55 protein-coding genes and 4 pseudogenes (1 of these 59 cut by a window edge) are annotated in these 55,582 nt (G+C 68.5%); 36 read left to right on the top strand and 23 right to left on the bottom strand.

All coding sequences use genetic code 11. From position 1 onward, the window contains the following. Together ACGFZW_RS36295 and ACGFZW_RS36290 are read right to left on the bottom strand one after the other, a co-directional pair. On the bottom strand, positions 1-35 hold the 5' end (the start) of the coding sequence (locus ACGFZW_RS36295; RefSeq protein WP_393897597.1) for a hypothetical protein. 388 nt of this gene lie to the left of the window's left edge; only the first 35 of its 423 coding nucleotides appear in the window; it begins with the start codon at positions 33-35; its stop codon lies off the left edge, out of view. Between the two features lie 801 nt (positions 36-836). Then, positions 837-1,295, bottom strand: coding sequence for a winged helix-turn-helix transcriptional regulator (locus tag ACGFZW_RS36290; protein ID WP_393897596.1), 459 nt, complete (start codon positions 1,293-1,295; stop codon positions 837-839). 121 nt (positions 1,296-1,416) lie between these two features. Between ACGFZW_RS36290 and ACGFZW_RS36285 the strand changes: the two genes are divergently transcribed. Together ACGFZW_RS36285 and ACGFZW_RS36280 are read left to right on the top strand one after the other, a co-directional pair. After that, a complete protein-coding gene (locus ACGFZW_RS36285) occupies positions 1,417-2,748 on the top strand; it encodes an MFS transporter (RefSeq protein ID WP_393897605.1) in 1,332 nt (443 codons plus the stop codon). Positions 2,749-3,154: 406 nt separating this feature from the next. Beyond that, positions 3,155-3,376: pseudogene (locus tag ACGFZW_RS36280) on the top strand (D-alanine glycine permease); the annotation flags it as partial. A 270-nt stretch (positions 3,377-3,646) separates the two neighbouring features. On the opposite strand, the gene ACGFZW_RS36275 reads toward ACGFZW_RS36280, so the two are convergent. Then, positions 3,647-4,063: an SRPBCC family protein gene (locus ACGFZW_RS36275; protein WP_393897595.1), complete on the bottom strand. Its 417-nt coding sequence runs from the start codon at positions 4,061-4,063 to the stop codon at positions 3,647-3,649. A gap of 277 nt (positions 4,064-4,340) precedes the next feature. Between ACGFZW_RS36275 and ACGFZW_RS36270 the strand changes: the two genes are divergently transcribed. Further along, entirely contained in the window at positions 4,341-5,159 is an 819-nt protein-coding gene (locus ACGFZW_RS36270) for a helix-turn-helix domain-containing protein (protein WP_393897594.1), read from the top strand. 62 nt (positions 5,160-5,221) lie between these two features. Here the strand turns inward: ACGFZW_RS36270 and ACGFZW_RS36265 are convergent, their stop codons facing one another. Then, a complete protein-coding gene (locus ACGFZW_RS36265; RefSeq protein ID WP_393897593.1) occupies positions 5,222-5,407 on the bottom strand; it encodes a hypothetical protein in 186 nt (61 codons plus the stop codon). 31 nt (positions 5,408-5,438) lie between these two features. On the opposite strand from ACGFZW_RS36265, the pseudogene ACGFZW_RS36260 reads away from it, so the two are divergent. Beyond that, a pseudogene (locus ACGFZW_RS36260) lies at positions 5,439-5,711 on the top strand (IS30 family transposase); the annotation flags it as partial. Positions 5,712-5,802: 91 nt separating this feature from the next. Here ACGFZW_RS36260 and ACGFZW_RS36255 read toward each other — a convergent pair. The 4 genes from ACGFZW_RS36255 to ACGFZW_RS36240 form a co-directional block, all read right to left on the bottom strand. Next, positions 5,803-6,030 carry a hypothetical protein gene (locus ACGFZW_RS36255; RefSeq protein ID WP_393897607.1) on the bottom strand — a complete coding sequence of 76 codons (228 nt, stop codon included), beginning with the start codon at positions 6,028-6,030 and terminating at the stop codon, positions 5,803-5,805. A gap of 97 nt (positions 6,031-6,127) precedes the next feature. Continuing rightward, positions 6,128-6,352, bottom strand: a complete 225-nt coding sequence (locus ACGFZW_RS36250) for a hypothetical protein (protein WP_393897592.1) — start codon at positions 6,350-6,352, stop codon at positions 6,128-6,130. Positions 6,353-6,490: 138 nt separating this feature from the next. Beyond that, the gene (locus tag ACGFZW_RS36245) at positions 6,491-6,964 is read right to left on the bottom strand and encodes a DUF6233 domain-containing protein (RefSeq protein WP_393897591.1); all 474 of its coding nucleotides are present in this window, start codon (positions 6,962-6,964) and stop codon (positions 6,491-6,493) included. A 2-nt stretch (positions 6,965-6,966) separates the two neighbouring features. After that, positions 6,967-7,314, bottom strand: coding sequence for a hypothetical protein (locus ACGFZW_RS36240; protein WP_393897590.1), 348 nt, complete (start codon positions 7,312-7,314; stop codon positions 6,967-6,969). Between the two features lie 373 nt (positions 7,315-7,687). Between ACGFZW_RS36240 and ACGFZW_RS36235 the strand changes: the two genes are divergently transcribed. Next, a complete protein-coding gene (locus ACGFZW_RS36235) occupies positions 7,688-8,755 on the top strand; it encodes a phage tail sheath family protein (protein ID WP_393897589.1) in 1,068 nt (355 codons plus the stop codon). 207 nt (positions 8,756-8,962) lie between these two features. Beyond that, the gene (locus ACGFZW_RS36230) at positions 8,963-9,979 is read left to right on the top strand and encodes a hypothetical protein (RefSeq protein WP_393897588.1); all 1,017 of its coding nucleotides are present in this window, start codon (positions 8,963-8,965) and stop codon (positions 9,977-9,979) included. Positions 9,980-10,322: 343 nt separating this feature from the next. Here the strand turns inward: ACGFZW_RS36230 and ACGFZW_RS36225 are convergent, their stop codons facing one another. The 4 genes from ACGFZW_RS36225 to ACGFZW_RS36210 form a co-directional block, all read right to left on the bottom strand. After that, a complete protein-coding gene (locus tag ACGFZW_RS36225; protein ID WP_393897587.1) occupies positions 10,323-10,484 on the bottom strand; it encodes a hypothetical protein in 162 nt (53 codons plus the stop codon). A gap of 37 nt (positions 10,485-10,521) precedes the next feature. Continuing rightward, positions 10,522-11,016, bottom strand: coding sequence for a hypothetical protein (locus tag ACGFZW_RS36220; protein ID WP_393897586.1), 495 nt, complete (start codon positions 11,014-11,016; stop codon positions 10,522-10,524). Between the two features lie 66 nt (positions 11,017-11,082). Then, positions 11,083-11,241 carry a hypothetical protein gene (locus ACGFZW_RS36215; RefSeq protein ID WP_393897585.1) on the bottom strand — a complete coding sequence of 53 codons (159 nt, stop codon included), beginning with the start codon at positions 11,239-11,241 and terminating at the stop codon, positions 11,083-11,085. Positions 11,242-11,268: 27 nt separating this feature from the next. Then, the gene (locus ACGFZW_RS36210) at positions 11,269-11,466 is read right to left on the bottom strand and encodes a hypothetical protein (protein ID WP_393897584.1); all 198 of its coding nucleotides are present in this window, start codon (positions 11,464-11,466) and stop codon (positions 11,269-11,271) included. 130 nt (positions 11,467-11,596) lie between these two features. Here ACGFZW_RS36210 and ACGFZW_RS36205 point away from each other — a divergent pair, with 130 nt between their 5' ends. Continuing rightward, positions 11,597-12,112: a hypothetical protein gene (locus ACGFZW_RS36205; RefSeq protein WP_393897583.1), complete on the top strand. Its 516-nt coding sequence runs from the start codon at positions 11,597-11,599 to the stop codon at positions 12,110-12,112. Positions 12,113-12,153: 41 nt separating this feature from the next. Here ACGFZW_RS36205 and ACGFZW_RS36200 read toward each other — a convergent pair. The 4 genes and pseudogenes from ACGFZW_RS36200 to ACGFZW_RS36185 form a co-directional block, all read right to left on the bottom strand. Further along, positions 12,154-12,267, bottom strand: a pseudogene (locus ACGFZW_RS36200) (DUF6009 family protein); the annotation flags it as partial. A gap of 31 nt (positions 12,268-12,298) precedes the next feature. After that, entirely contained in the window at positions 12,299-12,724 is a 426-nt protein-coding gene (locus ACGFZW_RS36195) for a hypothetical protein (protein WP_393897582.1), read from the bottom strand. Between the two features lie 95 nt (positions 12,725-12,819). Next, entirely contained in the window at positions 12,820-13,383 is a 564-nt protein-coding gene (locus ACGFZW_RS36190) for a VOC family protein (RefSeq protein ID WP_393897581.1), read from the bottom strand. A gap of 73 nt (positions 13,384-13,456) precedes the next feature. Further along, entirely contained in the window at positions 13,457-13,801 is a 345-nt protein-coding gene (locus ACGFZW_RS36185; RefSeq protein WP_393897580.1) for a hypothetical protein, read from the bottom strand. A gap of 1,693 nt (positions 13,802-15,494) precedes the next feature. On the opposite strand from ACGFZW_RS36185, the gene ACGFZW_RS36180 reads away from it, so the two are divergent. From ACGFZW_RS36180 to ACGFZW_RS36135, 10 genes are all read left to right on the top strand, one after another. Beyond that, entirely contained in the window at positions 15,495-16,352 is an 858-nt protein-coding gene (locus ACGFZW_RS36180) for a hypothetical protein (protein ID WP_393897579.1), read from the top strand. Positions 16,353-16,494: 142 nt separating this feature from the next. Next, positions 16,495-16,746 carry a hypothetical protein gene (locus ACGFZW_RS36175; RefSeq protein ID WP_393897578.1) on the top strand — a complete coding sequence of 84 codons (252 nt, stop codon included), beginning with the start codon at positions 16,495-16,497 and terminating at the stop codon, positions 16,744-16,746. Then, positions 16,743-17,783: a conjugal transfer protein gene (locus ACGFZW_RS36170; RefSeq protein WP_393897577.1), complete on the top strand. Its 1,041-nt coding sequence runs from the start codon at positions 16,743-16,745 to the stop codon at positions 17,781-17,783. Before ACGFZW_RS36175 ends, ACGFZW_RS36170 begins: the two co-directional genes overlap by 4 nt. Continuing rightward, positions 17,780-18,100, top strand: coding sequence for a hypothetical protein (locus ACGFZW_RS36165; RefSeq protein ID WP_393897576.1), 321 nt, complete (start codon positions 17,780-17,782; stop codon positions 18,098-18,100). Before ACGFZW_RS36170 ends, ACGFZW_RS36165 begins: the two co-directional genes overlap by 4 nt. Continuing rightward, positions 18,097-18,714, top strand: coding sequence for a hypothetical protein (locus tag ACGFZW_RS36160; protein WP_393897575.1), 618 nt, complete (start codon positions 18,097-18,099; stop codon positions 18,712-18,714). The genes ACGFZW_RS36165 and ACGFZW_RS36160 overlap by 4 nt, the downstream gene beginning before the upstream one ends. After that, the gene (locus ACGFZW_RS36155; protein ID WP_393897574.1) at positions 18,714-21,245 is read left to right on the top strand and encodes an ATP-binding protein; all 2,532 of its coding nucleotides are present in this window, start codon (positions 18,714-18,716) and stop codon (positions 21,243-21,245) included. Before ACGFZW_RS36160 ends, ACGFZW_RS36155 begins: the two co-directional genes overlap by 1 nt. Further along, entirely contained in the window at positions 21,242-23,695 is a 2,454-nt protein-coding gene (locus ACGFZW_RS36150; protein WP_393897573.1) for a hypothetical protein, read from the top strand. Before ACGFZW_RS36155 ends, ACGFZW_RS36150 begins: the two co-directional genes overlap by 4 nt. After that, a complete protein-coding gene (locus ACGFZW_RS36145; RefSeq protein WP_393897572.1) occupies positions 23,692-24,663 on the top strand; it encodes an NlpC/P60 family protein in 972 nt (323 codons plus the stop codon). The genes ACGFZW_RS36150 and ACGFZW_RS36145 overlap by 4 nt, the downstream gene beginning before the upstream one ends. A 434-nt stretch (positions 24,664-25,097) precedes the next feature. After that, entirely contained in the window at positions 25,098-25,475 is a 378-nt protein-coding gene (locus ACGFZW_RS36140; protein ID WP_393897571.1) for a hypothetical protein, read from the top strand. Between the two features lie 638 nt (positions 25,476-26,113). Beyond that, a complete protein-coding gene (locus ACGFZW_RS36135; protein ID WP_393897604.1) occupies positions 26,114-27,181 on the top strand; it encodes a protein kinase family protein in 1,068 nt (355 codons plus the stop codon). A gap of 198 nt (positions 27,182-27,379) precedes the next feature. Here ACGFZW_RS36135 and ACGFZW_RS36130 read toward each other — a convergent pair whose 3' ends face one another. The 6 genes from ACGFZW_RS36130 to ACGFZW_RS36105 all read right to left on the bottom strand — a co-directional run bounded on the left by ACGFZW_RS36130 (position 27,380) and on the right by ACGFZW_RS36105 (position 34,242). Continuing rightward, positions 27,380-27,877: a GNAT family N-acetyltransferase gene (locus ACGFZW_RS36130; RefSeq protein WP_393897570.1), complete on the bottom strand. Its 498-nt coding sequence runs from the start codon at positions 27,875-27,877 to the stop codon at positions 27,380-27,382. 612 nt (positions 27,878-28,489) lie between these two features. Continuing rightward, a complete protein-coding gene (locus ACGFZW_RS36125; protein WP_393897569.1) occupies positions 28,490-30,961 on the bottom strand; it encodes a type VII secretion system-associated protein in 2,472 nt (823 codons plus the stop codon). Then, entirely contained in the window at positions 30,958-31,368 is a 411-nt protein-coding gene (locus tag ACGFZW_RS36120; protein WP_393897568.1) for a hypothetical protein, read from the bottom strand. Before ACGFZW_RS36120 ends, ACGFZW_RS36125 begins: the two co-directional genes overlap by 4 nt. After that, complete coding sequence (locus ACGFZW_RS36115; protein ID WP_393897567.1) at positions 31,365-33,161, bottom strand: putative T7SS-secreted protein; 1,797 nt, start codon at positions 33,159-33,161, stop codon at positions 31,365-31,367. The genes ACGFZW_RS36120 and ACGFZW_RS36115 overlap by 4 nt, the downstream gene beginning before the upstream one ends. After that, positions 33,161-33,769: a hypothetical protein gene (locus ACGFZW_RS36110; protein WP_393897566.1), complete on the bottom strand. Its 609-nt coding sequence runs from the start codon at positions 33,767-33,769 to the stop codon at positions 33,161-33,163. The genes ACGFZW_RS36115 and ACGFZW_RS36110 overlap by 1 nt, the downstream gene beginning before the upstream one ends. Continuing rightward, positions 33,766-34,242, bottom strand: coding sequence for a hypothetical protein (locus ACGFZW_RS36105; protein ID WP_393897565.1), 477 nt, complete (start codon positions 34,240-34,242; stop codon positions 33,766-33,768). The genes ACGFZW_RS36110 and ACGFZW_RS36105 overlap by 4 nt, the downstream gene beginning before the upstream one ends. Positions 34,243-34,750: 508 nt before the next feature. On the opposite strand from ACGFZW_RS36105, the gene ACGFZW_RS36100 reads away from it, so the two are divergent. The 19 genes from ACGFZW_RS36100 to ACGFZW_RS36010 all read left to right on the top strand — a co-directional run bounded on the left by ACGFZW_RS36100 (position 34,751) and on the right by ACGFZW_RS36010 (position 54,313). After that, positions 34,751-35,230 (top strand): hypothetical protein, encoded by a 480-nt coding sequence (locus ACGFZW_RS36100; RefSeq protein ID WP_393897564.1) that lies wholly within the window; start codon positions 34,751-34,753, stop codon positions 35,228-35,230. Beyond that, positions 35,227-37,452, top strand: a complete 2,226-nt coding sequence (locus ACGFZW_RS36095) for an ATP/GTP-binding protein (protein ID WP_393897563.1) — start codon at positions 35,227-35,229, stop codon at positions 37,450-37,452. Before ACGFZW_RS36100 ends, ACGFZW_RS36095 begins: the two co-directional genes overlap by 4 nt. 23 nt (positions 37,453-37,475) lie before the next feature. Further along, the gene (locus ACGFZW_RS36090) at positions 37,476-38,453 is read left to right on the top strand and encodes a replication-relaxation family protein (protein WP_393897562.1); all 978 of its coding nucleotides are present in this window, start codon (positions 37,476-37,478) and stop codon (positions 38,451-38,453) included. Positions 38,454-38,466: 13 nt separating this feature from the next. Then, positions 38,467-39,090: a hypothetical protein gene (locus tag ACGFZW_RS36085; protein ID WP_393897561.1), complete on the top strand. Its 624-nt coding sequence runs from the start codon at positions 38,467-38,469 to the stop codon at positions 39,088-39,090. Between the two features lie 373 nt (positions 39,091-39,463). Then, a complete protein-coding gene (locus tag ACGFZW_RS36080) occupies positions 39,464-40,063 on the top strand; it encodes a hypothetical protein (protein ID WP_393897560.1) in 600 nt (199 codons plus the stop codon). 362 nt (positions 40,064-40,425) lie between these two features. Next, positions 40,426-40,944: an ATP/GTP-binding protein gene (locus ACGFZW_RS36075; protein WP_393897559.1), complete on the top strand. Its 519-nt coding sequence runs from the start codon at positions 40,426-40,428 to the stop codon at positions 40,942-40,944. Positions 40,945-40,979: 35 nt separating this feature from the next. Next, positions 40,980-41,651: an SAF domain-containing protein gene (locus tag ACGFZW_RS36070; protein ID WP_393897558.1), complete on the top strand. Its 672-nt coding sequence runs from the start codon at positions 40,980-40,982 to the stop codon at positions 41,649-41,651. A gap of 4 nt (positions 41,652-41,655) precedes the next feature. Continuing rightward, positions 41,656-42,531, top strand: a complete 876-nt coding sequence (locus ACGFZW_RS36065) for a hypothetical protein (protein WP_393897557.1) — start codon at positions 41,656-41,658, stop codon at positions 42,529-42,531. Beyond that, on the top strand, positions 42,524-44,083 hold the full coding sequence (locus ACGFZW_RS36060) for a CpaF family protein (RefSeq protein WP_393897556.1): 1,560 nt from the start codon (positions 42,524-42,526) through the stop codon (positions 44,081-44,083). Before ACGFZW_RS36065 ends, ACGFZW_RS36060 begins: the two co-directional genes overlap by 8 nt. Continuing rightward, positions 44,080-45,003 (top strand): type II secretion system F family protein, encoded by a 924-nt coding sequence (locus ACGFZW_RS36055; protein ID WP_393897555.1) that lies wholly within the window; start codon positions 44,080-44,082, stop codon positions 45,001-45,003. Before ACGFZW_RS36060 ends, ACGFZW_RS36055 begins: the two co-directional genes overlap by 4 nt. 5 nt (positions 45,004-45,008) lie before the next feature. Then, the gene (locus ACGFZW_RS36050) at positions 45,009-45,899 is read left to right on the top strand and encodes a hypothetical protein (RefSeq protein ID WP_393897554.1); all 891 of its coding nucleotides are present in this window, start codon (positions 45,009-45,011) and stop codon (positions 45,897-45,899) included. Positions 45,900-45,948: 49 nt separating this feature from the next. Beyond that, on the top strand, positions 45,949-46,161 hold the full coding sequence (locus tag ACGFZW_RS36045; RefSeq protein WP_393897553.1) for a hypothetical protein: 213 nt from the start codon (positions 45,949-45,951) through the stop codon (positions 46,159-46,161). 46 nt (positions 46,162-46,207) lie between these two features. Beyond that, complete coding sequence (locus ACGFZW_RS36040; RefSeq protein WP_393897552.1) at positions 46,208-46,579, top strand: TadE family protein; 372 nt, start codon at positions 46,208-46,210, stop codon at positions 46,577-46,579. After that, positions 46,579-47,025 carry a hypothetical protein gene (locus tag ACGFZW_RS36035; protein WP_393897551.1) on the top strand — a complete coding sequence of 149 codons (447 nt, stop codon included), beginning with the start codon at positions 46,579-46,581 and terminating at the stop codon, positions 47,023-47,025. Before ACGFZW_RS36040 ends, ACGFZW_RS36035 begins: the two co-directional genes overlap by 1 nt. Before the next feature lie 2 nt (positions 47,026-47,027). Then, positions 47,028-47,489: a TadE/TadG family type IV pilus assembly protein gene (locus ACGFZW_RS36030; RefSeq protein ID WP_393897550.1), complete on the top strand. Its 462-nt coding sequence runs from the start codon at positions 47,028-47,030 to the stop codon at positions 47,487-47,489. A gap of 5 nt (positions 47,490-47,494) precedes the next feature. Beyond that, positions 47,495-50,896, top strand: coding sequence for a LysM peptidoglycan-binding domain-containing protein (locus tag ACGFZW_RS36025; RefSeq protein WP_393897549.1), 3,402 nt, complete (start codon positions 47,495-47,497; stop codon positions 50,894-50,896). A gap of 268 nt (positions 50,897-51,164) precedes the next feature. Continuing rightward, positions 51,165-51,671 carry a prepilin peptidase gene (locus tag ACGFZW_RS36020; protein ID WP_393897548.1) on the top strand — a complete coding sequence of 169 codons (507 nt, stop codon included), beginning with the start codon at positions 51,165-51,167 and terminating at the stop codon, positions 51,669-51,671. 279 nt (positions 51,672-51,950) lie between these two features. Further along, positions 51,951-52,334 carry a hypothetical protein gene (locus ACGFZW_RS36015; protein WP_393897547.1) on the top strand — a complete coding sequence of 128 codons (384 nt, stop codon included), beginning with the start codon at positions 51,951-51,953 and terminating at the stop codon, positions 52,332-52,334. Between the two features lie 536 nt (positions 52,335-52,870). Further along, complete coding sequence (locus ACGFZW_RS36010; protein WP_393897546.1) at positions 52,871-54,313, top strand: sensor histidine kinase; 1,443 nt, start codon at positions 52,871-52,873, stop codon at positions 54,311-54,313. A 277-nt stretch (positions 54,314-54,590) separates the two neighbouring features. On the opposite strand, the pseudogene ACGFZW_RS36005 reads toward ACGFZW_RS36010, so the two are convergent. After that, a pseudogene (locus tag ACGFZW_RS36005) lies at positions 54,591-55,582 on the bottom strand (hypothetical protein); the annotation flags it as partial.

Genomic DNA, 55,582 nt, shown 5'->3' with positions numbered 1-55,582 from the left:
CCCTTGAGGGGCCGTGCAGCTCGGAAAGTAGTCATGGAACGCATACTTCCGAGAGATGCTGCTGGGGGCCTGAGTATCCGTACTCAGGCCCCCAGCAGCCCCTGGTCGGTCAAGAGGAGAAGCGAGAAGGCGGTCATCTTGGCGCTTCGGGCAGCCCGACGGCCGGTCTCTTCGTCATCGCTCCGTGGTTACCAGCCGCCAGCCTTTGAGGGTGTCCTGGGGAGAGCCTGCGTAGAAACGTGCGCCAGCGGGATTGGGACGGAACCAGTCCTTGAGGGCGCGGGCGCATCGTTGTCCGCCTGCGACTGCCCCCTGGCGCCGCCACCAGGCCATACCACCGCGCTCGTCCGGCATTGGCTTCGTCAACGCCCACAACCGGTCGATTCACCAGTGAAGGGGGCGAGCGTGACCACGTTGAGGGTGAGGCGTTGGACCGCCCATGAGCGACATGGACGATCGCTACTGGCCCTGGTGGACGGCGTGGTCGACGCCGAGGAGAAGCGCCTGCCCCTCCTGACACTGCGAGAGGCCCAAGCCGCCGTGCAAACTGCTCCGGAAGCAGCTACGCACGAGGGAGGTGGGGCCTACGCCGCCCAGCACCTCGCCGGGGCGCCCACTGTGTGAGCACTCCGGACGGACCGTGATGGTTCTCCACTCGTCTCGGAGACGGCCTTGCACTGTCTCGCTGCGGTGGGGTGCGGTCTAGGTTTCGCGCCTGGCGCAGCGGCGTGCGAACGGGCCCACGGTGCGCAGGCGTGCTTGCCGCCGAGGCCGCCTCCTATTACCGGTGCCGTGGGGGCGGTGTCTGCGAGGTCTGAGGGTGCCGAGTCTGCTTTTTACCGGGCCTTCTGCACGTGCGTCGTGTCGATGTCTAGGGAGGTTCCGTCAGCGCTGGTCGGCGCGAGTTCCGGCACAGGGTTGCCGTGCTGGTCGACCAGGGTGGAGTGAGTCTCACCGGGGGCAAATGCATGGCCTTCTCCCCACTGTCGCAGAGTGAGGATGACGGGGAAGAGGTCGCGGCCGGCGTCGGTGAGCACGTACTCCTGGCGGCGGCCTGTTGATGCGGTGCGCTGGACGAGGAGCCCGTGAGCGGTGAGCTTGCGGAGGCGGTCGGTGAGGATATTGCGGGCGATGCCGGTGCGTCGCTGGAACTCAGTGAATGATCGCGCCCCGTCCATCGCATCGCGGATGACGAGAAGGCTCCACCTATCGCCGACGAGGTCGAGAGTGCGGGCGACGGGGCAGTCAGGGTCGGTCCAGTCGAGGTCTGCGGCGCGCAGGGTGGTGCGCGACATGACGTCTCCCGGTGGGTTGCGGATTGAAATCATCATGCCGCAAGGGTCAATCAGTTGCAATCTGCTACCGCCACGCCTTACGGTCAAATTGGTTTCAGATTGCTACCGATTGGGGATTGCGATGAACGTGTGGCGGCGGTTGCTGCTCGCGGTGGTGTGTGGTGTCGCTGTGGCGAGCGTCTATGCCGCACAGCCGGTTCTGGAGGTGATGGGACGCGACCTCGGTGTGCCGGCAGAACTCACTGGGTGGATCGTCGCGACCGGCCAATTCGGCTATCTAATTGGGCTGCTGTTGCTGGTGCCGCTTGGCGACGTGGTCGCCAACAGACGCCGACTCATCGCCGGGCACCTGGCGATCACCGCAGCGGGCATGCTCCTGACGGCCTTAGCTTCAGCCGCGTGGATGGCGTTCGCGGGGCTCGCGGCGGCTGGATTGTTCGCGGTTGTGGTGCAGACCACGGTGGCCTACGCCGCGTCGGTCTCGCTGCCGGCCGAACGCGGACGGAACATCGGTGTCGTGACCTCAGGCGTTGTGGTCGGCATCCTGGGCGCACGGGTCGTCACCGGCGCGCTCGCCGAGGTGTGGGGCTGGCGGAGCATCTATGCCGTGCTCGCGGTGCTGTCACTGGGGCTCGCTGCCCTCGTCCTGGCCGTCCTGCCGCCGGAGGAGCGCCACGACCGATCTGCGGGGTACAGGCAGGCCGTCGTCTCACTCAAGGAACTGTTCAAGGAGCGCCTCTTCCTGACGCGCGGGCTCATCGCGTTCTTCTTGTTCGCATCGTTCGGAACACTGTGGAGCGGGCTGTCCCTGCCGCTGGCGGGCTCGCCGTGGCAGTTGAGCGAGAGCCAGATCGGACTGTTCGGCATCGTGGGACTCGCCGGCGCGCTCGGCGCGGCACGCGCGGGACGGTGGGCGGATGCAGGACGGGCAGTCCCGGTCACCGGTCTCGCGCTCACCCTGCTCATCCTCTCGTGGGCAGCGATCGCGCAACTGCCGTGGACACTGTGGCTCCTCATCGTCGGAATCGTGGGTCTCGACTTCGCGGTCCAGGCCGTGCACGTGAGTAACCAACACCTGATCACCACCGCGCACCCTGATCGCACCAGCAGCGTCATCGGCGGTTACATGGTCTTCTACTCACTCGGCTCCGCCCTCGGCGCAGCCGCAACCACCGCCCTCTTCACCACCTATGGCTGGGCGGGCTCCAGTCTCCTGGGAGCCGGATTCGCGGCCTGCGCGCTGGTCGTGTGGGCAACCAACAGGCGACTGCCCCTCGGTAGCGCGAACCTGTCGGATACCAGGTTGCCGACGTGTCCTGGTCCAGCCCGCTCAGCGACTCGGGCCGGCGCCTCGCACGGCGACTCTCACCCGAGGGCATCTGGGCATCTGGGTCAGCTGACCCGCCAGCAGGATTCTGTGCCGCTGGCCAAACGGAATCCGGCAGTCAGTTAGCGAGAGGGACGGGCCGCCCCTCAGGTAGTCCCCACTGTGCGAGCTCCGCACGTTTGACGGAGGGACACCACTGAGGACTTGCCGTACCCACGCCCTCAGTAGCGCTTGGAGCAACTGAAGCGACGCAGTTTGGCAATTGCATCAGGCTGAACGCAGCTCAGGCGAAGACGGCTTCCCCGGTCAGCTGCAGGGCTTGCTCAACCCGCCGAAATCCGCCTTCCTCGGTGCCTCGATCGCAGCTGGCCGACGCCACCAGCGCAGCACTCGGCGCACCATGAGCGCCCTCGCCACCCTTGGGCCTGACCCTCATCGCCGCCGGTGTGGCCTGGCAGCAACGCAACCCCGCCGAACGCCAGCAACGATTAGCCGAATCTCGTGAACCCGCGGCACAGTCAGCGCGCATACCAAGTGGCGCGGCGAAGTCGTCTTCTACTCCGTTCCCGTCGGCGGAACGGATCTCCCCTTCATCGTTGCCTGGCTCGTGGTCGCCGGCCTGGTCTTCGCCGGCTGGTTCGGCTTCGTGCAGGTCCGCAAGTTCCACCTCGCCGTCGACGTGGTGCGCGGCAAGTACGACAAGAAGGGGTCGGCCGACGAGGTCAATCACTTCCAGGCGCTGACGGCAACGGTCTGGCAGGGAGCGCAGTGACACGCCTTGTCGCCGAAGGCGCCGGGGTCGTGTCGCCGTCGGTCACACCCGCACGCGGATGGGTGCAGCCGTGCAGAAGCTTGGACCCGGCTTCTGGGATCGTGGCGGACTTCTTGATGACCTCGGCGCGATGGACGGGCTGATGGCGGAGGCCGGGACCGTTCACACCCGCTGCACAGTCTCTTGGTGAATCGCCTCCGGTGGGACGAGTCAGTCTCCCGCCGGAGGCGCTCAGCATCTCCAGTCCGTTGGTCAATTGTTCTGTGTGGCCGCGGTCTCCAGCGTCTGCTTGATCACGCGTGCTCCTTGGTCGACCATCTCGGCGATAGGGCTCGCGAGATCGTCCGGCGTCACATCGGTGATCCAGACGAACCGACTGCTTTCCGCGCTGTCGGCGAAGACCTGCATGGAGGCGTGGTGGTGCTTCGGGGTCAGCGATCCACCGACCACCGCGTAGGCGACCCGGCGGGCTTCGTCATCGATGTCGACGAGGAGCTCGTGCACCACCACGCCGTTCGCGAAGGTCACGACCCTGACATCCGCTTCCAGGCGCGTGTGCGTAACCAGGCCGGGCGCCAGGCGCCGGTGCACCTCGCCGAAGTCCCGGACCGCCGCCCAGACGTGGCTGGGGGAGCTGTCGACCAGGAATTCCTTGTGGACATGAGCCATGTGCGTATCTCCTCGCTGCAGGGTGTCAGTCGCGATTGATAGGGAAGAACAGGAGCCCTCGAAGGGTGGGAGCAGCACCCCCTGTCGGGTCGCCTAGCTGCAATCCGGGCTTCACCGCCCGGAGGCGTGACCCTGCCTGTGCGGAGGACATGATGTTGGCGCGGTGGGCCGGGCGGTGGGGTCTGCCTCACTTCGAACAGCTTGCTCGTGGCAGTCGGTCCTCGTCTTGAACATTCTTGCGTGGGTGAATGTCAGACCCTCCGCGTAGCGTGCAAGGGTGCTCTCAGCGACCACCCTCGCCACCCGGCCTGACTTCAGCATCCTCGCGGTGACGTGCCAGGACAACCACGCGACCTGGTCCGAGACCGAAGTACGTGACGACTACCGGGTGGTGCTCGTACGCCGTGGTCGGTTCCGCAGGCGCGCAGCCGGCGCCCCCGCCGACATCGACCCGACGATGGCCTACGTCGGAGTGCCGGGAGAGGAAGAGCAATTCGCTCATCCCTCCGGAGGCGACATGTGCACATCGATCAGCCTGACGCCGGCTCTCTGGCACGGCACGGCCGGCGGTGTCATGCGCTTGGCCCGGCAGAGCGTGTACGTCGATGCCCGCCTCGACCTCACCCATCGCCGGCTCCTCGCGACCGCCCGAACCGGGGACATCGATTACGCGGTGACGGAAGAGTTGCTCGGCCTGCTCGCCACCGCCGTCAGCCAAATCATCTCCGCGCCCACACATTTTGGCGCACGAGCCCCCAGGGGCGAAGCAGCTCTCGTCGCGGCGGCCCGTCAGGCGATGAGCGATGACCACCCAGCCTCGGGCGGACTGCTTCCGCTCGCAGAACTGCTCGGGGTATCGCCGTACAGCTTGAGCCGGTCCTTCACCCGCGAAATGGGGGTGTCAGTGACCCGCTATCGAAATCGGGTCCGCATCGGCCAAGCCCTGGACCGCTTGGAGGGAGGAGAGGGCAGCCTTAGCGCCCTCGCCGCAGACCTCGGCTTCGCCGACCAGGCACACCTGTGCAGGACCATGCGCCAGCATCTGGGCCACACACCAACGGCACTACGACGTCTGCTCGCTCCTCGTTCTCCTTGACGATCTCCGCTGCTCTCCACCAGAAGCCGTGCAGTGCCGCGGAGGTATGGGTTCTACGACCTCTACGAGGGCGACGACCACAACGAGGGCAGCAGCACCGCCGGCGGGTTCTGGTCGCCGATGAGCCGGTGGCGGATCTGGCGGTGTTCGGCTTCGACCACGCCGCCCAGTCCCTCGTCAACCACAGCCCCTACATCGTCGAGCTGTACGCGGAGGCCGGTTGTGCAGGAGAGCACCTGGATGGCCACCCCGCACCTCACCAGGAGCCTTCTCGCTACCCCACCCCAGCTGCGGCGGACGCTCACCTGGGACCGCGGCCGAGAGATCGCCCAACACCAGGCCATCACAACCGAGGCCGGGATGCCGATCTACCTCTGCAAGCCGCGCAGCCCGTGGCAGCGCGGTACCAACGAGAACACCAATCGGCTGCTTCGGCAGTACCTCCTCAAGGGCGCGGACCTCCGCACGTTCAACCCGGCCGACCTGGACGCCATCGCCCACGAGCTCAACCACCGTCCGCGCAAGACCCACGGCTACCGCACTCCGGCAGAGGTCTACGCTGAACGCGGGCGGGCGGGGATGCTGTGCGGTCCCGCGTTGGGAGGCCCTGTGCTCGCGCGGGCCGTGTCCGCGGTCAATCCGGCTATGGGCTCTTCGGCGCTTCCACTTCACCCTGCGCCGTCCAGGTCCTTCGGATGCGCTCGCAGCCGTCGGTCTTCTCGATCAGCCGGATCATCACGGCCGGGTTACTTCCGTAACGCCCGACCCATTCCCGGTACCGGCTTCGGGCAGTGGCGGCCACGGTCCACTCGCCCTCAACTGCTGCCCCGTCCGGCGTGAACTGCAGCCGAGCGACGTACTTGGTGTTCACCGCATTCTCCTCGCCGCATCCGCTCTCGCCCTCAATCTCAAGATCCATGACCTGACGCCGGACGGGCGGCGGCCGCCTCGTCCGAGGCCAGGCCAGGTCAAACGCTGCTGATGCTTGGCCCGCCGTAGTCGTGCGGCTGTCCGCCTCGCCATTCCACCCACTCGGCGTTATCGAGGAGCGGCTCGCCGTCGGGGAGCCCGGCACGGCGCAGGAACTCCACGACGTCCATGTCGCTGCGGGCGAGGCCAAGGACGGTGCCGTCGATGTGTACGCGGCGCCCGCCGGTGCCGACGGGCGGGTGAATGACGATGCGAGCGGTCATATGGCCAGGCTCCTTGCGGCGAGGTGGCGGCGCATCCGGTCGGCCCGCCCGGAGGGAGGCGGCGGGCGCTCACCCTATTCCGGTCTCCGCCGCTTCCGAGTCGCCATCGACCGCCCTCCCCAGCAGCCACCGACAACATCAGTTGACACGGCGCAGGACGGTGTCGGGGCGGCAGACCGGGCAAGGGACCGCGTTCTCGGGGTCGGCGAGTTGCTGGAGTGCTTCGGTGTCGCTCAGGAGGCGGTCGCCGAGGCATTGGGCGCAGTCGTCGCGGTGGATGTAGTAGTCGGCGGGGCTGGTGCGGGGTGCGTCGTAGATGCGCCAGCGCCGGCGCTCGTGCGCAGGCGGTGGGTCGAGGCGGCTGTAGTCCTCGTCCGGCAGGGGCTGGACCAGGGGGTACGGGGCACTGAAAGAGACGACCCGGGAGGTCAGGGCGGCACCGTTGCGGCCCTCTTCGTCGCAGTCGGGTATCTCGATCTCCAGCTCGTACCACCACGCGCCCACGCGGTCGCGGCGCCGGTGCACGACAGCAGCCAGCAGGCGCTGCCCGTCGGACAGGGTGACCTCGGCCCGCGGGCGGGCGTCGGTCTCCTGATCGCGGCACCCCTCCATCGCTACGCCGCAATCTCTTCCGGCTCGTCCGCCGGCTCATGGGCGTGCTTCAGCGCGGAGCGGGCCTTGACGACGTCACCCAGGCACGAGGCCCAGTAGGCGTGGCACGAGACCGTGACCGCCAGGTCGAGCTGCCGGGCACGCAGCGCTGCGAGCTGAGCCTTTTCATCGTCGGTGTAGCCGGGCGAGTCGGTGCGCAGCCGCGGGCGCCAGAAGTCTCCACCATGCCCCTTCATCGGTTCGGCCGACCAGGGAAGCCGCTCATACAGGGCATGCAGCTCAGCCTGGACCTGATGCAGCTCCAGCTGCGCGTCCAGCAGATCTTGAGGGAAGTCGAAGGTGTCAGCCACACGACACAGAATACGCTCACCCGTTCGATTCTTGGACGCTGAGCAAGCGTGCCGCGCAGCCTTCCCCGTGGCCCGTGTCATTGAAGTTTGATCAACCGGTGGGTTGTGTCACCGAAGGCTGAGTCGAACCGGGCCAGCGCCAGATGTCCGGAGGCTCCTGCAACGAACACGTACGGGTGATCGGGTGGGAGGCTTTAGAGAACCTCCGGTGCGTGGGTCGGGCTAAGTCATAGCCTGGCTTCGTTGTTGATCTTCGTGAGAGGGGTTCGCCGTGTCCGGAGTCGTTGAGGTAGGCCCTGAAGGTCGCCCGCCTGGTGTCTGGGTGCAGGAGCAGGGCGGCGGCACGCGGTTCATCACGGCGGCGCCAACAGCCGTGGCGGCGTTCCTGGTGGAGACGGCGGGTGGTGAGTCGGCGCCGGTGCGGATCACATCGTGGAAAGAGTTCGCGAGGGTCACCGGAGCAGAGGAAGACCCAGAGGGACAGAGGCTGGAGCTGTCCTCGGAGGCATGGGCCTCGGTCTACGGATGGTTCGTCAACGGTGGTGGCGAGGCGTATCTGGTCCCTGTCTCAGCCGCCGACGGCTATAAGGGGGACCGGCAGGCCGGTGAGCCGGGAGGCCTGGCGGGGTTGGAGGCCTACGACGTGACCATCGTCATCGCCCCGGACCTGTGGAGCACCCCAGAGGACGTCCCGGCTCGTGCGGCGGGCATCGCAGCGCACTGCGAGCGGATGGGCAACCGCGTCGCGGTTTTGCACCTGGCCCAGGATGCCGCGCCGGACGCGAAAGCGACCGACGTGCTGGCGATTCCCGCTGCGGCACGGCCGTGGACGACCGCGTACTACCCGTGGGTGAACGTGACCGACTCCGCGGGAGCAACGATCTCGGTACCGCCGAGCGGACACGTCGCCGGCGTCTGGGCCCGGGTCGACACCGAACGCGGCGTACACAAGGCGCCCGCGAACGAGGACCTGCGGGGCGTGCCCGCGCTGGCCCGCAACGTCACCGACGCGGAGCTGGTCGTGCTGAACGATCAGGGGGTGAACTGTCTGCGCTCGTTCCCGGGCACCGGACTGTTGGTGTGGGGCGCGCGCACACTGGCCGCCGGCGACAGTGAATCCGTTGAACTCAGGTACCTGAACGTGCGCCGCACGGTCAACTTCATCAAGGAGTCCATCCACCGGTCCACGGTGTGGGCGGTGTTCGAGCCCAACGACGACAGCTTGCTGGCGTCTGTGCAGGACGCCGTCAGCAACTTCCTGACGAGCCTGTGGCGCCAGGGCATGTTGGTCGGCCGGAGCTCGGCGGAGGCGTTCTACGTGCGCTGCGACAAGAGCAACAACCCCTCCGAGGGCAAGCTGGTCTGCGACATCCGTGTGGCGGTCGTCCGGCCAGCGGAGTTCATCACCTTCCAAGTCACCCAGGACCTCTCGCAGGACTGACCTGCAGCCAAGGCCAGAGCTCCCAGGCGTGCCGCGCCTGGGAGCAAGGCCGGCCAAGACAACGCCGGAGGCCGCAGGAGGAAAGCAGCGTTCCCCTCTCGATCGGCTGCGTTCGGCGCCACTCAAACTTCGCTGGCACAGGACAGGCGACGGCCCGCTGCGTATGGTCACGGGCCTCGGTCATACGCTGAAATTCCCCGAGGAAGGGTGGCGGGAGACGATGCGCGCTACGGCTACCTCCATCGCACGCCGTGCGCCGAGCACGTGAGGGCGCTCGTGCCGCCGCCCTTCGCTATGCCCGTCGAGCTCGCCCTGGCCCGTCCCGTCGAGGAGATCCCCGAGGGACCGGGCTGGGCGCTGGAGCCGAAATGGGATGGCTGGCGCTGCCAGATCCACACCGGCTCGGGCCGGGTGTGGAGCCGGCACAGCACCGATCTGACTCGTGCGTTCTCCGACGTCGCGCAGGCGGCGCGGGGCCTGCCGGACGTGGTGCTCGACGGCGAGCTCGTCGCTGTCACGGATGCCGGTGAAGTGGCCTTCGAGCGCCTCCAGAGCCGAGCCGGACGCGGGCCACGACCCGGTGCGGGCTTCTCCGTCCACGTCGCCCTCTTCGACATCCTGGCCATCGGCGACACCGACCTGCGGCGCCAGCCGTACGACCAGCGAAGAGCCGAACTCTTGCAGGCCCTCGAAGACGGGCCGACGACCCTACAACCGGTCCCCTCCACCACCAACGTCGAGGTAGCAACGGGCTGGGTGGGCGCGCTCGGCGGAGTGGAGGGCGTCGTCGCGAAACCGCGGAACTCCCGGTATCTGGGTGGGCGCGGCGGTTCGGGGTGGCTGAAGTGGCGCCAGCGCCACACCGTCGACGCCGTCGTCATCGGAGTCACCGGCACGACCCCCGCCACGCAGGCCTTCGTCCTGGGCCGGCCCCGCGCGGGCCGGATGCGGCCCGTTGGCGTCAGCCTTCCGGTGGGTGCCGACCTTCGACGGGCCGCGGCTCCCCTTTTGCACCCGGCCGGCAACACGATGCGCGAACTGCCCGGAACCGTTGGCGGCCTACCCGGCGCCGATCCCGTCTTCTACCTGCCGGTGCTCCCCGAGATGGTCGTCGAGCTGCAGGTCGACCAACTCCGCCCCGAGTTCGGCCGCTACCGCCACAGGCCCCAGGTACTCCGCATCCGAGGCGATCTGACCCCCGACATGCTCGACGAGGCGCCCTGAACAGGCCGAGGGTAAGCATCCGGGTATGCGGCCCGGCCTCGCCGCTATCGGCGGGGGTAGCGCTCCTCCCCGTTCACCAGCCTGCGGAGCACCCGCCCGATGCGGCCAGTGGGTTCGGCCAGCTGGATACGGCAGCCCGCGCAGTGCACTCCGTCGGCCGGCCGGTGCGTCCTCTTCCTGCGGGTCGTACTCGAAGGGGCTGCTCTCCAACGGCCCATCACACTCCTGGCACACCCGATCGGGCTCCCTGGCAGCATCGGCGGCAGCCTCCTGCGCCGCCCACCGCTCCCGCTCTTCCTGGCGCTCGCGCTCACGCTGCTGCTCCTCCAGCTCGCGCTGCTGCTCACGGAGCTGCTCGCGCCGACGTCGGCGGCGGTCGAAGGCGCTCGTCGTCGGGGTTGTCGAGGGCGTCGGGGAGGGTCTGCCAGGCGGGGTGGCCGAAGCGGAACCAGACCGGGCCCAAAGGCCCGTGCTCGCACAGCCGGCCCAAGGTGGTGACCACCATCGGCACAGCGTCGGTAACTTCAGAGGGTGGAGGCGCATCACGGCTGGCCGCACTTGTCGGTCAGGAAGTACTGCGCCATCTCCGTCTCGTCGCCGGTGGAGTCACTGCCGGCCGCTTCGTCCATCTCTTTCCCCACCGCGATAGCCCCGTCCTCTCTGAGGCGGCGACAGACGACGTCCTGCTGCGCTGGGGCTGTGGTATCCCATGCTTCGTCCCAGTCGGCCTCTTTGGCGCCCTGGTCAAGGAAGTCGTCCTTGTGTGCGCCGAGGACGTCGCCGACGGCCTTGACGTACTGATCGTGGGAGAGGGTCTTGCACTCGGGTTCATTGGAGACGTCGCGCAGCTGCCGTTCCTGGTAGGTCTTTTCGAGGAGGGCTTCGCAGGCAGCGAGGCTGGAGGTGCGCTGCGGCTCGGTGGTCTTCGCGGCCGCCTTGGGGCTCGGGGTGTCGCCGCAAGCGGTGAGGGGGTAGGCCACGGTTAGGGCGAGTACGGCACCGGCGAGGGAGCGTCTCATACACAGGGGAAGGGGCATCGGGTCTCCTTCAGTGTTCGGCACTGGTCGGTGGGTGCTGCTGCCGTGCCGGTCGGCTCGGGGTGGCTACTTGACGGCGCCGGTGAAAATCGACGCCTGGTATTCGTAGCCCGGGGTGCCTTCGATGTGCACCGCCTTCTGGCTGGTAGGCATTTCGCAGGCCGCGGTGTAGGTAGCGGACTTGCCCGGAAGGAGACGCGAGTCGGGGGCGCGTTGAGGCCCCAAGCGGAGTCGGATACCTGCTCACCGGCCTTACCGTCGTCGCCAGCAGCTGATCTGTGCCTCGTTGAGGTCGAGGGTGGGTCGGTTGGGGCTGTTGACGAAGGTGATGTCGAAGCGGATGGGCGGGGTTGGCGCGGCCCCGGATTCGCCGCTGGTGCCGCGGGTCATGTTGGTGAGCTTGACGGTCGTGCCGACCTTGTAGTGGGAGATCTCGTCGAGGTCGAACACCCCGTCTTCGCTCTTGCTGGGGCAGGCGTGGGGCCGAACTCTTTGCCGTGTCAGCTGACCGGACCCTGTCGGGACGGCAGGATGTGGGGACAGGCGTTGTGTGGGGAACATGGGGATGCCGGGGGGCGGGATGGAAATTGCGGCGTTGGTGGTTTCGTTGGTGGCGCTCGGGTTGTCTGGCGCGCTGTCCTGGCGTCAGCTGCGGCTTTCGGAGCAGGCCAACACGCTGCCGGTGGTGGTGGATCTTTTCAGGGAGCATCGCAGCGTACGACTGGCGCGGGCGCGCACCTTTGTGCATGAGGAGTTGCCTGCCTGCGATCTGTCCCTGGGGTTGGCCGGCCTGCCTGCCGAAGGACAGGACCTGGTGCGCGAGCTGGCCTGGTATTACGACAATCTCGGCGCTCTCGTGACACACGGCGTGGTGGAGATTGAACCTGTCTCCGGCTACCTGGGCGGATCTGTGATCTCGGTGTGGGAGCGCATGGAACCGCTGGTAGCGGTGGAACGGGCCCGGCGTGCACAGAACGCTCTGCCGGATCCCAACCGGTGGCAGGAGTACTTTGAGAATCTCTACCATCTCGTCCGTGAGATACCTGCGGAGCAGGCCCGGGCAGGGACACGGCTGTGGCGATTGCCCAGCCGCTGACACTTTCCGCGCAATGGGCTGTACATGTGGCGCTCTGCGGCGTGGGCGTCGAGTTCGGTGTAGCCGACCATGCGTCCGTCGCGCTCGTAGCGGGGCTTGCCGCGGCGGCGGGGCGTCTTGTCGAGGGCCTGGCGCACGTAGTCGAGGTCCTCGGGGCGCTTCGGCTGGAGGACCGCGTCCGAGCGCTCACCCCCGCTTGCGATAGGCGCGGCGGCCGGCCAGGTGCTTGATGACCGTGGCGCCGCGCCACAGCTTGGTTCCGTCCTCGGTGGTGGTGTCTGGGGCGGGCCACCGGTCGCGGCTGATGTCCGCCCAGATGCTGTCCGCCGGCCCCGAGGTCGCGGTCGCGATCTCAGGCACGGTGTAGAGGCGTTCAGGGTCGAGTGGTACGGCTTCGCGGGTGTGGTGCGCGGCGACGAAGGCGGCGACGTCTTCGGGCTTGTACTCGTAAGTGCGCCCGCGTTTCCCGATGCTGGACGGCCATTGCGGGTGCCTGCCCCATCGAGGGTTTTCGGCGACGTAGCGCGTGGCCTTGCCGTAGTGCTCGGCGATCTCGGCGAAAGTGACGCCGACGCGGCCGGGGGGCGGGGCGGGTGCGTTGGTCGCTACCATCGGGGTGTTCTCCTCTTGGGGAATCTGCTGGCCGACGGGGCTTGCTCACCGCATTGCGGCGGTCTTCGGACCGGGCCCCGTCGGCCGTCGTCGTCTCAGGCCTCGATTTTCCCGCGGACGGCGATCAGCGCCTCCTCGAGGCTCTCTGCCGTCTCCTCGTGGCCGGTGAACCCGTCGTCGGTGCCGGGATCGACGCTCCATCCCCACGCGGTCGCGTCGTCCCCGTCGATGGTGGCCACATGCCGGCCGCAAGTGACGGTGAGGGAGAGGTTGCCTGCGGGGAATACCGTCACTTCGGCTTGGGCGTCGTCGCCCAGGACGCTGCGTACAGCGGCGCGTGCGCTCTGCTCGGTGGTCATGCTGTTTTCCTCCGGGATGGTGAGGACGACCGTGCGGCCGTCCGGGTCGGTGAGGGTGTGCCGGCCCGCCGGCAACGGTGCACCGGCGGCCGGCGCGGTGAGGCCGAGTCGTAGGTGTCCGGTTGCTGGCCGATTGGTGGCCGGGTACAGCTCCAGGACGCTCCCGCCGGCGAGGACCGCGGCGTAGTGCGCCGGCCCGTTGCCGTGCTGTTCGGGCACGAGGTCAAGACCGAGGCCGGCGTAGAAGTCGCGGCACTCGTCGAGCTGGTTGGTGTAGATCACGGCAAGATCGATGATCAAGGGGGCTCCTGATGCTCTGCGGTAGTTGTGCGACGGAAGAGCCCGCCCCGGTGGCTCCGGGGCGGGCGTTGCCCTAGTGGCCGCCTGCTCGCCTGTAGATCGTTTCGCCGCTCCGCCTGCTCGTGATCGTCAGCGTTCCGTCCGGGTCCGCGTAGATCACGTTCCCCTTGGTGACTGCGGTCAGCCTGCCGTCGGCGTCTTCGGTGGTGTAGTCCGCGCGGGGCGGGTACATCCGGCCGTCGAACTTCAGGCCCGGCTGCGGGTTTCTCGGGACTCCGCTGAACTCGTCTTCGACGCTTTCCAGCGTCTCGGAGAGCTGACGGAGGGCTTCCCTCGCACCCTTGGGCGGTGGCAGCGCATTTAAGCGCTCGTAGACGATGGCGAGTCGCTCAGAGAGCGACAGGGTTCCGTCTGTCACGGCTACCTCTTTTGAGTTGGAAATCTGCTCGCCGTTCGGGGTGCTCGCCCCTCCCGACACCACATATATTACAGGTACTAACCCACACATTGCAAGTGTTGAGCGCAACGAGATACCTGCCGCATCGTGGCGCTAGGGACGGGCTGGCATCGGACGAAGGCCCCGCGCCTTGGCCGATGCGCGTCTGTTGAACCTGGACATCGATCGGCCGGACAGCGACACATCGGCCAGGTGACCGCTCTCGCCTCCCCTACTAACCAGCCTGCGGATACCCGGTTGCGTCCACCCCGGATACCCCGATCGCAACTCCGCACAGTGGATACCCGGATGCTTACCCCTCCCGGATACCCGCCTGTGAGCAGGGGGTATCCGGGGAGTGCCGGACGCGGCCATCACGGCACCACAGCGCATCGGCCACCCCATGCCCTGCGCCCCGCACCGCCATGACTCACCGGCCACCGTCGGCCATGACGCATGGCCGACACCGTCATATCGGCCATCGGCCACGCAGCGGGGGTCGGCCACGGCCGATCGGCAGAACTCGGCCACTACCCATGTGCTCTTCATCGGCCATCGGCCACGACACCCATCAAAGCCGGTGGCTGACGTCCCGGCCACAGACGTCCGATCGGTGTGCCTGACTCACGCACGCATCTCCGCTTCAGCCACCATGCCCGCGAGATCGTCGACGTCCGCAGCCCAACCCCGTGCATCCACCCCGAGAAGTTCGCCTTCGCCGGCGACGCAGTGTGTGCCCGTAGTCCCGGCCGCCGCCCCCGGGCGACCGCCGCCGTCCCCGCCGGCTTCGCGTCGCCCTGTTCGGCCACCAGTTCCCGGTCGCCGAACAGCCCGCCATCTTTCTCCGGCGGGCCGAGGGGCTCCGCTGGCGACGCTTCGGAGTCACGTACAGGCCTGCCAGCTCCTCCGCACCGAAGAACCAGTCCTCGGCCATGGTCCGAGCGGAGGACGTCGCCAGCTCAGTCATGGAGGCCATCTGCCAGGGGCAGCTCCGCGCGCCGTCGGTCCTGCGCGACGGCCCTCGCGGGTGCACAGGAATCTGAATAGGTCCCGCTGAACCACGCCCCACGCCGCGCGGTCAGAGGAAGAGAAAGGGCCTCTTCCTCCTCCTGAGGAAGAGGTGTCAGTGGCGGCGACCGCATACCCATGCGCCCTGACCTGCACGGATACATCTGAGGTCTAAAGCGACCTGGTACGCAGGGTGGTACGCACGGTGGTACCTACAGTGGAACGCACCCTGGTATTCACGGCGGTACCTGCGGTGGTACCGGCCCAGGGCGCTGCGAGCGGCACCTACCACCCCCACGGCCGACGGCCCGAAGTCTCAGCTACACGGCAGCCGAGACCGCCCCTCCGACTGCGCAGCTACGGCTCGCTCTGGCGTCTGGACGTACCGGGGTGGCAGCGCCGGGCCACATTCGACACGCACGTGTGCTGCGCCAGCCCTGATGACGTTGCAAGCCTCTCGCCGGGTTGTGGCCGACCTCCTCGGCGGCCGCATGGGCAGCTGGAGAAGCCATCAGCGCCCTTCAATGCCCCTGCTCGGGGTGCGGATACCCCACTGGTTGCCCCGCTGGATACCCCAATTGACCTGCCGCTTTGCCCTTTTGGGGCAAGCAGTTGGGTAAGGGGTGCTGAGCAGAGTTCACGGCAGTCGATCCGAAGGGAGCCTGCCGTGAACTCCGTACAGCCGACGTTGGTGACACGTCTGAACACCGAGTGGGAGTGGCTTTGCGCCGACCGCGGCAACAGTGATCGAGTGCGCGCCTGGATGCTCGCTGCCGGCGTGCTGGACGAGGGCCAGGCCCCCGCAGATCTGGGTGAACTCTTCACTCTCCTACGCAGACACTCCGAGCAAGACGGGCCGGAGTTCAGCGACATCTGGATGAGTGTCCTGCTGCACCGGGCCAGTGCGGGCGAGGGACGGGATGCGGAGCTGGCCGTCCGCATATTGGTCCAGGCGATGCTGCCTTGCGCCCGGCGCATGCTGCGCGACTGCGTGCGCAGCGGTGAGAGCAGCGAGGACGTGGCGCAGGTGGTGGTCGCCTCGCTGTGGGAGGTGGTGCGCACCTACCCGATCGTCCGGCGGCCGCGGAGGGTCGCGTCGGGGTTGCGCATGGAGTTGTGGCACCGGGTCTCGCGTGAGCTCAAGCAGGAGCTGGCGCCCTCTGACTGCTTGGACGAGGCGCGGTTGGCGGCGCTCCCCGGCGGTGTCGAGCCTGCGGAGGCTGTCGAGCCGCTGCTGCTGGCGCGTGCCGCCGAGGCGGCCGGACTTCAGGCCGCAACGAGTGCGGTGGAGGAGCTGGAGGGGGCTCGAGGCGAGATGGTCGCGCTCTTGGTGTGGGCGTTGGAGCGTGAGGTGCTCACCACGGAGGCGGCGTCCGGAATCTGCGATCACTACCGCGAGGGCGCGCCGCAGGATGCTACGGCGGCGTCGGCGTGGGGGGTGAGCCCGGTGGCGCTGCGTCGTCGGCGCAGCCGGGCGGTGGCGCGGCTGCGGCAGGCGGCGCCCCAGTGGGTCGAGGCGGCGTGAGAAGCCGTCGGAACTTTTTCGGGTCGCGGTGTCACATCAGGCCCGATCCGGCTCCCTTCTCTGTTCGTGCGGAGGATTCCGCGCACCGAGCGCAGCGGAGGGAGCCGTGGTGAACGAGGGGTTGGGACATGAGGGAGAAGCGGTGGAGCTGAAGGCGGAGGAGTTGCGGCTGGTGGCGATTCGCCGGCGGGCGACGCAGCTGGCGGTCGCGTTGGTGACGGAGCCGTTCTCGGCCGACACTCACGCGCAGTTGCAGTCGTACGTGGAGCGGGACGCCGATGAGGCGCAGGTGCTCGTGCGGGAGGTGCTGGCGCTTCCGCCGGCGCGGCTGCGCGAGCGGATCGCCGAGCTGACCCGGTCCAAGACGGTGCGGGGCGAGGTGACGGCGTCATGAAGTGGCGCCGTAAGGAAGAGCAGACCCCGCTGCCGGTGGAGGAGTCCGCGCAGCCGGACACCGGGTGGGCCACCACGTCGATGTCGACGGGTGCCATGGCGAACTGGACGGCCGTGGTGCGTTGGAGCGCCTGGGGCCTGCTGCTGACGGGGCCGCTTCTCGGGGGCTTGGCGCTGGCCTCCACGGCCCAGCCCGCGGCCGTCCCCACGCGGGCGGAGGCGCCGCGGGCGCAGCCGGCGTCGTCGGATTCGGTGGCGCCGGCGGGCTTTGCCGAGGTGTACGTCGCCGCCTACGTGAAGGCCGGCGACAGTGACGCGGACGCGGAGGAGCTGGCGGCGTTCTACCCGGCGGCGCGTTCGATGTCGTGGTCGAGCGAGGGCGGAGCGGAGCGCACGGAGTCGGCGTCGGCGGTGCAGGTGCGGCAGATCTCGGCCAGCTACTGGTCGGTGACGGTGGCCGCGCGGATCACCAGCTCGGCGAAGGACGCTGACAGCGGCCGCGTCCGGTACTTCCAGGTGCCGGTGAGGGCCACCGGCGGCCGTGGAGCCTCGGGTTGGACGGCTGCGGCGCTGCCTGCCGAGGTTGCCGCCCCGACCGGCGCCAAGGGCGCAGCGCCTGAACTGTCGTACGGCGCGGCGCACGCGCCGTTGAATTCCGACCCGGCCGTCCAGACGGTCCGCGGATTCCTGGCGGCGTACCTGACGGGGCGAGGTGAGCTGGACCGCTACCTCTCCCCCGGCACCGCGCTGCACGCGGTGCGGCCGGCCCCGTACACGGCGGTGGCGCTCACGCAGATCGCCGACCACGGCCAAGGTCCGGCTGAAGGCGCCGAAGCCCAGGCGCCGCCCGACGGTGTCCAGCGCCGGCTCCTGGTCGACGTCGAGGGCGACGGCCAGCACACGAGCAGCCGGCCGATGACGTACGCGATCGAACTGCGTGCCCGTGACGGCCGGTGGGAGGTCGCCTCCCTTGAAGCCGCGCCGGCTCTCGCGGCGCCCGGGACGAACTCGAACTCTCAGGAAGGGCAGGGCTCATGAATGAGCTCCTTCAGATGGCAGGGGCCATCTCCGACGCCAACAGCATCGTCAGGCAGCTCAAGAACTTCTTGCTCGTGGGCGTGCTGGGGCTGATGTATGTCGTCTCGATCGTCTTTGTGTGGGGACAGACCAAGAGCGTGCTGAAGGCGGGCGTCGCGGCCATCGGTGGTGCGGTGGTCCTGGCCGTCGTCGTCAACATGACCGTGCTGCGGGACAAGATCGGCGAGGACATCAAAAACCCCTCCGGCGGTACGGCGGCCCCGGCCGCGGTCCGCGTCGTCGACCACATCGATCCCCTGGACGGCGGCCGGCCATGAGCACCGCAACTGCTTCGCCGGAGCCGCTGATCGGCCGGTGCTTCACCAAGGCACGCAAGCACACCCTCGTGGTGGGGCACTGGCCCGGCGGCGGCCGCATCTGGGGCGGCCCCTACACGGTCCCGCAGATCATCGTCGCCGCCGCGGCCTTCGCCGCGGCCTTCCTCACCCGCGGACTGTGGGCGCACCACGGTCTGGTCGATGTCCTGCCGCTGGTCGGTGTGCCCTACGCGCTGGCGCTGGTCGTGGGGCGCATCCATGTCGATGGCCGCAACCCCCTGTCCGTTGCCGCGAGTGCGCTGGGCCTTGCCGCGAGCGGCAGCGCGGGGCGGTTGGACGGCCGGCCCGTGCGGCAGCGCCGAAGTGGCGCGCTGGTGGGCGTCTGCACTCTCACCTGGCAGCCGCCGACCGAACCCGGCTGCACGGCAGCACCAGGGGCGGAGGCCCTCGCCAAGCCGGTGCGCCCGACTCCCGCGTCGACCCTCCCGGACAACGGGCCGGCCGCCGGTCGGTCCGCGGCCGACGCCCCCGTGGTGCGGGTGGCGTCGGGCGTCGGCGCGCTGCTCGCGGCACGGGCCGCGAGCACGACGGACACGACCGAGCTGGGGCAGTAATGCGAATTCCGGTACGGCACATCGCCGGCAATGTCATCTGGACCCGTCACGGCACCTGCTGGGCGCTGTGGCGGGTGGAGGGCAGCGGACACGCGCAGTCCTCCCGCACCGTCAAGGAACGCCGGCTGCGCGCTCTGGAGTCTCTGGTCAAGCAGGTGCGCGGCGAGGCGATGCTGCTGTCGCTGTGCCCGCAGGTCGACCCGGCCGAGGTGGTGCGGCGCATGACCGACGGCGTCGACCTGGCCGCGAGCGAGCGCTACGCGCAGCTGGCGACGCGAGTGTGGGACCAGCTGGAGCACTTGGAGCTGACCAGCCGCGCGGACTGGCTGGCCGTACCGATGCCTGCCGGCGGCAAGAAGCAGGCGGCCGGCATGGCGATCGATGCGGCCCGCGCGGAAATGGCCCAGCAACTGGGCCTGCTGCCCGCACCGGTCAGCGCCCGCGAGGAAGTGCGCCGGCTGCGACAGGCGCAGGACCTCTCCGCGACTTGGCCCTCGACCGTGGCGCTGCGGCCCGCGACCGAGGCCGAGATCCTGTGGATCTACGGGCACAGCGCGCGGCGCGGAGTGCTGGAGCCCCTCCTGCCCGACCCGGAGCAGAGCGCCGGGCGCGGTCGCGGCCGCGGCGCAGCAGCGTTGGGGCAGGTGGTAGTGGCAGAGGGCGCCCTCCCCTGCGACGGCGGTGACGATGCCGACGCGCACCGGGGCCGGTTCGGGCGACGCTGGCTGCAGGTGAGCACCGAGTGGGGCGAGTCCTACCAGACGGTCTTGGCGCTGTCGGAGATGCCCGAGCGGTTCGTCTTCCCGGGCAGTGAGTATCTGGCGAGCCTGGATGAGTTCGCTTTCCCCGTGGACTGGGCGATGCGTATCAAGGTCACGCCCGGTGATGTCGCCGAGGCCAAGGCCCGTCGGCAGGCACGCGAGCTGGCGGGTCAGGCGGGGGAGTACGAAGGCGAGACGGCTGGTGTCCCCTCTCGGGTGCTGGATGCCGCGGACGGGATGGACGAATACCGCGCCGCCATCACCAGCTCGAAGACCGAAGTCGAGGTCCAGGCGATGGGTGCGCTGTGCGTGTGGGGCGCCACTCCGGCCGAGGTCGAGGCCCGCGCGGCCGACCTGCAAACGCACTTCGCGGGCAACGACTACGCCTTCACCCGCCCTCTCGGTGAACAGGAGAACCTCTGGTACGGGATGCTGCCGGGCGCCCGTACTCCGAAGGTGATGGCGTCCTACGCGCAGGTGCTCCTCGCGCGGGACTTCGCGATGGCCGGTGCGTTCGCCGGCAGCGCGCTGGGCGACGCCAAGGGTCCGCTGTACGGTCTGCAGCTGGCCGGCGGCGGCACCCGGCCGGTGTTGACCGACTGGTCGCTGGGTCCGCAGAAGTCGGCGTCCGCGTCTGCGGCGTATGTCGGTGAGCTCGGCGGTGGCAAGAGCGTCGCGATGAAGGCCGCCGTCTACGCCATCCTCGCCGCCGGCCGCAAGGCTGGTCTTCCCGGGAGCCGGGGGCGGGCGGTCATCGTCGACCGCACGCCGCAGCAGGAGTGGGTCCGCTTCGCCACGGCGTGCCCCGGCACCACCCAGGTCATCACCATCGACGCCCAGGCCCAGGTCTCCCTCGATCCGCTGCGCACCATCCGCGACCGTGCCCAGGCCCAGCGCCGCACCGAAAGCTTCCTGACACTGCTGCTGGGCCTCGGCCCCATGAGCGATCAGGGCATCGCACTGTCGGAGGCGATCGAGGCAACGCTGGCCGGTCCGGCGCCGTCCATGGCAGGGCTGGTCGGTGAGTTGCAAGGGCGGGGCAAGCGCGATGCGACTTCGAACGCCGTTGCGCGCAAGCTCGCCTCGGTGGCCCGCAAGGACCTGGCCCGCACCATCTTCGACCCGGCCTTGCCGGTGGTGGACACCTCGAAGGCCGAGGCGATCGTCTTCGCCACCGCCAACCTGGCCCTGCCCAAGGAGCACGAACTCAGTGCTGACCGGCTCTCCACGCTGGAGTTCGAGAAGGTCTTCGGCAGGGCGGCGCTGTATCTCATCGCGGCACTGTGCCGCGAAGTCTGCTTCGCCAACCCCAGTGAGTTCTGCGTGGCCGTGTGGGATGAGTGCTGGTGGCTGACCTCCTCCCCCGAGGGCATGGGCCTGCTCCTGGAGCTGGTGCGCGACGGCCGCAAGCACAACGCCGGCTGCCTGGTCGGCAGCCACGACGGCGAAGACATCGGCCCCGAGGCATCCGCCACCGGGCAGGTCATCCGCGGGCTCTTTCCTCGGAAGCTGTTGTTCAGGCAGACCGACGTCGCCCTCGCCCGTCGCGGCCTGGCCTTCCTCGACCTCGACCCGGCCGACGAGGACCTGGTCGAGCTGGTCACCACCGGCCTGTCCCCCATGGACGTGGCCGATGAGGTCCGTGCGCAGCGGGCTGGTGAGTGCCTGCACCGCGACCTGTACGGGCGGATCGGTGGGATGCAGGTCGTCATCCCGGCCGACCCCGAGGCGGCTGCCGCCATTCACTCCGACCCGACGCTCGCAGTATGAAGTGGCTGCGCGTGGCCGGGCAGACGGCGTGGAGAGGGCGGCGGGGTACCTGGCGGCTGGTGCTGGTGCTGTGCGCCGCGGCGGTTCTCACCACGGGGCTGGGCGAGCATGCGGCAGCGGCTCCCGAGCCCAAGCCCTCCGTGTCGACATCGACCAGTGCGCAGCCTTCCCCCTCCGGCGAGAAGCCTGCGCCGGACGAGCGTGCGGGTGTGGCGGCCTACGAGGACACGGCTCAGGGCAAGGCGGCCGCGAAGAAGGCGCAGCGGTTGGCGAAGGAGTCGCTGCGCAAGAAGCTGCATCGGCTGGGCATCGGCAAGGACGACTTGCTCGACTCCTTTCATGTCACCGATGAGAACGGCATCCCGGTCAGCGCGTTCAAGGTGGACTCCGAGAGCGGCGAGTGGTCCGACTGGGACCTGAAGGTCCAAGAGTGGCTGACCAGCCTGCTGTTCATGTGCATCAAGTGGCTGGTGGCTTTCGCCTGCTGGCTGCTGACCTGGGCGCTGGGCTTCAAGCTGGCCGCTCTGCTCCTCAAGCCGGCCCTGGCGGTTTCGGACTCCCTCTACAACAGCGTTCTGCTCCAGATGGGTCTGCCCGGCCTGTTCCTCGCCTTCAGCGGCACCGTCGCCGCATGGCACTTCTTCTTCGGTGACCGCTCCCGCGGCTGGGGTGAGCTCACGGCGTCGCTACTGATTTCCGCGCTCGCCGTCACCAGCCTGGCCTCGCCGCCCCAGACGCTGCTCGGCCCCGACGGCGCCGTGGGCAAGGCACGCGATCTGGGGGTGGCCGTAGCCGCCATGGTCATGGGCGATGAGGACCCCACTGGGCGTTCGGCCGACGCGGTGGCCGGCATCACCACGCCGATCACCGACGAACTCGTCAACGCGTTCGTGGTGCAGCCGAGCATGGTGCTCACCTACGGCCAGACGTTCACTGACGACACCAAGGACAAGTGCGCGTCGCAGTTCACGTCGTCCCGCATCACGACAGCGTTCGTCAATCAGAAGGTCGCCGAGCAGACCAAGAAGATCAAGGACATGCCGGGCCTCGGCGACATCGCTCTGCCCGGTGTCGGCGGCGATCTTGAAGACGTCGTCAAGGACAAGGCAGCGCAGTGGGGCATGGACACCTTCGGGACCAAGCCCGACGCCAAGTTCGAGAAGGCATGCGTCAGCGGCAACGCCAAGGCCGCGAAGAAGGCCTCCGTGGACAAGCTCGCCGGAGCGTTCTTCATGCTCCTGGCAGCGCTGCTGGTCTGCGTGCTCATCATCGCTCTCGCCGGCGGCTACCTGGCCGCCCAGGTCTGGCTCGCCGCGGAGGCGATGCTGCTGCGCTGCGCGCTGATCGCCGGCACCCTGCCGGGACCGGGCCGGGCATGGCTGTGGTCGCGGGGCGCCGCGATCGCCCGCGGCCTGGCCCTGCTTATCGGCCTGGTAGTGGGGCTCGGGGTGTTCGTCGTCGCTGTCACCGCCGTGGTCTCCGCGCCCGCGAAAGACATTCCCGGCGGCATCGTCGTTCGCTTCGTCACCGTCGACATTCTGTGTGTCGGCGCGCTCATCTTCCGCAAGCGCCTGATCCGCCAGTCGCATCAGATGGCTGCCCGGCTCAAGGCCCGCGTCGGAGCGTCCAAGCTCGGCGGCGCTGCCGCCCCGTCCGACCTCGGTAGCGGCGGCGGTGGCGGCCGGCGCGGCGCCCTGGGCAAGATCGGCGGCGCCGCGCTGATGCTCGGCATGATGGCCGCCACCGGCGGCACCGCCGGCGCTGTCGGCGGCGGCCTGGGCCGGGCCGGCAGCGCCCGAGCGCTCACCGGGCGTCTGGCCAAGGGCGCCGGGAGCCTCGCGCGCGGCGCCGAACGGACGGTGCGTGCCGGAGCCCGGACCGGCATGCGCGCAGGCCGCTTCGGGCTCAAGTCCACGGTGGGCCTGCCCGTTTACGGGCCGCGGGCCGCACGCCGCACGGCGGCCGCCGTCCAGGCCGTCCCCGGCCAGGTCAGCACCGCGGCCACCCAGCTCAAGGACCGCCTCGATACCGCGCGGAGTGTGTATGAGCCGCAGGTACGGGACTTCGGCGACGAGTACTGGCGCGGCATCGGCGGCCGCTGGATCAGCAACCGCGTCCGAGCACGCCGCGGCCTGCCGCCGCTGCCCTCACGACCCGCGGGCCGCTCGGCCCGCCGAACCACCGGGCCTCTGTCCTCCGCGGCGCATCGTGCCCCGGGCCGGCCGCTCAATCCGACGCCTGCCGCGTCACCGCGGCGCAGCCGTCGGCACCAGATGGTGCCGCAGCGGCCGCTGACCCCACCGGCGTCCAGCCAGCAGGCGAGCCTGCAGCAGCGCCTGCACCGCATCCGCACCCGCGCCGCCGCGGCCAACCGGCCCGTCACCCCGCCCGCACCGCCGCGCCGCCAGCCCCCGCCGCCCCGGCCCACCCGGCCCAGGAGGCGGTCATGAAGAAGCCAGCCGTAGCCGTCGGCGCCGGTATAGGGGTAGGGACCGTCGCGCTGATCGGTGTGCTGGTGCTGTTCATCGCTGCCGTGGCGAACGGCGCGGCCAGCCACCAGGAAGAGCAAGGGACGGCCGGGACGCAGATCTCGGCGGCCAGCAGTCCTGTGGGCGACATCCCCTCGAGGATGCTCGCGCTCTACCGGCAGGCCGCGCCAGCTGCCTGCCAGGGGTTGGACTGGTCGGTGCTCGCCGCGATCGGCAAGGTCGAGACCGACCACGCCCGCCACCCCACCATGCACTCGTACGCGGGAGCGGTCGGGCCGATGCAGTTCCTGCCGAGCACGTTCAAGGGGTACGCGAACCCCGTCCCGCCCGGCGGCGCCAACCCGCCCACCCCCTGGGACCCCACCGACGCCGTGTATGCCGCAGCGCGGATGCTGTGCGCCAACGGCGCCAAGACCGGCACCAGCAAAGGGCTGTACAAGGCGGTCTACTCCTACAACCACGCCGACTGGTACGTGCAGAAGGTGCTCGCCCAGGCCAAGACCTACGCGACGGCGCAGCCCAGCGGCCCCGGGCCGGACGGTGATGGGGCATCCCACCCCATCGTGCAGGCCGCTGTCAGCAAGCTCGGTGTCCCCTATGTCTGGGGCGGCGGCACCGTCAACGGGCCCTCCGGCGGTGGCTTCGACTGCTCCGGGCTCACCTCGTACGCGGTGTATCAAGGGACAGGCCACAGGATCGTCTTGCCGCGCACTTCACAACAACAGCGTCACGTCGGAACGTCCGTCCCGCGTGAGGAGATGCGACCTGGCGACCTCATCGTCTTCGACAAAGACGACTGGGGCCATGTCGGGATCTACGCCGGCGGGGGCCGCATGGTCGATGCACCCCGGCCTGGCAAGTCCGTCGAAGTCATCAGCTTGTCGGGGTACTGGGAGCAGTACGCGTGGGACGTCCGCCGCGTCGGGTGAGAAGCTCCCCTGGCCCTGTGACCGCTGGGAGCTTCGTCGCGTTCTCGGATACGGCTGGCGATCAACCGGCTTGTGAATGTCGAGCAGAGCTGACGGCAGCCAGACACTGCAGAGCCGGGCACTGGAAGCCCAGGGTTTTGCGGCCGGCCGAGCTCACAGCGGTGGGCCGTGGAGGCGCGTCGTCCGGGCGTCGGAGGCAGCGGCGGCGGACTGCCGGTTCAGGGCCGACGTTTAGCAATCGTTGATCACCTTGATGTCTACTGGACAGTACGGAAGCGGTCCTCGCTGCGTGGTCGGTGGGCCGTCCGGCTCGTTGACCTCAGTCCCACGGGGGACACACGGGCGGAGCAAGTGAGCACTTTGGCGGGCTGTTTCGGCATCCGCTGCGCTTCCGCGTAAGACGGGCATCACAAGCGATGAGAGAAGAGAACTGAATGAAGAAGCGGGCTCATGGCCTCGCGGCAGCGACTGCCCTGATGACCGGCCTGGCTGTCGTGGCCGGAGCAGGTACGGCGAGCGCCTCCACCAAGGAGAGCTACCCGGGCGGCACGGTCAGCTTCGTCAGCAAGGGCGACGTCCTCACGGTCAAGGACAACCGCAAGGACGGGTACACCTTCCAGGTCTGGGTCTACAAGACCGTTGACGATCTCGGCAATGAGAAGCGGGTGGCACTGTGCAGGGCCTCCGGCGGCTACGGGGCGAAGAAGGTCTGCAACCTGAACCTCACGGAAGGCAGGCGCTACCACTTCAAGGCCTCCATATGGAACGGCAGTGGTGTGCCGAGTGTCGGGGACTTCTACGACCGCGCCTGACCGCGGCTGACTGTGTGAACCGATAACAGCCGGCATCGACCGCGCCAGGCTGCACGCCCGCGTGCGGCCTGACGCGAATCGATTCACAGTGCTCGCGCCGCAAACGGCGACGGCCAGCGGGCCGTCGAGACAGGCAGCAGTGGCCCGCCCGCCCTCGCGCACTCTGCACTCTGCACGTCGCCCAAGCCCAGCCAATCAGTCGAGGTCATCAGTCTGGCCGGGTGATGGGGAGCCATACGCGTGGGACGTCCGCCGCAGCGGGTACCAACAACAGCCCCCAGGCATTGGAAATTACCCATGCTCCCAGCTTCACGGCGCGGCGCGTCGGATACGCGACGATTCCCTTCCCCGCCTGCCGGGGGAATGTTTCCCCGTCGGCCATCCCGCGCCGTCGAGTAACAGCCGCACGCGAGAGGATGTCGTCATGAGCGCCTGGGGGGTAGCACTGATCGCGGCAGGGTCGGCGATTGCCGGCAGCGTCGTAACCGGCTGGCTCACGCGCAATGCCGGACTACGTCAAGCGGCTGCAGCACGACTCGCAGGTGAGAGCCAAGCTGCGGTCGCGCTTGGCAGGACGGCGTAGCCATTGAAGGATCGAGGTCGGTGCCCAGGTGGAGGAAGCGGTGAAGTGCCCTGATATGTCGCGCGGCGCGCGTCTCACCGCTCATAGTGCCGTCTCCACAACCCTGGCCCTGTGCAGTGATCGCGCCCTGGGCGAGCTCGTGGACGTCGCCGTGCCGATCGGTTCCGGCATCGGCGGCAAGTCGACCCTGCTGGAGGTCGCCGGAACACCGGTCTTCGTGAAGCGGGTGCCCCTCACCGATCCAGAGAGGCAACCGGACAGCGTCCGTTCCACAGCGAACTTGTTCGCGCTGCCGGTCTTCTGCCAGTACGGCGTCGGCACCATCGGCGGGCCGGGCTTCGGGGCCTGGAGGGAGCTCGCCGTGCACACCATGACGACGAACTGGGTGCTCGCGGGGAAATACGAGGGCTTCCCTCTGATGTACCACTGGCGGGTGCTGCCGGACTCCACGCCCCTGCCCGAGGAACTCGCCGACGTCGAACGGGCAGTCGCCTACTGGGGCGGTGGATCGCAGGTGCGCCGCCGGATCGAGGCTATCCAGCAGTCCTCCGCGAGCGTCGCGCTGTTCCTGGAGTACGTCCCACAGAACCTGCACCAGTGGCTGGGCGAGCAGATGGACGCTGGCAGCGAGGCCGCCGACCGAGCCTGCGCCATGGTGGAGAGGGACCTGGAAGCTGGAACCTCGTTCATGAACAGCCGCGGCCTCCTGCACTTTGACGCCCACTTCGAAAACATCCTGACCGACGGCCAGCGCCTTTTCTTCGCGGACTACGGACTTGCAATCTCTTCCCGATTCGAGCTGTCTCAGGAGGAGGTCGGCTTCTTCGACCGGCATCGGACCTACGACCGCTGCTACTCAGCCAGCTACCTGGTGAACTGGCTGGTCACCGCCCTGTACGGGTACGGAAGAGACGACCGCGAGGCGCAGGTGCGCGCGTATGCCCAAGGCGAGCGTCCCACGGGAATTCCAGAGGAAGCCGCGGCAATCCTCGCCCGACACGCCCCGCTCACCGCAGTGATGGCGGACTTCTTTCGCAAGTTCCAGCGCGAGAGTAGGGAGATCCCGTACCCGCTGGAGGAGATTCGCAGGGTCGGCCGTATGTACAGCCCACCCATCGACTGACGGACCGCTGAGGTAATCACTCGCACATGGCTCGGCTGCCGTACATCAGCTCCAGCAGTACCCGAAGGCATGACGATGACCCGACCACGCATCCGGCACCAACTTGCTCAGCAGCCCGGACAACGGAACTACCCGTCTAGGGTCAGCCGACACAGGCTGCGGTAGAAGTCAGCTGTGACTTAAGCGGCGAGAGGCCGTTCAACACGCTCGCTCGTATTCGACCTGGACAAGGGTGTTCCCGTCACCAAAGTCGAAGGAGCGTGCGGCCCCGCACTCGGTGAAGCCGCACTTGCTGTAGAAGCGACGGGATTGTGGGGTGTCGCGCAGGGTCCACAGGTGCACTTGGGCGAACCCGTCGTCGCGCACGCGAACCAGCGTCTCGGTCATCAATACGGCGGCGACGCCAGTGCCCCAGCTGTCGGGGTGGCTGTAGAAGGTGTGGATCTCGGCAAGACCCGGCCGGGTCGAGGACGGACTGAAGGCGGACAGTGCCAGAGGGCGGCTATCGAGTTCAGCTAGCAGGATTGTCGCTGCGCCCTGCGCGATCCTCTCGTGCCATCGCGTCCGCCTGCTCTGGACCGCACATGCCGCGAACTCGGGAGCGAAGAAGGGGGCATAAGCCACCTCCCAGGCTGCGGCGTGGATCTCACCAAGCACGTCCCCGTCATACGGGTCGGCGCGACGGACTTCCAACATCAGATCAGCATATCCGCAACGCCTTTCGGGCCACCTCGGAATCCAGACGGAGCCTTGAGTCGGAGGGCTCAACCACCGGAGCCACAAGCTCCCCCGCCACTTTGGATGTGGCGAAGGCCGATCTCTCGCCCCGGACCAGGGCCCTCTCCTGGCTCCAGCGGCCCGACCCTCAGGAGGGCAGGTTCTCCATCCCCACAGCGATCTCCCCGGGCCTGTACACGCGCGCCTCGGTGTCACCGTCGAACAGGACCTCAAACCACCAGATCGGCTTGCCTCGTTCCCGGCCCCAGCTCCGGTCCTTGATCACACCTTCACGGATCTCCCGCCCGGACTGTTGGCACGGTCGCATCGGCCGAGGGCCGGCGCCGCACGGGCGGGGTGCCAGAATCCGGGCGTACGTGTCAAGGACGCCACCGGCGCGGCCGTACCCGAGAACGATCTCTTCGCCGGGCTGCGTTAATCCGCCTGTCCCGCCACCACACCACCAAGCACGTCCTGCACTGGTCGATCTGGCGACGCCGCCAACAACACCAAGCCCGCCAAAGCCACTACAAACAACGAGGCCACAGCCCATAGAGCCGTGACCTCGTCACCACAAACGCAATTGCAGTACTAGGCATCACGCCAGGACGGCAAGAGCTCGTCGAGGAGGGCCTCGGTGCGGGGCGGGAGGCTACGGGCGCCGCCGCTGTGCTCGTGATTGCGGGCGATGAGCGACGCTGCTATTGATCCGAGCTTGGCTGTATCGCCTGTGGCGTGTGCGGCGCGTAGAAGTTCGTTCCAGAGCCGCTCGTCCGTCGGCGCGGTGGTCAAGGCCGTGTTGAGGGCGTTGAGCGCTGGTGTCGGGTTGCCGGTCTCCAAGTGGTGGGCGGACAGGGCCAGTGCGACGTCTGCCACCAGTAGGGGCAGCTGGGCCTCGATGATCTCGTGGGAAAGCCAGAGGTAGCGGCCCTGTGGGCGGTTGGCGAGCAGGGGGCCGCGGGCCAGTGCCAGGGCGTCGTTGAGCACGCGTTCCCGTATGCGTGCGTTACTTGCGCCTCTGCCCGCGGTGGCCTCGTAGTGGAGGGTGCGGAGCACGTCGAGGTCGGAGACGACGGATGGCGCGAGAGTCAGCCGACCAGTGGTGTCGGTGCCGAGGCGCGGGGCTCCGTCGGGGTCGCTCCCCAGCCAGGTTCGCAGGCGTTCGATGAGGGCGTCACGGACATCCTCTGTTACGCCGCGGGGCCACAGTCCGGAGGCCAGAACGCGCGGGTGCACTCCTTCGCGATGGAGCAGGAGCATGGCCAGCGCCTCGTGGAGAAGCGGGCTGTGCTCGGCGTCAGGTACGTCAAGGCCGGTGATCTCGTAGGTGCCGACCAGCCGTGCGTACACCGCGGGTCGTCCGCTCGAGGTGATGTCAACCATGAACTGCGGGGTGTCGGGGTCTGCGCCGAGGTCGTCGTGGGGTGTGGCGCCGGCGAAGAGCTGGAGCACGGCATCGTGCTGGGCCTGGGGCAGGAGCTGTGCTCGCAGTTCCAGGCCGAGGAACGGGGCCAGGAGGCGTCCGTCAGGGGTGATTTCGAGTTTCCAGGTCGCGCCTGGCAGGCCGTTCTCCTCAGTGGCGGCCAGGTAGCTGATGCCCAGTCGACCCGAGTCGGCAACGAGCTCGGCGATCTTCGCTGCCTGATCCTCGGTCGGCTGTGCGGCGAGGAGGACCAGGTGGGGCGCGCATTGGGTGGGCTGTGCGGAGCCGGTGCGGCCGGTGGATACGGAGTCGTGGCCCGCCATGGCGAGGGCACCGCGCCGCTGCCGGGTTTCAGCGTCCATGGTTTCCAAGAAGGTTTCGACGTCGTCGAAATGGCGGACACGGGCGGGGTCGAGCGTGGTGAGCTCCGTGCCGAAGCCGACGAGGGTGACTGTCATTCGGTCCGACCAGCCGCTGGTGGCGAGTTCCGCGGCGACCGACGTGAGGACGGCACTCTGGTCCGCGTGCGTGCCGGTGAGTGAGACGAGTCCGGGGGCGGCTTCGAGGTTCAGCAGCAGGTGCGCGCCATCGAGGCTGCCGAGGCTGACCAGGCCCGGGTAGGGGGCGGCAGTGCCGGCGTCTGTTTCGTGTACCGGGATGTTGGCCCGTTGGATGCGCCAGAACGTCTCGTTCTGGCCGAGCTGCCATGGCGCTGGGGGCTTAGCTGCGGGATGGGCGAGCTGGAGGTTGAGCTCGCTGTCGGTGAGCCAGGCAACGTAGACGGTCGGCAGGGTGCGCGATTCGACGGCCAAAGCGGACGCCAGTCCCCTCAGGGCATGGTCGAGATCGCGTACGGCCTCCGGGTCAGCCCCGATGAGCAGCGCATCTTGGGTATCGGCGGCGACACCCTTCGGCTGGCGAAGCTCCGGGGTGCGGCGGCCGTTGGCGCCCATGGCGGACTGCCACAGGGCCGTGCGGCGTCGACGGCCGAGCGTCGCGAGCAGGCCGGAGGCAAGCAGCGGGGCATCCACGAGGGCCTCGGGGAGACTGTAGGACGACGAGTTGGGGCCGGCGTTCTCGCCACCGGCTTGAATCCCGGCCTCGCCTGGGATGGTCAGGCTGATGCTGTGGCCGGGGTTGAGGCGGATCGGGAGGCCGGTGGCGGCGAGGTGATGGCCGGTGGTCTGTTGCCACTGGTGCCAGGTGTCGGGGGCGTGGGTGGGGTGGGTGAAGGCCGGGATGTAGCGGCTGCCGTCGTCCTCGACGATGGTGTAGAGGCCGGTCTGCCCATCCTGGGTGAACAGGAGGAGCGTGGCGTCGCGGAAGGCCGCGAGGAGTTCCTGCTCGCTGCCATAACCGGTGACGGCGCGCTGCAGGGCTTCGTCCAGGGCGGTGAGAGGGGGCGGGAACTCCAACGCCATCGGCGACGGGCGGTAGTTCGGGTTGTGCTTGAAGGAAACGAGCTGGCCGGAGCTGCCGACGGACCAGCCGCCGACGATGCCGTACGGGGGGACGGCGCCGTTGGGGTCGAAGTGCGGGTCGATCGCGTACACGTAGCCGCCGCGCTGCTGTGCGGCCTGGGTCCGCAGAGCCTCGGTGACCGGGGGAACGGCGGGGGCAGGGCTGGACGGGGTGGTCACAGCGACTGGCTCCACTGCTCTTCGAAGGCGATCTGCTCGGCGACAGTGGCCAGCGTCTCGCGGGGTGCGGGCTGGAATGTCTGGATGCGATCGGCGCCGGTGGGGCGAAGCCCGGGCCTGAGTCGGTAGACGAGGAAACCCCCGGTCCCACGGCACATCCCGGAGGGCCAGGTGTCGCGACGCGAGCCGTTGACACCCAGGAGCCACCCCTGGGGTTCGATCTGCTCGCGGATGCGGGTGAGCGCCTCGAAGCAGTCATCTGCTTTGCCGGTGACATGGCCCCATGGGCCGTCGGCGATTACGGTGAAATCGTGGTTCTCGCCCTCCCAGCTCAGGACGGCGTCGGCCTGCTGGTCGCCGTTGAAGGCGAGGACTTCGAAACGGGCGGGGACCAGGTAGCCACTCATCGGGTCCATCCTTCGGGCAGTTGACTGGCGGGCGGTGCTTCAGGGGCGGGAGCAGGGGGCTCTTTGGGGGTATGAGGCTCGTATTGGGGGTTCGGCGTCCATTCTCCCTTGGACCCGTCGGGGAGGAGCTCCCAGGCGCCCTTAATATGTCTGCGGTCAATGCCCCCGGGGAAGGCGATCTCCTCCTCACCTCGGTACTTGTTATGCGGCAAGGTCTGGTTGACGTCGATGCCGCCGGGAGCATCCACCTCGTACCGGTATTTGGTCAGCCAGTTGGCATCGGCGTCCTTGGTAGTGCCCACAAAGGCCGACGCCTGGTTGCCCTCCACATAGCCATAAAGATCTGCGTTGGACGAGTCGCGTGGATGGAAGCCTTGGTCAAAGATCTCCTCGGGATCGCGGCTGTCGTTGCGATACAGCGGCTCGTGGTCTTCGCGCCACACCGGCGTGTGGCTGATGCTGTCCACGTCGACGCTATTGTCGGCGGCTGCTGGAAGGCTGCGAGGGTCGTCCGGGTCCAGTTCCCTACCCGCCCCGGCGGGCTCATCTGCGTACTCGGCAACATCATCGGTATGCGTTGCCAGATCATCGGCATGTCGAGCTGCGTCGGCCGCGTCATCGGCGTGCCTGGCAATGCCGGCGGAGTCCTTAGCGGCGGCCTTGGCGGCGTCTTTGGCGGCAGCGCTTTCCATGCCGTGGGCGACGGCTTTGGCTCCGACCTTGCTCACGGCGCCTCCGCCGCCGACGAAGTTCGTCGCGAAGGCGCCGATGGCCTGGTTGCGGTCGGTGCTCCAACCCTCGCCGATGACGCCCTTGACCAGCTCGGTGGGGTGGTTGGCAGTGTGGATCAGGCCGCCGGCGACACCGGTGAGGTTGGTGGCGTAGGCGGCCGGGTGGGTCAGGTTGTAGGGGTCCTGCGGGTTGACCGTGCGGACCAGGCGCAGCAGCGAGGTGCCGGTCTTGATGATGCCGCCCAGCTGGTGCTCGGCCCCGACCAGCTGATTTTTCACCATGTTGCCGGCGTCGCGCTTGATGCGGTCCAAGCCTTGGGGCTCGGCAGGTGCCCGGCAGGTGCCTCGGGCGAGCTTCGCGGCCAGTTGGGTGCCGGCGCTGTCGCGCTGGCTGCGGGCTGTCTTGAGCAGGTGCTCTGCGGACTTGCGTCCCTCGGCGCCGGGGTCGTGGAACGGGCCCGGCTCCTGCGGAGGCTCGTGCCCGGTGGCGTTGGCCTGCTGGTTGTAGTTGTCGACCTTGCGCTTGTACTGCTCCACGGCCGCCGCGGTCTGCTTCTGGGCCTGCTTCCACCGCTCGACCGCCTCGCGGGCCTGCTTACCCGCCCACTCGACCGTGTCGGCGTAGTGATCCAGCGCAGCGGCCGCGTCCTCGAACGAGTCGGCGGCGGTCAGCCAGCGCTTGGGGTGGGTCTGCACCTTCTCGCGAAAGCGGTCAGCGGCCTGTCCGTGCCAGTCCGAGGGATCCATCTTGCGCAGCGCAGAGCCGGTACGTTCGAAGGCCGCGCCCAACTTCTTCACCTGCCGGGCGGACTTACGGATGCTGCTCGCGTCCCCGTGCAGCAGCAGGGCGGGGTCGTCGGTCTCGTTCAGCTCGAGCTCGCGGGTCTGGGCACCCAGCTCATTGGCCGCCCAGGAGCCGGCTGCGTCGGCCTTGTCCGCCCAGTCGTGTGCGCCCACTTCATCAAGCAGCTTCGAAGTACCGTGGGCGACGTTCTGCACCCCGTCGGCGAAGGTGTCGCGGGCCGACTGGGTGACGCGGTCCAGATCGTCGAAGAGGCCCATCACTTCCCCTTCGCTGCGGTGTCGGCGTCGTGTCCGTCGTTGTCACCGCTGAAGGGTGTTGAGCCGACGGCCTTCACCGCCCCGATGGGACTCCCGACCACTCCGGTCTCGGTGACGTCCGTCCAGGCGTTGGAGAGGTTCTTCCGGCTCTCCTGGGAAGCGTCGTTGACACTGTCCATGGAGTAGTCGGGGGTGTAGCCATCCTTGATCTTGTCGCCCACCCGGCTCCAGGACATCTTCTCCGCATCCTCCGAGGTCAGCGTCGGGTCCGCAGTCGCGGACAGCACAACGTCCTTGAGGACGTCCGTGCCGTACTCTTCCGCTTCCTCGTAGTAGCCCGCGTTCAGATCCAATGCCCCGGCTACGTCGTCGCCCTCGTCCAGGAGCGCCTGGACCTCCCAGCCCCAACGGTCGGCGAAGTTGTCCAGCATCTGAGAAGCATCGGAGTGCCCCATCACGGTCGGCGACACCGACAGATCGGAGAAGCCCTGACCCGTGGACGCCTCAGTCGCATCCGTGATCTTCTTCAGCTCGTCCAGCGCATCGTTGATGCCCTTGGACACCTGCTTCAGGATCTGAGGATCGACCCCGAAATCACCACCGCTCACCACGTGGCAAGCTCCCCCTTGGCGACAGATTCCTTATCGAGCGCAATCCCATCCGGCACGATTCCGGGCACGGGTGGCAGGAAGGCGCGAAGTCCAGAGGACACGTCCACCACGACCCCCATCGGAACCCGGTCCCGCTCCACCAGCTCAGGAAGCAGTTCCTGCAACAGCTCCTCACCGCCCACGCGCAGGTAGCGTACGTATCGGGCCAGTTCGGCGGGCAGTTCGTCGGGCTTGGCTGCCTCCCACTTCTGCTGCAGAAAGGCGTGCATCTCACCTGTGCTGGTGAACGCGAACAGCCAGCGAATATCGTCCAACTCGCCACTCCACACGGCGCCTTCACCGAGCAGGGGGAGCAGAAGCTCCGCGCCCTGCGCGGCTTCGACCAGCGCCTGCGGATCGCCTTCACCTCGTAGGAACGCGGCCATCTGCGCGCGCAGTTCCGCCGTCCCTGTCGACAGCTCGCTGCCCATCCGGCTCCGCACCCTCGCTTGTGTCGACCTGTCACGACTTCAGCGCATGACAGGCAGCTCGGTACGACGGTAACCACATGGCATGAGCGGGTCAGATACTAGATCGACATCTGCGATCCCCGCGAATCGGGAGAGGACACGAGCCCTTCCCGTTGGCGCAATCGGCGGTGACCCAGGCGATGGGGAATGGGGAGACCACGGGGGCGTTCGATCAGGGCGGGCAAGGTCTCCCTCGATAGCGAAGTTGCGCTCGCCGGGAACACGGGCGGCGCGGCAGGGCTCGCGGTCGCCGGTGCAGGACAGCTTGGGGGGGGCGAACGGTCAGAGTTCACTGTCACAGGACATCTGTGCCGAGGCCGATTACCCGGCGAAGGAAGAAAAGGCGAGCCCGTGTGTCACATCGGGACCGATTCGGCTCCCTTCTCTGCATGAGGCGGCAAGGTGTGCCGCCCGGCGAGGAGGCACTGATGAATCCGCACGGAGTCACGACGAGCCAGCGAGACCTGCGGTGACCGGCATTCTGCCCCGTACGTCGGAGGTGGGGAACTGGCTGTGGGTGCTCGTGGAGGCCGGTCTGAGCCTCTGGTGGATCGCCCTTGCTGCTGCGGCTGCGTGGGTTGCGGTCGCGGTGTGGTGGCGCCGTCGGGCGGTGCGCGAGCTTGCCGGCCGTACGCGGGTCGAGCTGGTGCCGGCGGCCACGTTCGACCCAGAAATTTTGGAGGTGGGTCGCGTGGCGGGACGGCTGGCCAGTGTGCGTTCGGCCGGCGGGACGCTTCCCCGGCGCGCTGCCGCGGTGCGCATACGCATCGCGGCTGGTGAGGAAGGGCGCCTGCACTACTGGTGGGAGGGGCCGGAGCGGTCGGCTGGAGTGTTGCGGCAATGCGGATACCGGCGCGTCGAAGTGGTCGCCCCTCGCACCCGTTCCGAGCGACGGTGGCGCATCCGGTTCGCTGATGCTGCGCCGCTGAAGCGGGGTGGTTCGTGGTGAGCACCGTCAACTTGACCAAGCCGGCTGCCAAGAGCGCCGGCGTCGACGCGCCGCGTTACGTGGCGCGTGCGGAGCTGGTGCTGGCCGGGCCGGATCACCGCCCGCTGGGGAAAGCTGGGCTGGACCCTGATCCTCTGGAGCACTTGGCTGCGGTGTGCGCTCAGGTGCGTACCGAGGCTGGTGAAGAGGCCGAGCTGGTCGTTGATCTGGTCCCGGTGCCCGGCCGGAAGGTGGCACGGCGGCGCCGTGCCCTGATGCGCCGGGCCACACGGCGCGGGCCGTCTGCGTACGGCGAGCAGCTCGGCGGGGGCGGCCGCGCGGGCGGAGCGATGGAGATCCTGCGCGATGGCCTGGGCGTCTCTGCCGGTGGTGGGGCCAAGCGGACGGTGCGGGTGCCGCGGCAGAGTGACCTGTCCGAGGGGGTAGGGAAGTTCACGCCCGGTGCGGATGCGCAGGTGTTCGCCGTCCAGGTGCTGGTGCGGTGTGTGGCCCGGCATCCGCAGCAGGCGCAGGCGCGCTTGCATCAGATGCTGGCGGCGATGGAGGCGTTCAGCGGGGAGAACCGCTTTGTGCCGGTCGGCCCGACGTGGGGCCCGTGGCGTCGGTATTCGAGTACGTGGTGGCTTCGTGCCCGTTTCGACCGGCGGCTGGAGCGGGGGGACTTCGCGCCAGCCCGTCGGCAGTGGGTGACGTGGCAGGAGATCGCCGGGCTGCTCAAGCCGCCCACCGCCCGCTGCGACGCGCCCAATGTGGCCCGCTGCGGCGGTGTCGTCCCGCCGGCGCCGGCCGCACTGCCGACGTGGACCGGGCAGCGCGATGTGCTGCCGCTGGGCCGGGTGACGGGCTCCGACGGCACCGAGCGTCTGGCAGGTGCCTACGCGAAAGACGTGCTTTTCGGTGCCTCCTACGGGAAGTCGGGGTTCGGGAAGACGGAGAAGGCGCTCGTGGAGTGCCTGGCCCGTGCCTATGCCGGCGACGGGGCCTGGTTCCTCGACCCGCACGGTGCGGCGTGGCAGCGGGCCCGCCCCTACCTCGCGCATCCCGCGGTCGCCGGCCGGGTGTGGGAGATCAACCTGGCCCGCCCTGCCATGAGCGACCGGATGGCGTGCTGGAATCCGCTGTCCATGGAGGGCCGGGACATCGAGGAGGTCCAGGACATCGTCGGCTCGGTGGTGGGGGCGATCGCCTCCGCCCATGCGTGGGGGGAAGGCGCGACCCGGGCCAGAACTCTTCTGTCCAGCGCGGCGCGCACCCTCGCCCATCTCTCACACCACCTTGTGGCCAGCGGGCATCCGCAGCTGCAGCCGACCGTGTTCCAGATCAAGACGCTGCTGGAGGACGAGGAATGGCGTGAGGCGGTGCTGGCGGTCCTGGATCCGGCTGAAGCCGTCTTCTGGCGCAAGTCGTTCCCCCATATGGAATCCGGCGCTCTCAATCCGGTGACCAACGCTCTCTACCGACTCGACAACTCCCTTTCTCTTCGCGCTTTTCTGGGATCGCCGCGCTCAGCGTATGACGTGCGGCGGGCGATGGATGAGCGGCAGGTCGTCTTCGTGTGCCCGTCCGGGACCGGGGAGAGCGACGAGCTGGTCACCGCGCTGCTGCTGTTCGACCTTTTTCGAGCCGGTGCATCCCGCGTCGACACCCCCGTCGAGGACCTGGTGACGCTCTGGGCGTGGGCGGACGAGCTGACCGCGGTCGACGGGGCCTCGCACGGCCACATCGCCAAGATCCTGGAGCAGCTGCGGAAATTCGAGGTTCGCTTCATGGGGATGACGCAGATGGCGATGCGGCTGTCGAACGAGACGCGGGCCGCACTCATGCAGAACCAGTCGCTGTTGTCGGCGACGGCCGCGGACTTCGACGAGGCCGCCTTCGTGGCCAAGCGCCTGCCGGGGATCGACGCGGAGACGGTGCTGGGCCTGGACAAGTACGAGTACATCCAGTCGGTCATGCTCCGCGGCAAGCGCACCACGCCCTTCCGGGTGCGCGGCGTCCCGGTTGATGAGGTCTTCGCCGACTACCGCAACGAAGCGGGGCTGCCGGCCCTGGATACGGCGATCGACAAAAACCTGGACCGCCGCACGGTCGGCGAAATCCTCGCCACCCAGCGCGGCCTGGACGACGCGATCCTCGCCCACCTCACCACCCGCCGGACGCAACCACCGCGCCCGTCCCGCCACGGGTCCGGCGACGTGGTCCGCACGCTCCGCCCCGCCTGACCCCACTCGCAGAAAGGCTTCCGATGCCACGCCCGCGCTTCCTGGACCCCACGCAGAGGGGTCTGTCCCAGCTCGGACAGGAGATCCTGCCCGTGCTCTACCGCCACCGGCTGCTGACCGCCGGCCAGCTCACCCAGCTCCTGCGCCCGACTGCCACCTCCACCCGCTACATCCGACGGCAGCTGGAGGTGCTCCACGGCCGCGGCCTGGCCGATGCCTCGGTCCGCCGCACCAGCCGCGCCGGCGAACTCCTCTGGTACACGACCGCGCTGGGATGCGAGGTCGTCGAGAGCGGTGGCGAGCTCGCGCCGCGGGCCTACCGCATGACGCAAGACGCTGCGGCCAGCCAGCTGCAGGAGCACACCCTGGCCGTGAACGACATGGGGCTGGCGTTCGTGCAACACGCCCGTCGCCTGGGTGACGAGTGCGGGCCGCTGGACTGGGACCCCGAGGTCGCCCACCGCCTCCGCGACGGCGACAGCCGCCTGGGCGACGAGGCGTTCCTGGTGCCGGACTCGGTGCTCCGCTACATCCACACCACCACCGGCGACGGCGGACAGCAGCAGCGAATGCTGCTGACGTTCTTCTGCGAGATCGACCGGGCCACGATGAGCATCGCCCGCCTGGCCGCGAAGCTGCACGCCTACGCCCGCTACGCCCGCTACATCCCCCAGCCGGCCCTGGGCCGCGGCCGGCCGAAGGCAGGCGGGTACCGGCGCGAGGCATGGCGCGCCCGCTACCCGTCCTTCCCCCGGATCCTGCTGGTGCTGGACGGCGCCTCTGACGCTCAGCTGGCGAAGCGGACCCACGATCTGCGGGCCCTGGCGGCCGCGGACGCACGCCTGCAACCGGCCGCCTCAGACCTGAACGCCGGCGTGACCACCCTCGAACAACTGTGCCACCACGGGCCGTTCGCGCCGATCGTCACGCCAGTCCTTGGTGATGGCGAGACGACCGATGTCCTGTTGCGCCCATCTGACGCTGCCGCGTCCGCGGCCTGAACCTGGGAGAGACATGTTCAGCTTCTTTCGCCGTGCCCACCGCAAGACGCCGGCCGGGCCTTCCCTGTCTTCCATAGCTGTTGTCGACGTCACCGCCTTCCCGGACCGGCACACCGATCGGTGCGCGGATTTCGCCGTGGTGTCTCAGCCGCTGGGGCCATTGGTGACCGAGTTGATCGCCCTGCACACGCACACGCGTCACCTGTCGTGGCTGTCTGAGCGGGAATGCTGCCCAGACTCGTACCGGCTGCTTGCCCGCTCCATCGTCCGTGAGGTGTTGGCCGGCTGGCACCACCAGACCGACGGCCGCGGCACTATCGGCGATCTCCTGACCGACGACGCCCACCCCACCCGCCGTGGTCGCGTGCCGGGACAGCACGGTGCGCGGACATGGGAGCCTGCCGCCACTCGCCGCGGTCCAAATCCTGAGGATTCGGTGCCGCCGCAACCAGCACCAGAGCAGTGGTGCTCACTGACGACGCCCGAGGGAGACTTCGAGGCCAGGACGCCGGCACCACCAATGCCGGATTCCAGCCCCGTCTCCCACGGACCTGATCTTGATAGGTCTGAGCTGGCACAATCGGCGCCCCAGCAGGATTCGGCGGCCTGGTGGTCGCAGGCGAGGGGGCAGCAGTGAAGAAGGTCGGATGGATTTCACTTTCCCAGAGGGCTCCACGGCGGGTGGGTGACCGTTGAGGTCACCACCCCCGGAGCGCCGAGACCACCTTCGAAGGAAGATCGCGAACCGGACGCCGCGATCGGCCAGGGGGTTCTCATCACGGTTCAACGGAGCCCAGGGGAAGGCCAGATGGCACTCCGCACCGAAATGCGCGGGATGCGATGACCGTCCCAGAAAACAGACTTCATGGTTTGCAAAACGGGCGGTAGGGTGCAGGTCCGGTCACCCGGTTGGCTCATTGCCACCCCTACGGTGCGTGATCAAGAAAACCGCCACAGAGCGACAACTTCCATAAAATGCCTGGAGATCGCACCCTTGGGGAGGGGCACTGATGCGAAAGACACGGATCAGGGACAGTTATGGCCGTCAACGCAAGAACAGCGCAGTTGCCCTGTTTCTCGCCAGTTGTGCGGCACTGACAGTCACTTCGTGCAGCGGCGGGGGGTCTAGCGAAGCAGGCGCCAAGCCGACGGACGCGAGCACAAAGCCGGCGCCATCAAAGAGCGTTGATCCTGAGGCGGCCACCAAGCAGGAAGTGCTCGCCAGGTACAACAAGTACTGGGCTGAGCAGGTCAAGGCTTTCTCTAAGGGTAGCGAGAAAGGCACCGACCTTCAGAAGTACGCAACCCTGGACGCACTGGGACGTGCACGAGCGGACCTTCTGAACATGAAGGCCGCAGGCAATGCCATGAAGGGTTCGCCTAAGCACGACGCCAAAGTGACGGCGCTCGGGCTTAGCAAGAAGACACCAGACGCGACTATTACCGACTGCCTCGACATCCGGTCGTGGCAGACCATCAACCGCAAGACGGGGAAGGTTCTGAAGCTCTCCCACGGGAACCTCACCCGCTACGTCACCGTCGTGTCCGCGGAAAAATGGCCCAACGGCTGGATGATCACCAAGGCCGAACCCAAGGGGCAGAAGTGCTGAAACGCCTCGGCGCGTCTCTGGCCATCGCTGGGCTCACGACCGTGAGCCTCTGCTCCGCTGCACAGGCGAGCGGAAAAAAGCCACACAACGGCTCTGGGGATGTTCAGGGAGGAGCCGGCTGGGTCTACGTCCACGCCGGGGAGGGACAGAGTGCCCCAGACTCTTCAGCCGAGCAGCGCCCATCCTCAACAGGGAAGTCGCCTTCGAAGGGCACCGCGAAGCCCAAAACAAAGTGCACTGTTAAGAAGCTGAATCCTCAGCCCCCAGCTGACAACCTCGCCTGGGCAGGCCACAAGCCCGACGATGCTAGTGACGGAGCTATCTACTCCCGGACCTGCGTCGATGCGGCAGGCAATGTCAATATGGGCAACTTCTGGTCCAATGGTGCGCCGCCCGCAGCGGCAGTTGACCCGGTCGACGTCGCCCGGAACGCCGTGGACAAGATGAAGTTGGCGGGGCCGGACATCGGCATCGTGCCTAAGCCCGGCCACAACGGGTTGGTGGGTCTTCCGGTGTGGATGTGGACCGAGAAGACGCCCGAGACGTACGGCCCCAATACGGCGTCTGCGACCGCAGGAGCTGTCACAGTCACCGCCACGGCAAGGGTCTCGAAGATCGTGTGGGACATGGGCGATGGCCACACGGTCACCTGCACCTCGGCCGGCACCCCCTACGAGGCGTCCTACGGCAAGCGTCGCTCGCCGGACTGCGGTTACCTCTACAAGCGCTCCTCGAAGGACGAGCCGGGCCAGAAGTATGGCGTCACCGCCACCTCGACCTGGACTGTCGACTGGAACGGTGCAGGCCAGTCCGGTCAGATGTCCCAAACCCGCCAGTCCCAGGCGCAGATCACCATCGGCCAGCTCAAGGTCCTCAACTAGTTCTACGGGCCAGCACGTACGGAAAGTCGGGCGCGATGAAGAACACCCCCCAGATCCCTGCCCCCACCGCGGCGCCTCCGATGCGGCCCGAAACCCCCATCGGGGCCGGCCCGGTCCCCAGGCGCCGCAAACGCTCGATGCTGGTGCTCGGCGTACTAGTCACTCTGGTCGGTGTGCTGGGTACGAGCATGCTGGTGCGCAGCGCCGGGGACCGTGTGGATGTGCTGGCGGTCACCCGGGACGTCCCGGCCGGTCAGGAGATCACCGCCGAGGACCTCACCACCGCCGCCCTGCCCAACGACCCTGCCCTCGCCCCGGTGAAGGCGAGCGAGAAGTCGAGCGTCATCGGTCGGCGGGCGACGGCCCCGCTGCACCGGGGCGAGCTGCTGACCGACGCCCAGATTCATGGGGGCAAAGCACTCCCTGCCGGGCAGGAGTTGGTGGCCGTTGAGGTGCAGCGCGGCGCCGCGCCCGTGGACGCGCTCGCGCCCGGCGACCAAGTGAAGATCGTCTCCACGCCGGGTAAGGACGAGCAGGTCTCGAAGCAGATGCCGGAGGAGATCGAGGCGCAGATCGTGAAGGTCGGTGCACCCAACGCCTCTGGTGCGGTCGTCGTGCAGGTCTCCGTTGCCGGTACGGACAGCTCGCTGGTGGCCGCGCGGGCGGCGACGGGTCGTGTGGCGATCGTGCTGGCGTCGAAGGGCTAGCGCGATGTCTGTGATCGCGCTGACCTCGGCGCACGCGAGCGGTGTAACTGTCTCTTCCCTTGCGATGGCGCTGGCTGGGCCTAGGCCGTCGCTGCTGGCGGAGGCGGATGCCAAGGGCGGCAGCATCCGGACCGGCTATCGCATGGGCGAGTGGGGCGGCGAAGTCGGCCTGTGGCACCTGGCCCAGGCCGACCGCGAGGGTCAGGTGGCGGAAGCCTTCGAGGCCCATTTGCGCCGTCTGGATGCCTCTGGCAGCCGGCTGTGGCTGCCGGGGTTGACCGATCCGCTGCAGGCTGCTGCCCTTGCCCAGACCTGGGAGCCGCTGAGTCTGTTGCTGCAGGCCATGGACCAGCACGCCGGGTACGACGTCGTTATCGATGCCGGCCGGGTCGTTATCGAACCGGGTGGAGTTCATCCCTCCCTGTATCCGCGGCCACTGCTGCACCGCGCCGACCTTGTCCTGCTGGTCATGCGTAACACCATGACGTCCGTCGCCCAGTCGCTGCCTGTCGCCCGGTCGCTCCAACAGGAGTTGGCGGAGCGCGGGACGGGGGCGGATGCCCTGCGGTTGCTGCTGGTGCAGGAGGGCGACGTGTCGGGCCATGACATTGCCCACCGTCTGCAGATCCCGGTTATCGGCACGCTGCCTTGGGAGGAGAAGACCGCCCGCATCCTCACGCACGGCACGACCCGGCAGGTGAAGCCGTCGGCGATGCGGCTGCTCAAGCACGCCCGAGAAGCGGCCCGCGCCGCCGAGGTCGACGCCAGCACGCGCCGACTTCGGATGCAGCTGCCCCCGCCGCCCGTCACATCGCCGGTGGTTGCCAGCGTGGTGCAGCGGCTGACTGCCCCGCACCAGGAGGTGACGATCAGTGGCTAACCGCAACGGCACGCCGGTGAACGGAGCTGGCACTCCCCTGTCCGGGATGCTCAAGGACGTGCTGGCGCAGCGCCAGCACGGCGCCACCGCCGCCCCGGCTCCCGCAGCGCCGCCATCGGCGATGCCGGCAGTGCAGCTCGGGAAGGATCCTGCCAGCCCCTCCAGTGCGGACCGGCTGGCGGAGCTCCCTGGTGTGCTGCCTGTCTCACGGGCTGTGGTGCGGGCGCTGCAGGACGCGGTCTCGCAGGATCTGGTGGACAAGGAGCAGGGCAGCGAGGACCGGCTCAGCGCCGAGGACCAATTCGAGCTCGCGCGGTCCCTGGTCGCCAAGCGCGTCTCCGCATGGGCTGTGGAGCACGCCCGCACGGAGCAGCCGCTGACCGGCGCGCAGCTGGAGGCGGTGCGTCAGGCGATCCTGGACTCGCTGTTCAAGGCCGGCCCGCTTCAGAAGTACCTGGAGGACGAGAGCGTCGAGAACATCGTCGTGGACGGCGACCAGGTCCTCGTCGACTACTTCGACCGGCCCACCCAGCGCGTCGACCCGGTGGCCGACGACGACGAGAGCCTGGTCGCGCTCATCAACCGGCTCGCCGCACGCTCCGGGCACGGCGACCGCGTCCTGAACCCCGCGACCCCCATGGTCAATTTTCGGCTTCCGGACCGGTCCCGCGTCGCGGCGACGCTGCTGACGACCCGGCCCACCATGGCGATTCGCCGTCACCGCGTCATGAGCGCTTCCCTGGAAGACCTCGTCGAATGGGGGACGCTCAGCCCCGCGCTGCGCGTGTTCTTGTGGGGGCTGGTCACGGCGAAGCAGACGATGTTGATCGCTGGGGACATGGGTGTGGGCAAGACCTCGTTGCTGAGGGCTCTGGTGCGCAAGGTCGGCGCGGGTGAGCGCATCGTGACGCTGGAGACCGACCGGGAGCTTTTCCTGGACGAGGATCCGGATGTCGCTGCGCATGTGATGGCGATGGAGGAGCGCGCCTCCAACGGCGAGGTCGGTAAGGACGGTCGGGAGACCGGGCGGATCACGATCTCCGACATGTATCCGCACACCCTGCGGATGCTGTCCACGCGCGTGGTGGTCGGTGAGGTGCGTTCCACCGAGGTCGTGCCGATGCTCGACGCGATGAGCTCCGGCGGCCGCGGCTCGATGTGCACCCTGCACGCTGCCTACCCCCGCCTGGTCCTGCCCCGTCTGGTGCAGCTGTGTCAGAGCGCCGGCAAGGACGTCGAATCCACCCACCAGCTGGTGGCCAACGCGGTGAATTTTGTGGTGTTCATCCGGCAGACCGACCAGACGCAGATCGGCGGCCGCCGCCACCGCTACGTCTCCGACGTCCTGCAAGTCACCCCCGGCGAAGGTGGCCAGCCCGCCTTCAGCCGCATCTTCGCGCCTGCCGGTGACGGTGACCCGCGGGGCGTGCCGAAGGATCTGCCGACCGGTGAGGTGTTGCAGGAGCTGGCCGATGCCGGCTTCGACAAGCGGTGGCTGACCGAGGAGCAGTTCGGGCGCTGGCCCAAGCCGATGGAGTTGGTGCGGCGATGAGTCTGGGACAGCTGGGGATGTTGGGCGCGCTGTGTGGCCTGCTGATGGTGGCCGGTGTTGCACTGGCCGTACGGTCGTTCAGGCCGGCGGCCGAAGCGACGCCGGGGCGGCCGCGGCGGGCCTCGCTGTGGCAGCGGGTGTGCGAGTCGCTGCCTGGTGCGTGGGCGGAGCGCTATAGGTGGATCGTGGTCGGCGCCTGCGTTGTTGCGGTCGTGGTGTGGGTATGGACTGCGCGGCCCGTTCAGGGACTGCTGGCTGCAGCGGTGGTGGCCGGTTTCCCCTGGATCTGGCATCCGTCGGTCACCTCCACTCGCCGCATCGTGCGGCTGGAGGCGTTGTCGCGATGGCTGCAGCACCTGGCCGGCGCGCACGTCGTCGGGCACACCCTGGAGGCCGCGATCAGCGGTGCGATGCGCCAGGTCCCTGCGGAAATCCACGCCCCAGTGCGCACTCTGGAGGCCCGTCTGCGGATGGGCGTGGATCCCGAAGCGGCCTACCGTGCCTTTGCCGACGACTTCGATGACGGCGCGGTCGACAACGTGGTGCTGGTGTTCATCACCCACATCCGCGACCGCGGCCGCGGCATGGTCGAGACACTGCAGACCCTCTCCGACCTGACGGCCGAAGAGGCAGCATCGCTGCGAACAGTGGACGCGGACCGCCAGAAGGTGCGCACGCAGACCCGTTGGGTGGCGATCATCGTGCTGGCCATGGGCTTCTCCATGGGCAGCAGCTTCGGGCCCGCCTACAACAGCGCAGGCGGGCAGATGTGGCTGCTGCTCATGGGCGCCGCCTTCGTGGGTGCCCTGGTGTGGCTGCGGCGCCTGTGCGCGGTCCGGCCCTCGCCGCGGCTGCTGCAGCCAAGGCCGGCCCAGGAGACAAGGCAGGCCGCGATGGCCGGGCAGGGGGGCGCTGGATGATGTCGATGGCAGGCGCCGTGTATGGCGCGATGATCGGCGGTGGCGCCTTCCTGGTGGTCCGGGAGTTGCTGCCGTCGCGCCCGGACCTGGGCGCCGTCCTGGACCGCCTGGAGAACACCTCTCCGGCCCCGAAGGGCCAGTCGACGCCGGGGGCTTCCCGCAGCGCGATCTGGACCGAGCAGGTCGGCACCCGTGTCCTGGCCTCTGCTGGCGAGCGGGTGGGCGTGCCGCGCAAGGACTTGGACCTGCTGGGCATCTCGCCGGCCAAACACGTCGGGGACAAGGTCATCGGTGCTATCGGCGGGTTCGCGATGCCGCAGATGGCGCTGGCCATGGCTGCGCTGCTCGGGGTGCCACTGCCGTTCGTGGTGCCGTTGTTCGTCTCGGTGATGTTCGCCGCAATCATGTGGCTCTCCGCCGATACCAACGTGCGCTCCAAGGCAACGAAGTTGCGGCTGGAGTACCGCTACGCGGTGGCCTCTCTGATGGAGCGGGCCCGGCTGCAGCGCGGTGCTCACTCCGGCGCTGAGCGGGCCCTGTACGAGACGGCGGCCGTCGGGGACGGGCGGGTCTATGTGCGGATCCGGGCCGCGCTGGATCAGGCCCGGCTCTCGGGCACCCCGCCGTGGGACGCTCTCAAGGCGCTCTCCGAGCAGCTGGACGTCCCCGAGCTGGCCGGACCTGCGGATACGTTCGCGCATGCCGGCGGCGAGGGAGCTTCGATCATCGCGGCGCTGGAGACGCAGGCCAAGGCGCTGCGCAAGCGGCTGCAGACCGACGTCCAGGCCGAGGCCAACGCCGACTCCGAAAAGAGTGTGGTGCCGGGCACGGTGCTGTTCGTCGTGCTGTTCGCGACCCTCGGCTATCCGCTCTTCCAGACCCTCATCAGCACCTGACCGCTCCGGCGGCACCGATTAGAAGTTCACCACCGAAGGGGGAGATCCCATGAAGCACACCGCCCGTTCTCTGCGATCCCGTATGGCCGACCGCTGGCTGACCGTCGTTGCCCGCATGACGAGCACCCGGAGCGACGCCGGCCTGGAGACCCTGGAGAAGCTCATCATCGGCGCCGTCCTCATCGTGGCGGCCACCGCCTTCGGCGTCGCGTTCAACGGCAAGTTCGACAGCCTGATGACCACCTTCAAGAGCTCGTTCTGACATGTGGCGCAGCGGGAGGAAGCGGTGGCGCGCACGGTGCGCAGGCATGCGGGGTGATGAGGGGATGGGGACGCTGGAGTTCACCATTATCGCCCCGGTCGTCATGCTGATCCTGTGCGCCGGGCTGCAGCTGGGCATGTGGTACCTCGCCCAGGAGGCCGCACTCACCGCCGCCCGCAAGGCCGCCACGGCAGGCGCCGCCTACCAGGCATCCCCCGCCGACGGCACCGCCCGTGCCCGCAACTGGCTCGCCCGGGTACACCTCATCAAGGGCACGGCCGTCTCCTCGGCCGGCTCCACCGCCGACCGAGTCCGTGTGACCGTCACTGGCACCAGCCTCTCGCTGGTGCCCGGCTGGACCCCGCAGGTCAACAAGAGCGCCGAAGTGCCGGTCGAGCGCTGGAACGTGGGGCCGTAATGAGCCTGCTGCGCCGCCTTCACTGGCGGGACGACCGGGGTACCTACACCCTGGAAACCGTCATCTGCGTGTGTTTCCTTCTGCCGTTCCTGGGACTGCTCGCCGCCTACGGCCTTGCTGGGGTATTCGACAGCTCCGTCGACAACGCCGCCAACAGCGCGGCCCGCGCTGCGTCACAGGCCGCCGACGCGGACACCGCCCAGGCCCGCGGCCGGGCCGCTGCCAATGCCGCCCTGCGCCAGGACGACCGCAACTGCACCAGCCGGACCGTCCGTATCGACACCGGCGCCTTCAACGCGCCGCTGGGCCAGGCCGCGAGCGTGACCGCCACCGTCACCTGCACCATCCCGCTCTCCCAGCTGGCGGTCCCGGGCCTGCCCGGCTCCAAGACGCTCACCGCCACGGCCACGAGCGCGCTGGACCAGTACGCCGACCGCGCGGAGTGAACATGCTGCCCCTGCCCGCCGCCACCCGCCGGTTCCTCAGCCGCCACTGCCACGGCGCTGACGATGACCGCGGCTCGGCCACCTTGTTCTGGATCATCGTCGGCGTGGTCTTCCTCGGCCTGCTGGCCCTCGTCGTGGACGGCGGCGGCCAGCTCAAAGCGTCCGCACACGCCGACGACGTCGCCAACGCCGCGGCACGGGCGGGCGGTCAGCAGATCGATGCCGGGCAGGCCATCCCGGGCGGGGGCGTCGTTGTCGATCCGGAAGCCGCTGTCTCCGTCGCCCGGGACTTCTTGCGCAATGCCGGAGTCGACGGCAGCGTCACCGTCTCCGGCGGCGGCAAGCGCCTGGACGTGACCGTGAGAGACACCTACCACTGCCTGATGCTCACCGGCGTCGGCCGGCCCACACTGCCCGTCACCGGGCACGGCACCGCCCAGCTCGTCCACCAGGTCGGAGACTGACTGACATGCCCCACTCCCACTCCCCCGCGCGCCGACCCTGGCCGCTCACCCTGGTGCGTGCCGTCGGCAGCCTGCTGGCGCTGGCCGCGCTCGTCGTCGGTCTGCCGATCGGGCTGCTGCGCGTCGGCACGCTGCCTGCCGGCGTTCCGTCCCCGGGCGATGTCGGGGACACGCTGATGGCTCCGGACGACGGGCACGTCCTGTTCATTGCCATCACGCTCGTGTGCTGGGTGCTGTGGGCATGGTTTGTCGCCTCGCTGGTCGTGGAGGCCGCGGCGCTGCTGCGGCACCGTGCCGCGCCACGCGTGCGGGGCCTAGCCGCGCCACAGCGTTTGGCGGCCGTTCTGCTGGGCGGGTTGCTGGTGCTGCCGTCGGCCAACGCGATTGCCGCGACACCCGCTACCGCGGTTGCCCACAGCGCCACGGCAGCGCCCGGCCCCTCCGCTCCCCGCGCCTCGGTCCCACAGCAGCAGGCCCCCCACACCGGGCCCCGGCACACCGTGGGGGCCACCGGTGAGACCCTCTGGGACCTGGCTGAGCACTACCTCGGCGACGGACGCCGCCACGCCGACATCCGTGCCCTGAACCCCGGGTTGCCGCAGACCGCGACGCTTCCCACCGGGACCACCGTCAACCTGCCGGCCGACGCGAGCGGCGTGCACACAGATCTCGCCGCGGCCGCCCCGGCCAGCACTCAGCAGGAGGCGAAGACCGAGACGTACACGGTGGCCGCGGGGGATTCGCTCTCCGGTATCGCGCAGAAGAAGCTCGGCGATGGCGACCGGTGGACCGACATCTACGCCGAGAACAAGGACACGATCCACGACCCGGACCTGATCTATCCCGGGGAGCGCGTCGACCTGCCCCCACAGGCCACCCCGGGCCCTCCCGGCGAGCACAGCAAGCACGACCAGGACACGGCACCCAAACACGAAGACTCCGCGCCGGAGCCAGACAACGGCAGCGATGCCGCACCCCATCACGAGCACCAGGAGCACGGCGGGGACGCAGCGGACGCCAAGCCCGCTCCTGCTGCGCCCGATGCCTCGGACGAGAAGGCAGGAGGGCAGCAAGGGCACACAGCGGCGCCGCAGCGCGAGCCCTCTGCGCCCGAGACCGCTGAGCCCACTGCCCCGCACTCTCCCACGAAGGCAACTCCCGCGCCGCACCAGCCCGCCCCCACAGCGGACTCGACGCAGGCCAGCACAGGGCAGATCGCCGCGATCGGGGGCGGGGTCCTGGCGGCCGCGCTGCTGTCCGCGGTGGCCACCCGTCGCGTCCTGCAGCAGCGCCGCCGGCACCGCGGCCGCCGCATCAAACTCCCCGAAGAAGGGGCTGCCGCCACCGAGCAGCATCTGCGAACCGCCGAAGCTGCTCTGGACACCACGATGCTTGACGGTGCCCTGCGCACCGCAGCGGTCCACCTCACCGCCGCCGACCGGGAGCTGCCGCCATTGTCGGCAGCGGTGATCGGCCCGCGCGAGATCGTGCTGCACCTGACCGAACCGGCCGCGCCCGTAGCGCCCTTCAGCGCCGCGCCCGACGCGCAGCGGTGGACATGCCCCACACGAGGGGGCGAACTGCTGCCCCAGGAGCAGACCGACGACGTCGAATCTCCCTACCCGACGCTGGCCTCCCTTGGGTGGGACGAGCAGGGCCACCTGATCCTGCTCGACTTGGAGAACGCCGGTCACCTGCACCTGACAGGAGTCGACCGGCACAGGATGCTGCGCACCCTGGCACTGGAGCTGGCCGCCACCGAATTCGCCGACCACCTCACCGTCTCCGCCGTCGGCCAGTCGGCGCCCGGCCTGCGCGAGGAACTGCCCGAGCGGGTCATCGAGCACGCGGACATCGCCGGCGCGCTGGGCGCTTTCCGGGCGCATCACACTGAGCAGCAGCGCGCCCTGGCCGTCCTGGGAACACCTGGTCTGCGGCGCGCACGAACCGGGGAAGAGACCGCCGCTGCATGGAGCCCCCACCTCTTGTTCAGCGACGCTGAGGACGGTGCGGCCCCGGAGCTTGAGGAGCTGCGGCAGGTCGTTGCCGACTATCCGCGGTCGGCGACCGCGCTGGTGACCACCGGTATCGGTGCGGCCGTCCCATCCGGGGCCCAGGTGGTAGCAGCCGATACGGCGGCCGGGCCAGTCACGCTGCTGTTGCCGGGCACCGAGGTGGAGGTCTCGTGCAATGTGCAGGCGCTCAGCGATGAGGACTACGCCTACGCGCTGGAGGTGCTGGCGACGACCCGCGCGGACGACGTCCCGGCCGCAAAGCCCGTCGCCACTCCCCCGAAGCCTGTGCCGGATCTGCCGCAGTACACGGCGGCGACGGATGAGCCCGCGGCCGCGCCCGTCGCTCCCCCGGCAGCGCCGCCCAGCTCCCCGGCCCAGGTGCCAAGCCTGATGGCCCAGTTCGCCCTCTACGAAGACGAACCGCCCGCCGAAGCAGCTGACGCGGCGGATGCCACTGCGGACGGCACCGAAGGCCAGGGCGGCGAAAGCCTTCCCCTCCCCACCGGTGGGATGGACGAGCCCACGCCATCTGACTCCTCTTCGGCTGCGGCACAGAGCTGTGGCCCGGCCGTACACGCACATGTCTCGCTGCTGAAGGAGATGCCGGAGCCGTCGCCGGAGTTCGAGACCGCGGTGGAGGACACCGCGGGCGACGGGCCCTTGGTGCGGATGCTGGGACCCGTGGACATCGAGGGCACCCAGGGCACCATCGAGTCCAAGCGCAAGCGCACGTGCATCGAGCTGGCCGCCTGGCTCGTGCTGCACCCCAACCTCGACCACCACGCCGTGGATGAGGCGATGTGGCCCGGCCGGGACACCGCCCGCAAGTACCGCAACGCCACGGTGAGCCGCCTGCGGACCTGGCTGGGCACCGATCAGGACGGCAACCCGTTCTTCCCGCCCATCGCCACCACCAGCGACGCCCGCTACGCCCTCGCCCCGGCCGTCGATTCCGACTGGCACCACTTCCAGCGGCTGACCGCGGCCGCCACCCAGAGCCCCGGCCCGCAGGCCGCAGCCCAGCTGCGTGCCGCACTCGAACTCGTACGGGGCCGGCCGTTCTCCGGCGTGAACAGCCGACGCTACGCCTGGGCCGAGCACCAAGCCCAGGACATGATTTCCGCGATCGTCGATGCCTCCGCGGACCTGGCCGAGCACTGCCTGGCCCAGGGCGATCCGCGCGGCGCGCTGTGGGCGGCCACCAAGGGGCTGGACGCGGCACCGGAGATGGAGAACCTATACCGCATCCTGTTCCGCACCTACGCCGCCCTCGGTGACTGGGACGCGTTGGAGCGGGCCGCGGAGAAGCTCGACACCCTGAACATGGAATTGGGCGTCGACATGGAGGAGTCCACCGCCGAGATCCTGGCCCAGCTCAGCAAGTCCGCCTGATCCAACCGACCTGTACGCGCACCGGTCGCGCAGCACGAGAGGACGCCGCATGCTCAGCCAGCTGCTGGCCGCACTTGTGGGCCTTGTGGCTGGAGCTGGCCTGCGCCCGGTCGTCGTCGCCCTCGCTGTCCCGGCCGGGCAGCCTGCCGATGTCACCTGCCCGGCCTGCTCACCGCGTCCGGTGCCGGCGTGGGGCCCGCACGCCCTGCGGCTCCTTCCGCCCGGCGGACGCTGCCCGAACTGCCGTGTGCGGCTGTGTGCGCCCTGGGTGCCGGAGCTCGCCACCGCCGCCGCGTTCGCTGTGGTCGCGGCCGGTGGCGCTGTCGGCTGGTACGCCGCCGCCCAGTACTGGATCGCTTTCCTCGGCGCCGGCCTTCTGCTGATCGACAGCGCGGTGCAGCGGCTGCCGAACGTGCTGACGCTGACTGCCGCCGTCGGCACGCTGACGTTACTCACGGCCGCAGCCGTTCATCACGAGGCCGGGAGCCTTCTGCGCGCAGCTGCCGTCGCGGCCGCCGCCGGCGGGCTGTTCACGGCGTTCGCGCTGTGCGGCATGGGACTGGGTGACGCGAAGTTGGCGATCTCCCTCGGCGCAGTGCTCGGCTGGCGAAGCTGGCAGGTCGCCGCTCTGGCGCTTGTCCTGAGCTATCTCCTCGGCGCCACGGTTGCGGTAACGCTGCTGCTTACTCGGCGCCATCACCGCAAGAGCACCCTTGCCTTCGGACCGTTCTTGATCGTCGGCACCCTGGGCGCAGTTCTGATGACGAGCACCTGACCTCGCCTCGCCCCACGTGGGAGTGGTGCCGTTGGGCTTTCCACGCGGCACGATCGCAGTGATGGTGGGCGCCCAGACGGACAAGGGCCCGCCCGTTCTGAGCCGTAGGCCCTTGGGCGGGTGTCATCAAGGTTTCGGCCAGCTGCATCTGGGCGTTGGCGTGAAATTGGCTGCCTCAAGCCTCCATGATCGCTAGAATGTTCGAGACGCGTGGAGACGTTCTAGTCCGCGTCGAGCAAGCGCATTTGGGCGCTGGCTCAAGATGGGGGGATCTAAGAAATGAAGGTCGCACGAAGCCTTGGTGTCGTAGCAGCATCCGCTGCACTCGCTTTCACCATGAGTACTGAATCGTATGCCGCAGGCGTAACGCTGTACACCAACGATGCAGCGCCCGGCGGGCGGGCGAAATTCACCAGCAACGGCGACGTCTTGACAGTCTGTGACCTTGAGGCCGATGGCTGGGCAGTTACTGCTGGAATTGGCCCCAACGAGTGGTCTGCAACCTACACGCTGAAGCGGGGCGGGACCGGGAACTGCGCGACGGCCAAGGCCAGCGATGGGGGCTCTCACAACCTCAAGGAAGGTAAGGGCTACACACTCAAGGTGTGCCTCTACCAGGGCAGCACGGTTAACTACTGCCGTAGCACCATCGTGACAGCCTGACTCGTAGGAGCAGTGGCCGGTTAGAAAGCGAGGTGGGTCGACCGCACACATACTGCGCTTGGTCGACCCACCTCGACACGCACTCGTTCTCCTGCTGTTCGGGGCTTGAAACTCTCTAGGGCCGGTACGTCTGACGTCGTTTCACAGTTCCCTGCGCCATGGGCTTGTCATCGCGCCGGCGCGCCAACGTGAACGACCAACGCGGGGCACAGAGAACTGCTGCAGCTACTTCAGAACTTCGCCAAAATGATTCAATGTTTCGGGTCGCTCGCCTTTGCTCGCTGATGTAGTCAGTGGCGCGGAAGAGGCGGTTAGCCTCGACATCCCGGATCTGGCACACCCACTGAAGTCCGGGCTGACGGGTGAACACCCGCCTGCCCTCTCACCCGGCTTACCTCCATGGTCACGACCACAAGGCTGCACACAGATTCTCTTTAGCTGTTTTTCATCTTCGCAGCACACACTGTCACGATGAGCACCCGCACACCACTGCCCTCGGCCCTCCGGTCACCCGTCTGCTGCGAAGGCGGGCGGGCGTGATCCCCTACCTTCGGCGTCTGACGCTACGTGCGCGTTTGGCCCTCTTCGCAGGTGTTGCTGTTGCTGTTGCCGTCGCTGTTGCTGCAGCAGCCGCTTGGTTCGTGACCCGCCAGCAGTTGACCAACCAGCTCGACGCAAGCCTACAGAGCGTCCAAGCCTCCCCGGGGTATGTGCAAGCGCTACTGCGCACCTGCGGTTTGACGCAGCGTCCAGACAGCACGACGGCTGACACACCCACGTCGTATACCGTGCAGGTCGTTACCGCCGACGGAACGGTCTGCGCTGCGCCTGGAACCACACCCATCAACGTCGATCGGAGCGACCGAGCCGTCGCCAGGGGCCAGCTGGACTCGGTCCTGCACGACGCTACAGACAAAGACGGAACGCCAATGCGCGTGGCGACGTCAGGCACCAACCTCCCGGGCGGATTCGGCGATGGATATGCGGTGTCCATCGCACAACCGCTGAGCATGGTGAACAAACCACTCAACACCCTCGCCCTCGTCCTGTTCGGCGTGGCCGGCGTAGGTGTTGCTGGAGCGATCACAACAGGTCTGGCCATTGCACGCGCCGGTTTGCGTCCCGTTGAGCGGCTCACCCAGACGGTGGAGCACATTGCGCGCACTGAGGACCTAGACGTCAGAATCCCTGTCGCCGGAACCGATGAGATCGCACGGCTCTCCAGTTCCTTCAATGCCATGACGGAAGCCTTGGCAGCTTCCCGTGATCGTCAACAACAGTTGATCGAAGACGCCGGCCACGAGCTAAGAACCCCGCTCACCTCGCTGCGCACCAACATCGAACTACTCATCCGGAGTGAAAAGTCCGGGCGAAAACTGCCCGCAAACGCTCATCAGGAACTACTCGGTTCCGTTGAGGCTCAGATCAGCGAACTGACGAAACTTGTCGGAGATCTTCAAGAGCTCTCCCGACCCGATTCAGCACCCTCGGCGGGAAGTCTACGCGTTGTCGCACTGCACGAGATCACCAAACGAGCCTTGGACCGAGTGGAACTGCGCGGGCCAAATCTCATCTTCCAAACCGAATTGGATCCCTGGTACGCCCACGCCGATCCAGCTGCATTGGAACGATCTTTGGTGAACGTATTGGATAACGCCGTAAAATTCTCACCCCCAGAGGGTGAGATCTCCGTGCGCCTTGCCTCAGGCACGCTCATTGTGCGTGATCACGGCCCAGGAATCCCCACGGACGAACTACCCTATGTATTTGATCGCTTCTGGCGATCCCCCACGGCCCGCAGCCTACCCGGCAGTGGACTCGGCCTGGCTATCGTGGCGAACACCATTCGACAAGCTGGCGGAACTGTAGAGCTCCGAGCCCACCCTGAAGGCGGCACCGAGGCCGTCGTACGCCTCCCGGGAACCAAAACGCCCCCACCCGCATCGCCGGCTGAGAGGTTGCCCGCGGACGGAGACTGATCCGGCCCTGTCACCCTGGGGTTCAAGGGCCCGCTGCAGAGCGCTGACCCTCGAACCGACACCTATGACAGGCAGCAGTGGGCAGTCTCCATGGCCGCTCCGGTCATACGCTGCCGAGCACCGCATCCGAGGTCCGCCGGGATGCCATGCCTTCGGATCATCCGGCGAGGATACTTCGGTCATCGGTCATCGGTCATCGGCCACGGGACGGATCGGATCGGCCATGGCCGATCCGGTGCAGCGAAGTTCGGCCGCTGGTGGCCGATGTGTGGTGCGATCACGTGCGGTGGGTGACCGACCTCAGGTGTGCCCGGCCGTGCCTCTGGCTGCTCTCCCGCTCACGCGCGCTCTTGATTTCCTTCGCCGCCGCGATCGCTCGTTGGCCTGTTCGCGGGGCTACCTCCAGCCGCCGAGCAACTTCGGCCCCTGACAGCTTCTTGCCGGTGGCCTCAGCTTCGATCAGCCACTGCATCACCTGCTCGATTCTCTGCTCCTCGGTATCGCGCTCTTGCTCCTGGCGCTGTGGCTTCCGCGCTGTTGCCGCGCCGGCGTCCGGAGCGGCTTCCTCCCAGCGTTCCAGTCGGCCGGTCGTGTCCGGCACACGCGCGGGCGGGATGGTCGATGGCCGGACTCCGGGCTCAGTGGCAGGCTGCCCGGTCGGGACCTGGCTAGTGGCCGACGCCGTGACCGGCTCCTGAAGCGGAGCCATCGCGGCGTTGTCTGGTACCTCTAGTTCGGCCAGGCTGCCGTAGGCGGCGGCATTGGCGCCCGCCGACTCCCATTCTCCGGCCACCGGGCGCACGCTGTCGAAGGCGCCAATGTTCGTGACGGGGTGCTCCCGACGCAGCTCCTGCAGTGCGGGACGCAACGCAGCCTCGGGAAGCGGCCCGCCTGTCTCCGAATCGGTGATCGCGTGGGCGTCCGCAAGGTAGAGGCCGAACTGCCGGGAGTTGGGGAAAGTTCCGTACTGGGCGATGTAGGCGTGGAAGGCATTGGCGAGGTCGGCGCTCCCGACTGCCCGCCCGAGCATCTCCCGCGTGCTGATGCCCGCTGTTTGGCTGGTGTCTTCCTCCTGGCCTAGGGACTGTTCGTGGGTCTCATTGGATGCAGCGGCGGCTGGCTGGTGGCTCTCGGCAGGCGCCAGCGCGGGAGCTGGGTCTGCCACCAGGGCTGCGGCCGCCGGTGCGATGCCGGCCGCGGCGAGGCCGGCGGGGGCGGTCCTGGCCAGCGGTACGCCGTACCGCGCCAGCCGCAGCGGCATCAGCGACT

Source organism: Streptomyces sp. NPDC048248, assembly GCF_043201875.1.
Taxonomy (GTDB): Bacteria; Actinomycetota; Actinomycetes; order Streptomycetales; family Streptomycetaceae; genus Streptomyces.
Note: the sequence above shows the minus strand (reverse complement) of the source record. Positions and strands in the feature narration are given on the sequence as shown.

Bases quoted from the DNA above. Each gene is read 5' to 3' on its own strand.
- ACGFZW_RS36290 (WP_393897596.1), bottom strand. From the start codon at position 1,295: ATGTCGCGCACCACCCTGCGCGCCGCAGACCTCGACTGGACCGACCCT.
- ACGFZW_RS36285 (WP_393897605.1), top strand. From the start codon at position 1,417: ATGAACGTGTGGCGGCGGTTGCTGCTCGCGGTGGTGTGTGGTGTCGCT.
- ACGFZW_RS36275 (WP_393897595.1), bottom strand. From the start codon at position 4,063: ATGGCTCATGTCCACAAGGAATTCCTGGTCGACAGCTCCCCCAGCCAC.
- ACGFZW_RS36250 (WP_393897592.1), bottom strand. From the start codon at position 6,352: ATGACCGCTCGCATCGTCATTCACCCGCCCGTCGGCACCGGCGGGCGC.
- ACGFZW_RS36245 (WP_393897591.1), bottom strand. From the start codon at position 6,964: ATGGAGGGGTGCCGCGATCAGGAGACCGACGCCCGCCCGCGGGCCGAG.
- ACGFZW_RS36225 (WP_393897587.1), bottom strand. From the start codon at position 10,484: ATGGTGGTCACCACCTTGGGCCGGCTGTGCGAGCACGGGCCTTTGGGC.
- ACGFZW_RS36220 (WP_393897586.1), bottom strand. From the start codon at position 11,016: ATGCCCCTTCCCCTGTGTATGAGACGCTCCCTCGCCGGTGCCGTACTC.
- ACGFZW_RS36205 (WP_393897583.1), top strand. From the start codon at position 11,597: ATGGAAATTGCGGCGTTGGTGGTTTCGTTGGTGGCGCTCGGGTTGTCT.
- ACGFZW_RS36195 (WP_393897582.1), bottom strand. From the start codon at position 12,724: ATGGTAGCGACCAACGCACCCGCCCCGCCCCCCGGCCGCGTCGGCGTC.
- ACGFZW_RS36170 (WP_393897577.1), top strand. From the start codon at position 16,743: ATGAAGTGGCGCCGTAAGGAAGAGCAGACCCCGCTGCCGGTGGAGGAG.
- ACGFZW_RS36165 (WP_393897576.1), top strand. From the start codon at position 17,780: ATGAATGAGCTCCTTCAGATGGCAGGGGCCATCTCCGACGCCAACAGC.
- ACGFZW_RS36160 (WP_393897575.1), top strand. From the start codon at position 18,097: ATGAGCACCGCAACTGCTTCGCCGGAGCCGCTGATCGGCCGGTGCTTC.
- ACGFZW_RS36155 (WP_393897574.1), top strand. From the start codon at position 18,714: ATGCGAATTCCGGTACGGCACATCGCCGGCAATGTCATCTGGACCCGT.
- ACGFZW_RS36150 (WP_393897573.1), top strand. From the start codon at position 21,242: ATGAAGTGGCTGCGCGTGGCCGGGCAGACGGCGTGGAGAGGGCGGCGG.
- ACGFZW_RS36145 (WP_393897572.1), top strand. From the start codon at position 23,692: ATGAAGAAGCCAGCCGTAGCCGTCGGCGCCGGTATAGGGGTAGGGACC.
- ACGFZW_RS36140 (WP_393897571.1), top strand. From the start codon at position 25,098: ATGAAGAAGCGGGCTCATGGCCTCGCGGCAGCGACTGCCCTGATGACC.
- ACGFZW_RS36135 (WP_393897604.1), top strand. From the start codon at position 26,114: ATGTCGCGCGGCGCGCGTCTCACCGCTCATAGTGCCGTCTCCACAACC.
- ACGFZW_RS36130 (WP_393897570.1), bottom strand. From the start codon at position 27,877: ATGTTGGAAGTCCGTCGCGCCGACCCGTATGACGGGGACGTGCTTGGT.
- ACGFZW_RS36120 (WP_393897568.1), bottom strand. From the start codon at position 31,368: ATGAGTGGCTACCTGGTCCCCGCCCGTTTCGAAGTCCTCGCCTTCAAC.
- ACGFZW_RS36115 (WP_393897567.1), bottom strand. From the start codon at position 33,161: ATGGGCCTCTTCGACGATCTGGACCGCGTCACCCAGTCGGCCCGCGAC.
- ACGFZW_RS36105 (WP_393897565.1), bottom strand. From the start codon at position 34,242: ATGGGCAGCGAGCTGTCGACAGGGACGGCGGAACTGCGCGCGCAGATG.
- ACGFZW_RS36090 (WP_393897562.1), top strand. From the start codon at position 37,476: ATGCCACGCCCGCGCTTCCTGGACCCCACGCAGAGGGGTCTGTCCCAG.
- ACGFZW_RS36085 (WP_393897561.1), top strand. From the start codon at position 38,467: ATGTTCAGCTTCTTTCGCCGTGCCCACCGCAAGACGCCGGCCGGGCCT.
- ACGFZW_RS36080 (WP_393897560.1), top strand. From the start codon at position 39,464: ATGCGAAAGACACGGATCAGGGACAGTTATGGCCGTCAACGCAAGAAC.
- ACGFZW_RS36075 (WP_393897559.1), top strand. From the start codon at position 40,426: ATGGGCAACTTCTGGTCCAATGGTGCGCCGCCCGCAGCGGCAGTTGAC.
- ACGFZW_RS36070 (WP_393897558.1), top strand. From the start codon at position 40,980: ATGAAGAACACCCCCCAGATCCCTGCCCCCACCGCGGCGCCTCCGATG.
- ACGFZW_RS36065 (WP_393897557.1), top strand. From the start codon at position 41,656: ATGTCTGTGATCGCGCTGACCTCGGCGCACGCGAGCGGTGTAACTGTC.
- ACGFZW_RS36055 (WP_393897555.1), top strand. From the start codon at position 44,080: ATGAGTCTGGGACAGCTGGGGATGTTGGGCGCGCTGTGTGGCCTGCTG.
- ACGFZW_RS36050 (WP_393897554.1), top strand. From the start codon at position 45,009: ATGGCAGGCGCCGTGTATGGCGCGATGATCGGCGGTGGCGCCTTCCTG.
- ACGFZW_RS36045 (WP_393897553.1), top strand. From the start codon at position 45,949: ATGAAGCACACCGCCCGTTCTCTGCGATCCCGTATGGCCGACCGCTGG.
- ACGFZW_RS36040 (WP_393897552.1), top strand. From the start codon at position 46,208: ATGCGGGGTGATGAGGGGATGGGGACGCTGGAGTTCACCATTATCGCC.
- ACGFZW_RS36035 (WP_393897551.1), top strand. From the start codon at position 46,579: ATGAGCCTGCTGCGCCGCCTTCACTGGCGGGACGACCGGGGTACCTAC.
- ACGFZW_RS36030 (WP_393897550.1), top strand. From the start codon at position 47,028: ATGCTGCCCCTGCCCGCCGCCACCCGCCGGTTCCTCAGCCGCCACTGC.
- ACGFZW_RS36025 (WP_393897549.1), top strand. From the start codon at position 47,495: ATGCCCCACTCCCACTCCCCCGCGCGCCGACCCTGGCCGCTCACCCTG.
- ACGFZW_RS36015 (WP_393897547.1), top strand. From the start codon at position 51,951: ATGAAGGTCGCACGAAGCCTTGGTGTCGTAGCAGCATCCGCTGCACTC.